The organism is Nonomuraea sp. MG754425 (assembly GCF_021699195.1).
Lineage (GTDB): Bacteria > Actinomycetota > Actinomycetes > Streptosporangiales > Streptosporangiaceae > Nonomuraea.
The window spans coordinates 1-55813 of sequence record NZ_SSXE01000024.1; the positions used below are offsets into that span (position 1 = coordinate 1).

Genomic DNA, 55813 nt, shown 5'->3' on the forward strand with positions numbered 1-55813 from the left:
GCCCCACACCGGGGCCCTGGGCCACGGGGCTGTGGCCGCCCGTCCATGAACGGCGGTCACACCCCGCGCCTTCCGGGGTTCGGGTGGGCCGGTCGGGGGGTGTAGCGCCTACCACAGCCCGCCCTGGCGTACGGGCCGCACATGCTGCGCGCCCCGAACGCCCCTGTTGATCAACACTCATGGAGGTGATGCATGACCAGCACAACAACTCCAACCGGCCACCCAGTGCAGGCGGCGCAGTTGGCGCCGGAGGTGATCAGCCTGCTCGCGGCTGGGCGGCTGCTCGGCCTGAGCCGGACCACGGCCTACCGGCTTGCCCGTGCGGGTGAGTTTCCGTGTCGGGTGCTGCGGATCGGTGGCCGGTACGCGGTGCCGGTACGCGGACTGCGGGCGCTACTCGACCACACCAACCACCAGGACGGCGGACAAGACCGTCCAGCAAGCGAGGAAGGATGACCACGATGGCCAAACACCCGAACACGACGATGGGCAGGGAGCCGAGCGTCGCCAAGGGCACCACGTTCAAGATCTGCTCGTGCATTGATCCGCTGACCGGCAAGAACCTCAGCAAGACGTGCCCCAAGTTGCGCCGCCCGCATGGTGATGGTGGGGGGCGGTGGAGCAGTTCGCACGGCAGGTGGGGCTACCAGTTGGAGTTGCCCGCGCACGCCGACGGCAAGCGGCGCAATCCGCTGCGGCGTAGTGGTTTCGCGACGCTGGAGCAGGCCGAGGCGGAGCTGGATCACGCCCGCGGCCTGCTCGCCCTCGACAACGATCCGGCCGTCCGGCGGCAGATCACCAAGCTGATGCTGTCGGTCCTCAAGGACACCAAGACGCTGCCCGATACCGAGGAGGTGCGGCGCAAGGTCCGCACCCGCCAGGACCTGAACCGGCACATCACGGTGGCGGAGTGGCTGGAGGAGTTCCTCAAGCGCAAGCGGTCGATCGAGGAGACGACGAAACGCTCGTATGAGTCGCACGTCCGGCTCTACTTCAACCCGTACCTGGGGGAGATCCGGCTGGATCGGCTGCGGGTCTCCGATATCGCGGGCATGTTCGATGCGATCGAGGAGTTCAACGACATTATCGCCACCGAGCGCGGCAGCGGCGACCCCGCCCGCGTGGCTTCGGTCCGCTACCGGCGTCCGGTTGGGCCGACCACGCTGCATCGGATCCGGGCGACGTTGCGGCACGCGTTGAACGTCGCGATCCGCCAGGACCGGCTGCTGGACTTCAACCCCGCCGCCGTGGTCGAGTTGGCTCCCGCTGTGCGGCCCAAGCCGGTCATCTGGACCGAGGAGAAGGTCACCCAGTGGCGCAAGGACCATGCCGCGCATGTGGATCGGGTCAAGCGGGCTCGGGAGGGGAAGCGGGTCGATCCGATCGCCGCCTACATCGGCACGGTGCGTCCGTCGCCGGTGATGGTGTGGACGCCTGAGCAGACGGCGGCGTTTCTCGCGTACGCCCGGCGGGATCGGCTGTTCGCGCTGTATCGGCTGATCGCGGTACGCGGCCTGCGACGCGGTGAGGGAGTCGGGGTGCGGTGGCCCGATGTCATCTTCGAGAAAGGACGGATCGGCGTGCATTGGCAGATCACCCAGCTCGGCTGGGACCCGATCCAGGGCAGCCCGAAGACCGACGCCAGCGACCGCGAGATCGCCGTCGACGCCGAGACGATGGCGATCTTGAAAGAGCACAAGAAGCGGCAGGCCAAAGAGCGGCTGGCCGCGGGCGAGGACTGGGTCGACTCCGGGTTCGTCTTCACCGACGAGATCGGCCGTCCGCTGCACCCGCAGCAGGTGACCGACCGCTTCTACTGGTTGTGCCACCAGGCGGGCCTGCCGCCGATCCGGCTGCATGACCTTCGTCATGGAGCGGCCACCGCCATGCTCGCCGCTGGGGTGGACATCAAGATCGTGCAGGAGACGCTCGGGCACAAAACGTCGGCCTTCACCCGGGATACGTATACCAGTGTCTATCCCGAAGCGGCGGCTGCTGCGGCGGAGGCTACCGCTGCCTTCCTGTCGGGGCCCGTGGTTTCCCAGCCGGAGCCGGTTCTGCCCCGGCGGGGTGCCGCTCGGCCTGGTACGAGCGGTAAGGGGGAGGCCGGCGGGTCGGTGATTCCGATGCCGACCCGGTAACCGTTACGAGGCCAGGTAGGGAACTGGGCAGTAGGCCGGTAAGTCGCGCGATTGACCGGCCTTTGCTGAGGGGCGTGCGGGTAAGGGGAAGGGTGATGCACCCCTGGTGATGGGCACATCGGAGTTCTTACCCGCACGGCCGGAGCCCGGCAGCAGCACACATTTGAGGGGGATGCGGCTGCTGGGCGTCTGTGGGTGGGGCGGTCCCTCGCATCGCGGCTCTTGGCTTCCGCGATTGTCCCTAAGGCGAGAGACCGCCCCCGGCAACGATCAGGCGTGCTGGAGGAACGCCATGACCATCACCGCGTGGGTGACCGACCGGGGTTCTTGAAACCGGTCTGTCACCAGGTTCTGCGCACGTGTTGAGCGGGTCTAGGCGGCGTTCGGGGATGTTGCGGCCAGGACGTGGCGGATGCGCTCGGCTGCTGTGGCGAGGTGGGTGACCTCGGTGATGGGTTCGTTCCAGGACCACATGAACAGCCATTGGTCGTGGTTCGGTGCGGCGGAGATGATCTCGGACAGGGTGGTGGCTTTGGGGTTGATCACGCGCAGGCGCGGGAGCCGGTCGTCCTGGGTGAGCAGGCGGGCGTGCAGGCCGAGGGTTTGTAGCGCCTCCCGCAGGTTGTCGAGGTGGGTGGCGGCTTCGGTGGCCATAGCGGCGACCACAGCGGGGGTCGCTGCAAGGATCACCGTGGGGGCGATGGGGTCGGACATGGCGGACTCCGAAAGTGGATGGGATCGGTGCTGGACAGGGCTGTGCTGTTCAGGAGGTGGTCGGGGAGGGCGGTTGTGGGTGTTCGGGGTGGGGTCGGTTGCGGTGGGCGGCGGCTTGCCGTGCCCGGTAAATCGCCCGCAGGGTGACCCCGAGGCAGGCGAGCAGCAGGCCCGCGACCAGGGCCTGACTGGTCGGCTTGGTCACGCTGGCGGGGGCCAGTAAGACGAAGGCGACGTAGCCGGCGGTCAGCAGTAGCGCCAGCACACTGATCACTTTTTGGCGCGGCATGATGAGGACTCCGTTCATGGGGGGAAGCGGTATTCGGGGGAGGCCAGGAAGTGCCGGCGGTTCGCCGGCTCGGGCAGGCCGCGTTCGTGGGTGCTGCCGTGCCACCGGTGCTGGCGCTCGGTGAGATCCGATGGCGCGGCGGCGGAAGGCCGAACGGGGTGTGTGGGCCGCATCGCCGCCGCGCCGGTCAGGTCCCGGGGCCGATCTCCAGCAGGCCGCTGGCATCGCCCCGGCACGTCTCATAGGCCAGCGTTAGAGAATGGTGCCGAGCCTGCGCTAGTCGTTGCTGGGCCTGCGAATCTCGCCCGGGTGCTGCTGGTCGCGGACGCTGACGGCGTCGTGGTCGTTGATCGGGGCGTACTTCAGGTCTGTTCCCTCGACTGCCTCGTACCGGTCGTCGTCCACGTCGATGTTGTGGAGGCCCTCGGCCGACTGCTCGACGCCAGGGCCACGGCCGAGTAGTGCGCCCAGCCTGCGGAAGTCGTCACCGGGCCGGCGGATCTCGACCTCCGGCCGGTCCTTGTCACGCACCGCGTAGTCGTCGCCGTCCCCGATCGCCGCGTACTCGATGCCCGTGCCGTTCAGCATCGTGAACTTGGCCTCATCTACGGCGACCGCCCACAGGTCGGGCTGAAGCGATCTGGCTGTCATGAAAGTTCTCCCTTGCGTTTGGTTCTTCGATGGCGCCGGACACCGAGGCCCGGCCTGGTTCCCGGCCCGCCGCCCGCCCGGCACGGCGGGCCAGGAGCTTCACCGGCGGGGACCGGCCAGACGCTGGACGATCGCCTGCTGCGTCGCCAGTACGGCCATGAGGTCGATGGGGGTGCGGCACTACACGATCCGCCACGTTCCTGCGGTGTTGACCAGCTTCCTCAGCGGACGACCAGCGCGCGACAGGCCATGGCGATGCCATTGCGCGCCGAACATCGAATTGTGCGCCGTGGCGTCGGTGTAGGTCAGCCGCATACCGTCAGTCGCCTCAGCATCCGGGCATACGGTGCGCTGATAAGCCACGCCCTCGTCCTTGTACGCCGTCACGGAAGGCACCACCCTCGTGTCCCCGCTCACGCCGTGCCACCCTCCCCGGCACGCGGCCCGTGAGTCGCCAGCTCGGCCACCCCGTACATCCGCAGGTATCGCTCCTGACACAAGCCCTCGATTCGCTCCACTGCCGTGACCATCTCCAAACTCGGGCACACCGTGTACTCCCATCTCCCCGTTCCGCTTCTATCGCTCAGCGACCACCGGAAACGCCACACGCCGCGCTCCCGCTCACACCACACCGCCGCGCCCACCGACCAGACCCCCACCAGGGCGATCCCGTGAGCCTCGAAGATCTCCGACCTCACGCCACGACGACCCAGACGCTCCGCCAGCTCACCCGCCAGTCGTCCCGCCACACTCGACATTCCGGCAGCCGCCCTCACTGCTCAGCCATCCCGTACCGGCTCACTTCGCCGTTCCTGCGATCGGCCATTTAGCGGCAGCAACCCCCAAACGATCCGTTCGTCCTCCTGCGTAAGCTCCGTGCCCCAGCAGCCACCCGTAAGCTCGTCCACCAGCCACAGGCCCCTCCCCGACATCTCGCCCAGGGCGGGCATACGAGGCATGGGAACCGACGCCGACCGGCCAGGGTCCGCCACCGCCACGTGCCAATAACGCCGTCCTCCCACCTTCTCCGGCCCCAAACTCAGCCGCACCCACGCGCCACCCCCATGAAGCAGCGTGTTCGTCACCAACTCCGACACGATCAGCTGAAGATCATCCAGTGCTGGATGATCTCTCACCCACCTCTGAAGCTCCTGACGCGCCAAGCGTGGCAATAGACGCTTCTGATCTAGCTCCTGGAGCATCCACGTCCTGATGCCTGCGTACGGAGGATCTGACACGACTGCCGCTTGCATACCTCTCACCGACTTTGGTTGTGAGCGATTCACTGGACGCGCTTTTGCCTCAAATTTCGCTGTGTCGCCACACCTACGAGCTGGTGTGAATCACTAGTCAGGATGGCAGTCACCAGGTACTTTTCTAGCGATCGCCAAAGTCTGTAGTGACACAGTTTCCACGCCACGGAGTTTCACCGGAGTGGTTTAGGAGGGGAGGTAGGGTAGTGGGAATCGAGGTGAAGCTAGATCCCGAAACCAGCCCAGAAGCCCGGTTCGGCTACGAATTGCGCGAACGGCGCAAAGCGGCGGGGTTGACGTTAGCGCAGCTTGGGGCACGAGTTGCCCTCACCGGTCAGCAGATTGGGAATATCGAGCGGGCCGAACGTCGCATGGACGAGGAGAGAGCGCGTCTGTGTGAGGAAGTTATGGGCCTGCCCCCAGGCGATCTTGTACAGCACCTTCCCCGCAGATCCCGCAGCAACGTGACCTTTCGGAACTTCCTTCCTTGGATCGATCGGGAGAAGCGCGCTACGGAGCTGTGTGCCTATGAGGCGCTGATCATTCCTGGTCTTCTCCAAACGCAGGAGTACGCCGAGGCGATCTGCCGAGGTGTCCCCGGCACAACCCCTGAGCAAGCGAGGGAGACCGTGGAAGCCCGCATGCATCGACAGACCATCTTGCGCAGGGACAACCCTCCGTACCTGTACGCAGTCCTCGATCAAGCCGCCCTGCTACGTCCGGTAGGGAACGAGGAAGTCACCCGGAATCAGCTTCAACACCTCCTCGCCATGGGCAGATGTCCGAATATAGTGATTCAGATCGTCCCCCTACGTGCCATGTCCACCAGTGGCCTGGTCGCGGGGTTCGTGATTGCCCGAACGGCTGGAGACGGAGACGAAGCGGCCTACATCGACGCCCCCGGCGGAGGCCGCATGATTGATCAGCTAGACCACCTGGAGAGGCTGAAGGCTTGGTTTCAGACGATCAGGGCGGATGCACTTCCTCGGGGAGACTCATTGGCGCTCATTGAAGAGAGGCTGGACCAGAAATGGATCTGGAGCTGAGTGAGGAACTCACGAACGCGACATGGCGGAAAAGTCCTCTCTCGGATGGCCAAGGAAACTGTGTAGAGGTGGCTACCCTTTCGGGCGGACGCATCGCCGTCAGAGACAGCAAGGACCCCGACGGGCCGGCTCTGGTGTTCACCACCCCAGAGTGGCTGGCGTTCACCGGAGGCGTGAAAGAGGGAGTGTTTGACCTCTAACATCTGGCAAGCAGGGGACCTGATCTTCTTGTCAGGTCCCCTCGTCATATCGCGCGACAACAGATGTTTGTTGGCTCTTCGACTTTGAGGGGGATGGCCACCCTCAAGATCGAAGAGCCTGTTTGTTGTGCTTCACACGGCTGATGCACTCCGTACCGAGTCAGTAGGCAATCGGGCAGTTGTAATATTCGACGTGCCAGAGGGGATCTATCCCGAAGAAGCGGTCAGCGATCACCGAGCCTTCATCGCCGCTGGGCCATGCGTCCCAGCGAGGAGTGTCGCACCCCGCCGATGCCGAGTGATCAGATCCGTTCCGCAGAGTAGGCCAGAACGGCAGCCACTGTGAAGGCCTGTGAGCTCGGCCGAAGGCGGCTTGACCAGCGGGCTTGGACGGGCTGCGAGCAAGCCGGACCTTTCCCGCTCGCCTACCCCTTCCATCTCGCCCTTCTGAAGGGTGTTCCGTGGGCGTGGCTTTACGATCCAGCCTCGGGTGACTGATGCTCGACAGCACAAACCGGCGCTTTTCGACCTCACTATCGGCCCGCCGATGTGCCGGACGCGTGCCGAAGAGCATGTGACGAGCATGAACTCGGCCATCTTCGCCTCGCGGAAGGCGGCCGAGAATCGAGAAAGTACAGGTCGAATGGGGTGTGGAGTGGTAGGGCGCCCGGGGCTCGAACCCGGAACCTACGGATTAAAAGTCCGCAGCTCTGCCAATTGAGCTAACGCCCCTCGCACCAGCAAGGGTACAGAGATTACCGCCCTGCCCGCGACGCCTCCATCACCGGTAAGCCGCCATCCCCGTCAGCGCCTCCCCGAGCACCAGCGTGTGGATCTCCTGGGTGCCCTCGTACGTCAGGACGCTCTCCAGGTTGTTCATGTGCCTGATCACAGGGTACTCCAGCGTGATCCCGTTCCCGCCCAAGATGGTGCGAGCCTGGCGGGCGATGTCGAGGGCGGCCCGTACGTTGGCCAGCTTGCCGAAGCTGATCTGGCGGGGCTCCAACTGCCCGGCGTCCTTCAGTTCGCCGAGGTGCAGGGCGGTGAGCCCGGCCTGGGCGGCCCCGACGTACATCCAGGCCAGTTTCTCCTGCGTGAGCTGGAAGGAGCCGATCGGCTTGGAGAACTGGACGCGGGTCTTCGCGTAATTCACGGCCGCCTCCAGGCAGGCGCGGGCGGCGCCCACGACGCCCCAGATGATGCCGAAGCGGGCCTCCGAGAGGCAGGAGAGCGGGCCGCGCAGCCCGGTGACGCCGGGCAGGACGGCCGAGGCGGGCAGGCGGACGTCGTCGAAGTAGAGGGAGGAGGTGACCGAGGCCCTCAGGGAGAGCTTCTTGTGGATCTCAGGGGCGGAGAAGCCGGGGGTGGAGGTGGGGACGACGAAGCCGCGCACGCCGTCGTCGGTCTGCGCCCACACGACGGCGACGTCGGCGATCGAGCCGTTGGTGATCCACATCTTGGAGCCGTTCAGCACCCAGTCGGTGCCGTCCTTCTTCGCGTACGTGCGCATGCCGGACGGATCGGAGCCGTGGTCGGGCTCGGTGAGGCCGAAGCAGCCGATCGCCTCGCCGGCGGCCATGCGAGGGAGCCACTCGTCCTTCTGCTCGTCGGAGCCGTAGCGCCAGATGGGGAACATGGCCAGCGAGCCCTGCACGGAGACGAAGGAGCGCAGCCCGGAGTCGCCGGCCTCCAGTTCGCGGCAGGCCACTCCGTACGAGACCGCGTCGGTGCCGGCGCAGCCGTAGCCCTGCAGGTGCATCCCGAGCAGGCCGAGCGAGCCGAGCGCGGGCGCGAGTTCGCGCGCGGGGAAGACGGCCTGCTCGAACCAGTCCCCTACGTGGGGCAGGACGCGGTCGGCGACGAAGGATCTGACCGTGTCGCGGATGAGCCGCTGGTCAGGGTTGAGCCTGTCGTCGAGGCGCAGCAGGTCGTCCATGGCGGGTCCTCTCGTGCAAGGGGGACTACCAGGGTTCTACCAGGGGCAATCCTGATGTGCGAACACCGGGCCGTCGGGCAGTCTTGAGGCATGAGCGAATACAACGTCAAGAAGCTGCGTCGGACTCACAAGGGCCGGATCATCGCGGGTGTCTGCTCGGGCGTCGGCGAGTTCGTGGGGATCGACGCCAACCTGGTGCGGATCGGGCTGGCGATCGCGACGCTGTTCGGCGGGGCGGGCGTCGCGCTGTACGCGATCGGCTGGCTCCTCATGCCCGACGAGGAGCACGGCACCTCGATCGTCCAGGACATCGTCAAGAAGCAGCAGAACAAGGCCACCTCGACGGACTGGAGCGGCGAGCAGAAGCCGCGGTCGTGATCAGACGGTGGCCTCGGCGGGCACCGGGGCGGGCTTGTCGCGAGACTCGGTCCAGATCAGGGCGAGCACGGCCGCGCTGATCACGCCGGCGATCCCCGCCAGCGCGACCACCGGCTCAGGGCCGAGTCTCTCCGCCGCGAGCCCGCCGACCAGGATCCCGATCCCCTGTACGGCCATCAGCCCCGACTGCACGAGGCCGAACGCCTGGGCGCGACGTTCGGCCGGTACGTGCTGGACGAAGGCGGCATTGGCCGCGAGCTGGTACGCCCCGCCGATCCCCGACAGGACCCACGCCACCAGCACCACGGCCAGCGGCGGGCGGATCGCGGTCACGATCAGGGGTGCGCAGCTCAGCATGGCCATCCAGCCCATGAGCCGCATCCGTCGCGGCGGCGAGACGAACCTGCTGAACAGGAACGCCCCCACGACGGTGCCGGCGGGCATGGCCGCCATCAGCAGGCCGGTGATCACGGGCACCGGCAGCCCGCCGGTGGCGAGCTTGGCCGCGTACGGCGCCGCGATGCCCTCGGGCAGGATGTAGAACCCGCACAACCAGGCGAACAGCACCAGCGTGCGCAGCTTCCGCGAGCCGAACACCAGCCGGGCCCCGCTCGCCGTCATCGACCACATGGACGCTTTGGCGTCGTCGGGACGGGCGGCCGGACGCCGGCGTACCCCGGAGACCAGGATCAGCGCCGAGGCCAGGAACGTGGCCGCGTCGAGGGCCAGCGCGCGGTACGGGCCCATGGTCGCGATCAGCGCTCCGCCCGCGGCGAAACCGAGCATCTGGACGGCCTGGTTGGTCATGTTCTGCAGGGCCGAGCCGATGACGTACGCGTCGCCTTCGAGCACCTCGGGCAGCAGCGCCGCCCGCGCGGCCGAGAACGGCGCGCTGAGCAGCACCACCAGGAACACCAGCGCGCACAGCGCCCAGAACGGCACGCCCGGCACCGCCATCACGCCCACCAGGGCGGCCCTGACGAGGTCGCAGGTCAGCATGACGCCCCTGCGCGCGAACCGGTCGGCCAGCCCCGCCAGCAGCGGCCCGCCGACGATGGAGGGCAGGTACGTCAGCGCGTACACCGCCGCGGTGGCCAGCGGCGAGCCCGTGCGATCGTAGACGAGGACAGCGAGCGCCACCTGCGCGAGCTGGTCGCCGAGGAGCGAGAGGCCCTGGCCGTACCAGAGCGCCCGGAACTCCTTGATGGCGATGACTTCTCGATATGTGACTTGTTGTGCTTCTCCGGCACGGCGATGCCGTCCCGGTGGCCGTCGCGCCCGCATGGCCCCCACTGGACTCCGCTGTGCCTGACTCAGGGTGCTCGCTATGTCACCTAAGGTGCCCGACGGCGGGGGTAAGCCGCAACCCAAAGCAGCCAACCAAAAGCAAAGGGTTACCAGCCCAATTCGTGAAGCCGGGCGTCGTCGATGCCGAAGTGATGGCCAACCTCATGGACGACCGTGATGCGCACCTCGTCGACCACCTGGTCCTCGGTCTCGCAAATTTGACATATCGGAGTGCGGTAGATCTCGATCCGGTCGGGCAGAACTGCTGAGTACCAGTCGCCGCGTTCGGTGAGGGGGACACCGGTGTACAAGCCGAGCAGGTGGGGCTCGGGCGGGTCATCGACGACGGTGACGACGACATTGCTCATGGCGCGCGCGAGGTCGGGTGGAATCGTGTCCAATGCCTCGGCCACGAGTTCCTCGAACTTTTCCCGCGAAACCTCGATCACACTTGCCATTCTGCCCCGTGAACCAGGTAAGCCAGAAACCGTATGAAGTTCGTGTTCAAGTCCACGGCAGTCCTTCGATCGCGCGGCGCGCGGATCGCGGCGGTGCTCTGCGTCGCCGCGGTCGGCGCATGGCTGGGCATCTTCCTCAGCGGCACCGTACGCGCCCAGGTAGGTCCGGTGGAGACCGGCATGTCACTGCGCCCGGCGTGGGCCGGCGAGACGGTCGTCGACGCCAGCCCGCTCGGCACGCTCACCTTCCGCACCCACAGTGCGCCGCTGCGACTGCGCATCACCCTGGAGAACATCGACCAGGAACGTGCCAAGGCCCTCCTGGAGGACCCGCGTCTCGCCGACCGCCTGCCCGGCCTGATCGAGGACGACCTCCTCGACGGCGTGCGCGCCCTCGTCATCCGCTCGCTGCTCTGCGCGGGCGCCGGGGCCCTCATCGCCGTCCTGATGGTCTTCAGACGCCCGAGGACGGCTCTGCTGGGCCTGCTGGCGGCCTCCGTGGCCCTGGCCGCCACCGGAGCCATGGCGGCCGTCACGTTCCGCCCGAGTTCGCTCATCGAGCCGCGCTACTCGGGCCTGATCGCCGCGGCCCCGTCCCTCGTGGGCAGCGCGGAGTCGATCGTGACGCGCTTCGAGTCGTACCGCTCCCAGCTCACCAAACTCGTGACGAACGTCTCGAAGCTCTACGAAACCGTCTCGACCCTGCCCTTGTACGACGCCGACCCCAAGACCATCCGGGTCCTGCACGTCTCCGACATCCACCTCAACCCGATCGCCTGGAACGTCATCCGCTCGCTCAAGGACCAGTTCGCCGTCGACTTCATCATCGACACGGGAGACATCTCCGACCACGGCACCAAGGCGGAGAACAAGTTCGTCGACGAGATCCAGGGCCTCAAGGTCCCGTACGTGTTCATCCGCGGCAACCACGACTCGATGACCACGCAGAAGGCGGTCGAGAAGCAGAAGAACGCCATCGTCCTGGACGACCGTTCCCGGAAGGTCGCGGGCCTGAAGGTCTACGGCCTCGGCGACCCCCGCTTCACCCCCGACAAGTCCGTCACCGTCGACTCCGACCCGGCCTCGCTCACCGAGCTCGGCCGCGCCCACCGGCCCAAGGCGAGCGGGGCGGACCTGATCGCCGTCCACGACGGGGAGGTCGGCCGGGGCTTCTCCGGCGCGGCCCCCATGATCCTGGCCGGCCACACCCACGAACGCCGGACGACCGTGTTCCCGACCGGCACCCGCATGCTCGTCCAGGGCTCGACGGGCGGGGCCGGGCTGCGCGCGCTCGAACACGCCCAGCCCACCCCGGTCCAGGCGTCCGTGCTGTACTTCGACAAGGAGACCAAGCGCCTGCGGGCGTGGGACGACATCACGCTCGGCGGGCTGGGGGAGCAGTCGGTGTACATCCAGCGTCACGTGGAGGCCCACCCACAACGTATGATTTCCCCGGAGCCAACGAACGCCCCGTCGCCAACGGGAACGATCACTGGCACCGCCTCGCCGGCAGCCGGTCCGCCACTTTGGCATCGAGGGCAATCGTCCCCTATGCTTCAGGGGTCCCCGACGGAAGGCGACAGGGAAACCTAAGCCCCCATCGTCTAGCGGCCTAGGACACCGCCCTTTCAAGGCGGCGGCACGGGTTCGAATCCCGTTGGGGGCACCGCGAGCGCCTAGCGCACCCGCAAAACGGTCGGTCGAAGACCACCGAAGAGCTGGTAAGCTAAGCGAGCGCAAACAGAACGAAACGCAAGACACAAGGTCCTGTAGAGCAGTTTGGAGTGCTCGCCACCCTGTCAAGGTGGAGGTCGCGGGTTCAAGTCCCGTCAGGACCGCTCTAGGTCAGGTAGCTCAGTTGGTACGAGCGTCCGCCTGAAAAGCGGAAGGTCGGCGGTTCGACCCCGCCCCTGACCACATCAATTGACTTGCATAAATGCCCCGCCACACGATTACGTGGACGGGGCATATTTGTGTCTGCGTGTCTAGCTGCGTGACTACGGTTCCGGAGCGAGCGGGAAGATCTCATCCATCACCGTAGCGCCTTCCTGCATGACGGGTCGGATCTGCTTGCGGTAGACCATCTCGGTCACGAGCGTGTTCGTATGGCCGACCAGGCGTGAGATGTGCTCGATCGGGACGTCATGAGCTGAGAGCAGCGAGACGAAACTGTGCCGCAGTTCCCGAGGGGTCCATTCCGCTGGATCGATGCCGTCGGCGTTCTTGAGAGCAATTCGGACATCCCGCCGAACGTTCTCCGCAGTCATGGCGGTCTCGTTCCTGGTGCCGAACACTCGACTCTCGCTGAACGTGCCGACGCTCTCACCATTGGCACGCTCGTCGAGCAGCCCCCTTGAGCGCTGTCACGCAGCGAACCGGAATCCGCAGGAGCCGGTCACCCGTTCCAGCTCTCCGATGATCGCCGCACGCAGATAGGAGCCGTGCCGGTCGGCGGCCAGAGCGACCGAGACGGGTTGCTGCGTAGGCAGCGGCTTGGGCCGCAACAGCTCAGCCAGCCAGGGAGGCGGCGGCGCGACAGGCGAAGGGTGAATCACCTTGTACGAGCCCTGGCCGTCACTCGCACACACGTGGCTACCGGGACCGACGACGTAGCCGCCCACCCCTCGCGTGTCGATCAGCCAGCCCAGCGCGCCTTGGGTGTTGGGCAGAGGCGCATCGGCCCGCGGCATACTTCCCGCTTGACCAGGTTGGCTAGGCAGGTTATACAAGCATCATGTTGGGTGGCCTGGCTAGTCATGTCAAGAGTCCATGGCTGACTTGGCTAGCAAAGTTGTTCAGGTGCGGCTACGATCGGAGGCATGAAACTCGACCCGGACGATCCTCGTCCGCCCTTTCAGCAGGTCGCCACGCAGCTCAGGGCGGCCATCCTCACCAGGAAGTTCGCGCCGGGAGAGAAGCTCCCCTCTGGGCCGGAACTCGCCAAGACCTTCGGCGTGGCGCGCCAGACGATCCAGCAAGCCATCCGCCTACTCCGAGAGGAGGGCCTGATCGTTTCCCGGCAGGGGAGCGGCGTGTTCGTGCGGGAGAAGACCGCGCGGCCTGTCGGCCTGCGTCCGCACATCGAGGAAGCGTTCAAGCGGCCGGAAGTCTCCATCGACTTCGCCGGGTTCTCCGGCGAGACGCTGCACGGCGCGGTGATGGAAGCGCTTGACAACATCCGGGCCGGCCGCCTGACGCCGGACCGCATCTCCATCCGGCTCCTCCTCCCGGACACCGACCGGCCGTGGTCCCTTCCCTGCCGGGTGGACGACGGGCAGGACGAGCCGCTGTTCAGGCAGCGCGCCGAAAAGATCATCTCTCGACACGCCCAGGCCATCGTGGACTCGGTCCACGAGTTGAGAGACCTCGGCCTGGTGCCGCACGCGTCCGCCGACGTCCGGATCAGCGGAGAGCCGCCCCGGTTCAAGATGTACGTGATCAACGGGGAAGAGGCGTTCTTCGGTTACTACGCAGTGGCGGAGCACACCGTGGCGCTGAGCGGGGCGCCGGTCACGATGTACGACCTGATGGGCAAGGACACCGAACTGTTCCACTTCGCGCTGAGCGACGGTCCCGATTCGACGTCGGCCCAGTACGTGCAGCAGTCCTTCGCGTGGTTCGACGCGGTGTGGAACTCGGTCGCTCGCGAGGTGTCGTGCTAGCTCGGTCCTCGTCCGCAGCCGTCCAGGGCGTCATGAGGGACGCCCGGTGCCTCCTGCTCGACTTCGACGGGCCGGTCTGCAATATCTTCGCGGGACTCCCGGCACGGGCCGTGGCCGAGAGTCTCCGCACCGCTCTGGAAAAGGCCGGCGGGCCACTCCCCCCGGAGGTGCGCGCCACGAACGACCCCCTGGCGGTCTTCCGGCTCAGCGTGTCGCTCGGCGAGGACCTGAATCAGCTCGCTCTCAGGACGCTCACGGAACGGGAAGTCCAGGCGGCCGGTACGGCACGGCTTACCCCGGGCGCGGTTGACCTGATGGAGCTGGCACGCGGCAGAGATCTGCCGGTCGCCATCGTGAGCAACAATTCCGTGGCCGCAGTGTCGGCCTTCCTGACGCGAGAAGGGCTCAGCGGCCTGGTCGAGTACATCGCCGGCCGTACGGAAGCGGACCCGTCGCTCATGAAGCCGAACCCCCATCTGCTCGACCAGGCGCTCACCTACCTCAACGCGGAACCGTCCGCTGCTCTTCTGGTCGGCGATTCGGTGACCGATGTGCAGGCGTCCAAGCGCGCCGGAGTCGTCGCTGTGGGCTACGCCAATCGTCCGGGGAAGGTCGAGCGGCTTGGCAACGCGGGAGCGGATCTCATCGTCACCAGCATGCAAGATCTCGCGGACGCGCTCAGGAGCCTTTGAGGGCTCTGCGTCGTAGCCTGTCGATAAGGGACATTTCGGAGAGGCGGCAGGGTCTATGACCGATGCCAGTACCCTCGGTGCGCGTCTCCGCGCCGTACGAATCGACCGTGACCTGACTCAAGAAGAACTGGCCGAGCGAGCCGGCCTTTCACGGGACCTGATCGCCAAGCTGGAGCAGGGGCAGCGACGATCGGCTCGGCTCACCTCGCTCATGCGCCTGGCCAACGCTCTCGACATCGAGCTGTCCAAGTTGCTCGGCAAACGCGACCAACTCGGTGCCGATCGCGACGGCGGGAGCGTCCTGGCCCTTCGGAACGCGTTGCTCACACCATCCCTGCTCCCCGACCTTGATGACGGCATGGACGGCGAGCCCACCCCTCTGCCTGACATCGAGGCGGCGGTGGAGCAGGCATGCCGTTCCTACTGGCGCGGGAACTTCCCCGCTCTCATCGCCGGCCTGCCTGATCTGCTGGCCGAAGCTCGCTACTCACACGCGGCCTTTGGAGCCGCCGCCGTGTACCCGCTGTCCATGGCTTATGACCTGGCGGCGGCCGTGATGATCCACCTTGGCCGCGAAGACCTGGCCGCGATCGGTGCGGAACGAGCCATCACGACGGCACACGGCGGCGACGACGAACTGCTCTGGGCATGCTTGCACGCCACGTACGTGTGGGTCCTGCTCAACCAGGCTCGCCTCACCGAGGCCGAGCAACTCGCGACCACCATGGCCGCGCGCATCGAGCCGGCCTTCTCCGCGCCCACTCAGCACATCGCCGTGTGGGGCAAGCTCCTGCTCGGCGCGATGGCCCCAGCCGCTGCGGCGGGCCGGGACATCACCGAGTACGCGTCGCTTGCGGCTGCCGGGGCCGGACGGCTGCGCGGCACGGTCGCCATCTACAACAGCAGGTTCGGCCCGGACATGGTGGCAGAGCAGGAGACGCATGCCTACACCGTGCTCCGTCACCCCACCATGGCGTTGCAGGCCGCCAGACGGATCCAGCCGGGAGCGCTGGAAAGCATCGCCTTCGGGCGTCACCTGATCGACGTGGCCCAGGCCCACCTGGACGCGGGCCACCGAGTGGCGGCCACTGAGAGGCTGCTGGAGGCACGGGAGCAGTCGCGGGTGTGGTTCCGTCACCAGGCAGTGGCTCGGGGCCTGGTCGAGGCCATCCGTGACGAGGAGACGCGCCCGTCCCGCGCCGTGCGGTCACTGGCTCGAACCTTAAACCTGGGCTGAGTAGGACACGATGTCCTCATAGGCCGAAACGCAGTCGAGCCGGTAGGACAGCACGTCCATGGAGGTCTGTTTCCCCAGCTCATAGCGTTTTCCGCACGGATCCATCCGATGCGGCAGAGCAAGCGACAACCCCGACTGCGGACCTCGACATCGGCGCGGCGATCACCCGAGCCGCGATCGCCGCACGCGCGGCTGCGGAGCGAGAACAGCAGGCCCTCCAGCAGGTCGCCGAGCTTCGGGCCGCCTACCCCGGTTGGGACATCAGCCGTTGCCGTGACGAGACCGGCGAGTGGTGGGTGGCCGTACTGCGGAGCGCGGTCACGGAACAGATGGCCCTACTCGGCGTGGTCAGAGAGTCCCGCCAGCGAGACGGGTCGGCACTCACGATCGTCCTGGCCAGCCAGACAGCTCTCATGGAGCGCACCCGAGCATGAGCACAGGACCCCAGCACTGCGGGGAGTGCGGCCAGGCCGTGTACCGCGTCCGCCTACAGGACGGCGGCACCCGCATCGATCTCGACCCGCAACCCGTCATCGGCGGCACGTACACATTCTGGAACCCGACCTATGGCCAGCAGCTCTGGCTGTGCAAGCCAAGACCTGTCAGGGTCTTGCCGCCCCGTGGTTGCTTTGGCCAGGAAGCCAAGGAGTGGGACGGTCGAAAGGCCGCCGACGGACGTCGATGGTTCGTGCAGCACGTCTGCGGGTTGACGGCGGCAGAGGTCGTGGAGGAACGACGCCGCCGGAAGGGCGCAGAAAGTGTCCCCGCTGTCCCTGCCGTCCCTAAGGCTGCTGTGACCAGCACCAACGTAGGGCCCGCCGAGGGACATGTCTCCTGAGGGACTGTCCCTGATGCCGTCAAGAACGCCGGTGGTTCGAGATAGGCAAGGCCCGACCTCAGGTTGTTGTGGCGATCGTCGCGTAAGGGCCTGAATGGAGCTTCGCGCGCCCTCTGTCCGCGCTGCGCGCCGGAAGACAGGCTGTAACACCCTGGGGGCGCCCTCGGTGTTGCAGCAGGTTTGGCCCTGGCGGGCCGTCGCCTTCTGATCGCACCGCTCGCGCACTGCGACCCAGACGCGGCACGTCTTGAGCAGGACATCCCTGACCCATCCGCTGACCTGGTCGTGAGTGTGCTTCTGCGGGGGCAGGTAGAGGAGCGGCCGAGTGGCAAACTGCGTGACAACCGTGGCAGACGATCACGGACGTTGACGGACGCTTGGGAACGGCAGGGCCTGGTCAGCGCCGTCATGAGTTCGGTGGGAACGGGCGCTCAGCTTGCCTGAAAGCGGAAGGTCGGCGGTTCGACCCCGCCCCTGACCACATCAATTGACTTGCAGAGAAGCCCCGAAGCGATTCCCGCTCCGGGGCGTTTTTGCGTCTGTGACAGCAACGCCCGCCAGTGTGCCGGGATCGGCAGTCTGGTCGCAATCGTGTCCGTCCTTCTTCGTGCCCGGACGGCTTGACATAAAGAGAGATGTCGAGCACAACGACCTGCAGAAACACCGACGTCCGCGAGTCTCCGCCGGACTTGATCCCACGATGTTCGAGCCCAGAACCTCGTCTACGCGGCCCGTTCCTGCCGTCCTCCGGTGACACTCTGACCAGCCGTAATGCGAACGCCTGTACCTGATGACACGAGTCTGAGAGGGCGTCTCCTGCATAGCGGGGGATGACGTGAAGGCGGAAGTCGAAGACCGTCTGGAAGCGACGTCGACACCCCCGACGGCCTACGCGCGGCTGTCCTGCTTGGCGTCGGCGTCCACGCGGCCGCCGTCGTCCGTGATCTTGAGCTTTCGTACGGCGGGAGCCAGCACGTAGGGCAGGTTGGCCGCCGCGGTGCCGAGGCAGGCGATCCACAGGAGCTGGTGAATGGTGACGGCCTCGCCCAGCAGGCCGCCGACGACACCGCCGAGCGGCAGCGAGCCCCACGTGAGGAAGCGGAGGCTGGCGTTCATCCTGCCGCGCAGGGCTTCAGGGCAGATCGCCTGGCGGTAGCTGCCCTGGGCGACGTTGAGCATGACCGCGACCAGGAAGATGAGCGCCATGCCGATCGGGTAGAGGGCGAGCCGCCAGCCGGGTCCGGTGAAGGCGATGAGCACGGTGATCGGGATGATGAGGACGGCTGCGCCGTACATCGTGGGGCCGTGACCGAAGCGGGCGATCACGCGTGGCGCGAGGAGCGCACCGAGCAGGCCGCCGGCTCCGGCACCCGAGATCATCAGGCCGTAGGCCGTCGCGCTCACGCCCAGCTCGTCGACCAGGTACAACGGCTGGACGACGGCCCAGATGCCGTTGATGAACATGTTCATGGCGCCGACGAGGCCGATCAGGCGCAGGATGGGGTGGCCGAGCACGTAGCGCAGGCCCTCCATGAGGCTCACGCGCCCCCCGGAGGGGGTCTCCTCGGCCTTGACGGTCGCCAGCAGGGCGGCGGAGATCAGGTAGCTGACCGCGTCGGCCACGATGGCGATGGGCGCCGTGAGCGCCTGCACGAGCCAGCCGCCGAGCCCGGGGCCGAAGAGCACGGCGAGGCTGCGCACGGACTCCAGGGTTCCCATGCCCTTGGGCAACTGCTCCTTGGTCACGATGGAGGGCAGGAAGCTCAGGTGGGCGACGTCGAAGAAGGCCGTGCCGATGCTGACGATCACGGCGACCGCGTAGAGCTGCGCCAGCGTGAGCGCGTCGAACAGCGCGGCGATCGGGATGGAGGCCAGGGCGACCGCGCGCAGCAGGTCGGCCGTCACCAGGATGGGCTTCCTGCGCAACCGGTCGACCCACACGCCGGCGGGCAGCCCGAAGAGGAGGAAGCCGATCATCTCGGCCCCGCTGAGCAGGCCGAGCTCGAACGGGCCCGCGTCCAGCACCAGCAGCGCGACCAGCGGGAGGGCCACGCGCGTGACGTGGGTGCCGAACTGGCTGAAGCCGTCGGCGGTGACGTAACGACGGAAAACGGGGGGCATCTGATCTACGCTAGGGATGTCGGCGCTCTGCGAAATCCCCCCGACGCCGCGGCCGGATGTACGGCACCGTGCTGGTCGGCCTGGACGGCAACACCGTCATCGATCTGCTGGGGGATCGCGAAAGCGCCACGCCGGCCGCCTGGCACCGGTCTCAGGCCGGTCGCAGCCGGCCTGTCGCGCGCGCAGGTCGGCCTTACGCGTCGCCATCTCCAGCCCACGCTTCATCTCCGGGCGTAAGCGGCGGTCGCTGATCGATGCTCATGTTGATCATCGTCACACCCTCTTGCCGACACTCCAGATTGCGCCACCCGCCCACCCCGCCAACCTGCCGGAACACCGCAAACCGTGGCAGAACCGCCAGCAGTATCGTGGCGGGATGATCGAGCTTCGAGAGGGCGGTGTGATCGACTGCTCCGCCGCGCGGGTGTGGGCGGTGGTCGCCGACTACGGGCAGGACCCGCGGTGGCGGAAGGGCGTCGAGACGATGGCGCCGTCGCCCGAGGGACTCGTGCGGGTGGGGACGACCACCGCCGAGGTCATGCGGTTCGCGGGCAAGACCTATCGCAACGGCGGCGAGGTCGTGGCCGTGGAGCCGGGGCGGTCGTTCGCGTGGCGGACCAACTCGGGGATCGTCGCCGAGGGCGGCAGGCTCGTCGAACCGCTCGGCGAGGAACGGTGCCGCTTCACCTTCCACGTGCGCGTCTCCCCGCGCACCGGCTCCGAGCGGGTGCTGGAGCCGGTGCTCAGGTGGTTGCTGCGGCGCTCGATCCGTGCGGACGTCCGGCGGCTGGCCGTGGGGTTCAGCCGCCGCGCTGCTTGAGGGCGCCCCGTCCGGGCATGCGGCGATCTGCTTGGTGACCGGCTGTTTGCCCGCCAGTTCGAGGAAGTTCTTCGCCACGGTGGAGGGGATGTCGCCCGGGATGGCGTCCTCCTCCCGAGCGTGGCCTCACCCCCCAAGTGGAGTGATCGTTGCGGGTCACCCCAGGTGACGGCTTCTCGCCGCAGATGCGGGTTTCGGTCGGGGGATGAGTCCGGCGGCTTGTGCCGCGACAACGATGGCGGGGGCGTTTTCGCAGGTCGCGATGCTCGCTGGTGGGCCGTCGCCTGCTGATCTCACCGGTAGCCTCGCCGGCCCTTCGTCTTGACCGGAAAGGTTCACCGGGTTATTTGTTCGCCTGTGTCCTGGCCCTCGCCATAGGTTCACGTCATGAGCGAGGACGGCAGGACCGAGATCCGGGTCGCGGACGCGGCAGACGCGGCCGTGGTCGCACACATCCACATGGTCTCCCGAGCGGCGACCATGCCATACCTGCCCCCGCAGACGCACACTCACGACCAGGTCAGCGGATGGGTCAGGGATGTCCTGCTCAAGACGTGCCGCGTCTGGGTCGCAGTGCGCGAACTGGAGATCCTCGGTTTTGCCGCCCTTGAGGGTGACGTGCTCGAACATCTGTATCTGCGACCGGACGTCCGCCGCCAGGGCATCGGGACGCTACTCCTCGACACGGTCAGACGACACAGCCCCGAAGGAGTGTCCCTGCACGTCTTCCAACAGAACACCAACGCCCGCGCGTTCTATGAGCGGCACGGCTTCACCGTCCTCGACACGAGCGACGGTAGCGGCAACATGGAGAGCCTGCCCGACATGACCTTGCGCTGGACACCGGACGCCTGGTCAGCGCCGTCATGAGTTCGGTGGGAGCGGATTTCGGTCAGCCGAAGTTCCTGTTGATCGACGGGGATGGACGCGTGCTCGGGACTTGCCTTGATGCCGAGGGCGTCTTCATCGAGTCGGTCGAGAGCGATGAGCCGGTGACTGTCGAGATCCTGGGGTGCCTTCCCACTCGGCGCTTTACGTGACTTCTTGGAGGGGTCCAAGCGGTACCGCCTGAGAAATCCTCTTTGGCTGGAAGCGCTTCGGATGCTCGCGATTTCGGGGCGAGAGTGCCGTTCACCCTGATCTGGAGCGATTCCCACGTTGCCCAGCGGTCCCTGACAAGGACCTTGGACGAGATGGACGACGGTCCGACGTACTTCGACATCATCCAGACCATCTTCGGAGAACACGGTGTGGGAGTCACGTTGAGGTGACTGCCGGCGCATCACCGCCGCGTCCGACGAGAACGGCGCGGTGGTCACGCCCCTGAGGCTGCGCGAGCGGCTTGTGCCAGGGGTGGGGGCCGGCCCCGTTCGCCCTTTCGGGCGAAGGGGCGCGACGTCGGCCGGGCCGTGCTGGTCGATCGTTCAGCAGGTCTTGGTCTTCTGGTACGGCTTGCGGTCGTGGGTCGTCGTGATGGACTCGGAGACCGAGCGGCCCTTGGAGATGTAGCGGCAGTTCGAGTCAGAGGCCCACGACCAGGCCACCCTGACCTTCACGGCGTTCTTGCAGTTGTTGGTGAGCTTGACGGTGGTCTTGACCAGCACCTCGCCGAGACTGTTCCGCTTGCCCGTGTACGAGCGGGTCACGTAGCGATCGACGCAGGACGGAGCGTTGCCGAGGACCTGGACGGCGCTGGTGGCCTGGGTGGTAGCGGCCTGGGCGGTGCCGGCGTGGGCCGGGGCCGCGAACGCGGTCACCACGGCGGCGCACGCGAAGGCAGTGCTCAGAAAGCGCATCGATATTCTCCGGTTTCTTTGCTGCAAGAGATGAGTGGTGCTGTGCTTCGGACGGTCGTGGGTTCGGTCCCCGTCGCTGGAACAGGTATCGGGCCGTCGCCCCCCGAGCCAGGTCCATATTTTTAGTGGACGGCGGTATAAGACAGGTATGTTGCGCCGCGCGCTCAGGCCCACGCTCGGGCGGAGCGGACGGTCACGCGCAGACGGCGACGTCGGCCACTGTGGCGTTGGCGATCATTGACGGGGTTGGAGATTCGTAGCTAACTTCCGGGATTTGTGACCCCTCAGTGGATCGGTGTGGTCGGGACTGCTCTTGGCGCGGCGATCGGAAGTCTGGTCGCGATCGCTTCCGTCTTTCTCCGGGCGCGCCAGGAGGCCGCGGCCGAGGCGCGCGAGCACGAGAGAGAGCAGGTCCGTAGAGCTCGTGATCGCGAGTGGGACATCACCGTTCAGGGGCTGGACGCGCGGCGACAGACCTACGCCACTTTGTTACGGCGGGCCGCGGCCTACAGCCGGCACCTCGAAGCGATCACCGAGCAGGCTTCGGCTGCGGTCGGCGACAAGCGGGTTCCGCACCCCCTCAGGGGGGAACTGCACACCTCCAGGGCAGAGCTCGAAGATCTGGTCTTCGAGGTCGATGTGCACGCGCAGCATCCCCTTGTCGGCGATGTACTGCGGCAACTCCTTCAAGAAGGCGAAGCAGCCCAGGACGCTCTGGAAGCAGGGGAGTGGGATCAGGCCAGGGAGCTGACTCCCTTCGTAGGTCCCTTGGTGGGGAGGCTGCGCGATGTATGCCGGTGGGATCTGGGTTTGTATGGGCCGGATCCGTACGAGGACCTGAACGGCGCGCCAGGGTCGGCAGCGGACGAGGAGAAGGCGGTCGAGCAGGAAGAAGGCGCCCCGGCCGAAACGGGCTGAGGCGCAGCGAGTGGGGGTGGATCGGCCGAGGGCGTCACCGAGGTTGCCCCAAGCCGTCCGCCTGTCGTCGAGGGACGCGCCGTGCCGGGCGGGGTCCTGCCCGGCACGGCGCGTCCCGTCCTGGTCAGGGGGCGGTCATGGTGAACGTCCTGAGGGTGGTCTGCTTGACGGTGTTGCCGGCCGTGTCCCAGGCCTCGGCCTTCAGGCTGACCTGGCCGGGGCGGAGCCCCTTCAGCTTGGCGGTGTAGGTTCCGTCCTTGGCCCTCTTCAGGGTGGCGGGCTGCCAGCTCGCGCCGTCGTCGGTGCTCGCCCACACCCGCAACCCGGCGATCGCGGGCATCGCGGCGGCCGAGTCGGAATGGTAGGCCTCGACCGAGAAGCTGAGCTCGCCGCGCGCGGCCACGGTGTTGTCCAGCCGCAGCCGGTCACCCAGGTCGTAGCTGACGAACACCGCGGGCACGGGCCTGCACTGCTCCGCGTATCCCTGCATGAACCAGGAGGTGCAGTTGAAGCCGGGCTGGACGTGCTCCTTGCCGGGCGGTGCGGAGAACGTCCACTCGACGTCGTTCCCGGCGTACTTGGCGGTCAGCCGGTACGTGCCGGGTTCCTGCGCCAGGGTGAAGCGCGGGACCTTGGTGAACGGCCCGCCCCCCGGGGCGCTGGGGATCTCCACGCCGTCCCGGTAGAGGTGCAGGTCGTAGGCCGGAGCCAGGATCTCGCCCCTTCTCCAGAACCCGCTGGCGTAGTCCCTGCGCTCGCCGGTCCCCGACACCTCGAAGAAGCTGGCCCAGAGCTTGTTGCCCTGCACGCACAGGGCGCAGGTCATGTCCACGCCCTGCTTCTCCAGGATCCCGGCGGCGGGATCGGCGAGCGCGGCGACCTTCGCCGGCACGGTGCCCGCCCCCGGCGTGCTCGGCAGCGCGAACCACTCCTGGGAGGTGCGGCCCGGCCGGTCGAACACGCTGCTGAGCCACCGGCTCTGCTCCGCGCTCGACATCCCCTGGGAGTGGATCACGTTGCGGTCGAGCGGCCAGATCCATTTGGGGCGGCTCTTCGGCCCGGTGATCGAGGTGTCGGCCGCCGCCTGGCCGACGGAGAACCTGTGCAAGTCGTCCTGCTTGTAGATGTAGTCCCATTCCTGGAACGGCGTCGGCTTGGCGGCGTGGACGTTGGTGTCGACCCGGGCCAGGTCGCGATCGCGCAGCGAGAAGCGCAGCGAGGCGGGGATGCGACCCTCGAAGTAGGGGGCGAGTACGTAGCTGTAGGGAGTCTCCGGCGTCCCCGACACCCGGATGGTGACCGGGGACTTCGCCGCCTGCTCGCTCAGCCGCAGGCCCTCGGCGCTGGACAGGTGGGCCAGGGGGATCCCGATGGGCTTGGGCTCTCCCGTGAACGGCAGTTGCCAGATCGGCAACGGGATCGGGCAGGGCGAGTCACGGATGGGGTAGACGGCGATCCCGGCCGCGCCGGCGTCCCTGATGGGGCCGATCCGCTCGATCTGCGCGCCGCATGACGCGTTGCCGAAGATGTCGCGGGAGTCCTCGGCGCCCATGAGGACGAGCTTTCCGCGCAGGTCGCGCCCGGCGAGCTCCTCGGGCCGTCCCAGGCCGACGTCGACCACCCGCAGGTCCTGAGTGCCGGTGAACGGCCGCCAGTCAGGGTGCGCGTCCACCTTCCCGTACCAGTGCAGGTTGGCCGCCGGGTGCAGGGTCGTCCCGCGCGGCTCGCGGACGCTCATCGCGATCTCCGACTGGCCGAGCACCCAGGCCGTGTTGAAGCGGAACGTCCCCTTCGTGACCTTTTTCGTGGGCAGCACCCACAGTCTGTCCCACGAGCCGATCGGCGTGCCGAAGAGGACGGTGGTGAGGTGTGCCTCGCCGCTCGCGGTGGTCCGCTGGAAGAACTGCGTGTAGTTGTTGTTCAGCGGCTCCGCGGGTCTCTGCGTGTCGAAGCGGATCTGGGAGGACTTGCGGGCGTCCAGGGTGATCTCGGTGTCGCCGGTGACGGTCACCTCGGGATCGACCAGCCAGGCGTGGTTGCTCCTGCTCTCGCCGTCCACCCACTCCAGCAACTGCGTCACGCTGACGGTGCCGGCGGGGACCTTGGTGACGACCGTGCCCGGCCCCGTGATCATGTGCGGGCCGACTGAGCCCTTGTCGCCGTCGATGTCGAGGACGTCCTGGGCGATCGGGGTGCGTGGCTTGCCGTCGCGGTCGATCGAGTGGATGGTGAGATCGAACGTGGGCGCTTCGCGCACCGCGCCGACGGGCGTGGTCAGGTGGACGTCGCCGGCCTCGGCGACGACCGAGCCGGTGTATTTGCCGAGCCCCAGCCCGTCAGGGGAGAGCGTGAGTTCGGTTGTGGCGCTGCCCTTGGCCGGGACGGTGAGCGTGGCGTCCGCGACGGCGAGCCGGCCCTCGACCACGGTGCCGTTCGTGCTGCGCAGGCTGGGCTTCAGGGTGAGGGTGACCGGTTGGTCGCCGAGGTTGGTGTAGGCGAGTTCGCGGGTCAGCGGCGTGCCCGACTCGTCGAGTTGCCCGAAGTCCGCGTGCGCGGTGGCGGCGAAGACCTGCTGCGTGGTGGCGCGGGCCAGGTCCACCCGCCCGGCGCCCTGCTGGTAGACGTGGAGGCCGTCGTCCTTGGCCGTCGACATCAGCGCCGCCTTGAGCTGCGCCGCCTTCCAGTCCGGGTGCTCCTGCGCCAGGATCGCCGCCGCTCCCGCCACGTGCGGGGTGGCCATCGAGGTGCCTGACGCGCCGGTGTAGTGGTCGTCGACCGGCGTCCCCATCGTGGTGCCCGCGGCCCTGGCCGCGACGATGTTCGCGCCGGGCGCCGCGATGTCCGGCTTGAGCCCTCCGCCGAGGCGCGGGCCCTGGCTGGAGAAGTCCGCGAGCTTGTCGCTCTTGTCAACGGCGGCGACGGTGAGCGCGGACTCGGCGGCCCCCGGCATGTTGATCGTCTCCGCCGCGCCCAGGTTGCCCGCGGCGAGCACGAACAGGGTGCCGGTCTCCGCCGTGAGGTTGTCGACCGCCTGGCTGCCCGGGTCGGTGCCGTCGGTCGGGTCGCCGCCCAGGCTCATGCTGACGAGCTTCGCGCCGCTGTGCGCGGCCCACTCCATGCCCTCGATGACGCCGGACACCTCACCGCTGCCGGAGTTGTCCAGCACCTTCCCGACGATGAGCTGGGCGCCGGGCGCCACGCCCTTGTTCCTGCCGCCGGAGGCGGCACCGCTGCCGACGATGGTGGAGGCCACGTGGGTGCCGTGGCCGTGACCGTCCTGGACGTCCTGGCCCTCGATGAACGAGCGCGACTCCGTGACCTTCCCGGCCAGGTCGGGGTGCCCGGTGTCGATGCCGGTGTCCAGCACGGCCACCTTGACGCCGGTGCCGTCGAATCCGGCGGCCCAGGCCGCCGGTGCGCCGATCATCGGGACGCTCTCGGCCAGGTCGACCTTGACCTTGGCGTCCAGCCACACCTTGGAGATGCCGCCGCGCAGCGTGCCGGGTACCGCCGCCATGCCCCGCGCGGACGTCGGGACGGCCCGGACCGCCTGCCAGAACGTGGCCGCCTCGGCCTTGGCCACGTTCAGCCCGGAGGCGTGGATGCTCTCCAGTTGCGTGGTGGGGGCGCTGGCGGGGATGGCGTCCGCCGAGCTCCTGACCGAGGCGGCGGCGCTCGTCTTCGGGTACTGCACGATGACGGGGAACTGCTCGGTCCTGTCGTCGGTGTAGCCGTTCTCGGCCAGGTACTTGACGTTGAACAGCTCCTTGTCCACCCGCCCCGCCTGGACGGCGGGGTAGGCGTCCTCGGGCACCGTGTAGACGCCCTTCGGCCCCGACTGGGTGATCAGCGCGGGGCTGGTGCCGTCGGGCCTGGTGGCGGGCACGCGGTCGATCTGGTAGCGGCCGCCGCCGGTGTCGGTCAGCTTGACCTTGTCGCCGGTGATCAGGGTGATCTCGTACGGCTTGCTGGGCATGCCGTCCAGCGTCACCTCCTGGCCGGGCGGCGGCGCGGGCTGCTCGGCCCGCGCGGGAGCGGCCGCCGCCGACAGCGGCACGGCCGCGGTCGAGGCGGCCAGCGCCGCCACCAACCTGCGTAATCTCACGAGTCCTCGACTTTCCGCTCCGGGCCGGGGGCGCGCGGAGCAAGGGGGGTCAGACGGGTTCGAACCCGTCCGGCGGCCGGGGAGGTGCCCCGGCGCCAGACCCTTCCGGGTCCGGTTCGTGCTCGTCGTCGGCGTCCTGCTCGGCAGGAGCCGAAGGCTCGTCATCGGGCATGGATCCAGCGTCGCCACGGCGGCACCGCGCGGGTATGGGGTGGCGTATGGGGAAAAATCCCCATCCTTAGCTGGGGAGGTGGCGGGCGAGTTCCGTCCGGGACCGGGCGCCGGCCTTGCGCATCGCGGCGCTGACGTGCTTGTCGACCGTCTTGGGCGACAGGAAGAGCTGCCTGGCGATCTCCTGGTTCGTCATCCCGGCGGCGGCGAGCCTGGCCACCTGGAGCTGGCGCGCGGACAGCCCGCCGTCCGCCCTGGGGCTCCGTCTGGGCGCGGTGGGCCGCAATCCCCACCCGCGAGCCAGCCCGGTGACGCGGTCGAGGTCCCAGTCCGCGCCGAGAGTGGTGTAGGCGGCGATGGCCTGCCGTACGCACTCCTCGGCCGACGGATCGCCGAGCGCGAAGAGGCAGGCGGCCCGCCGCTCGGTGGCCAGGGCGGCCTCGTGGCCGGCGGGCAGCGCCGCGTAGGCGGTCGCCGCCGCGGCGAACTCGGTGGCCGCCTCCGCCCAGCGCTCCGCCCCGCCGGCGAGCAGCCCGCGCGCGTGCGCCAGTGCCGGCACGGCGAGCGGCGCGTCCAGTCCCCGGACGCCCAGGCCGTACCGGCGGACCAGGTCGGCGGCCCCGCCCTCGTCCTGCGCCGCCAGGAGCGCCTCGACCGCCGCGGGCACGGCGCGTACGCCGACCGGCCACAGGTCCCTGCGCTCCCATGACGCGAAGACCCCCGCCGTCTCCGCGACCGCCGCCCCGGGATCCCCGCGCGCGGTGTCCAGCCTGAGCAGCGCGGCGACCGGCGCGGGCAGCGTGTCCAGGTCTCCGCGGACCCCGGCAGCCCTGATGATGCCGACCAGCGCGTCCCGGCCGGCGGCGGGGGCCAGGCACGCCGCCAGGCCGTCCAGGACCGTGCGGTGGTGCGGGAGGTCCGCGTAGTGCTCGCGCAGCGCCTCGATCTCCTCGCGCAGTCCCGCCCAGTCACCGCGGTAGTAGCGCGCCGAAGCGAGCTCGCAGCGCAGGCGCACCTTGTCGTGGTCGGGCGACCCGCTCTCGCCCAGGCCGGCGAGCGCGGTCGACAGCAGGTCGTACGCCGCCTCGTGGTGGCCGCTCGCCACGGCGCCCGCCGCGATGGACTTGTAGGCGCGGGCCACCTGCCTGCTGACGGGTTCCTCGCCGGCCTCCCGCAGGACGCGGCCGGTCAGCTCCGACCAGCGCGGGTCCCCGGCCACGGCGAACACCATGGCGACCTTGCCCAGCACGAACAGCCGCAGGCCCCCGTCGCCGTCCTGCGGGAGGGTGTCCAGGGCGCGTTCCAGCCAGGCCACCCGCTCGGCGAGCGGACGGTCGGCGGTGGTGGGGATGCCGAGCCCGACCATGGCCCAGGCGGCCAGCTCGGGACGGTCACCGAGATCCTCGATCGCGTCGGCGAACGCCTGGCGCACGCGTAGCTGGTCCGTCCTGGTCAGGTCGATGTGGAGGGCGAGTTCGAGCCGGAGCTCGCCGCGTACGGTCCTGGGCAGGTCGTGGCCGAGCGCCTCGGCCAGCAGGTCCCCGATCGCCCGGACCCGGCCCGTGGCGCGGGCCGCCCTGCCCAGTCGCGTCGATAGCTCCGCCCGTCGTACGGGGTCCAGGGGGGCGTGCCGTAGCACGTCCTCCAGCAGGCGTACGGCCTCGGCGTCGTCGCCCAGGGCCAGCGCCCGGTCGGCGGCCGTGGCGGTCGCCGCCACCCAGGAGGTGATCCGGCCGGCGCCGCGCAGGTGATGCGCGATCTGCCCGTAGGGGACCGGGTGGAGCGCGCCGACCGCGGTGGCGGCGCGGGCGTGCATGGCCTGTCTGCGCCCGAGCGTGATCGCCGCGTAGGCGGCCTGGGCGGACAGGGTGTGACGGAACTCCACCAGCCCGTCCCGTTCCACCAGCAGGCCGGAGGCCAGCGCCTCGTCCGCTCCCGCCGCCCCCGGCGCCTCGTCCAGGTCCGCCACCTCGGCCAGCACGCTCAGGGGTACGGCCAGCCGCAGCACCGCCGCGGCCTCGACGACCGCGCGGGCCCGTGGCGGCAGGTGCGCCACCCGCTCCTGCACCGAGGCGCGCACCCCCGCGGGCACGTCGAGGCTCTCCAGCGCGCGCCTGGCCCAGCCGCCCTCCCAGCGGATCAGCGTCCCGCGGCTGCGCAGCAGCGCCAGCAGTTCCTGCACGGCCAGGGGCAGCCCCGACGCCCGGGAACGCAGATGCTCGGCGAACTCCGCCGACACGTGCTCCGTCTCCAGGATGGCCGCGGCCAGCGCACGGGTCTCGGCCACGTCCAGTGGCGGCAGCGTGAGGGAGTCGGCGGTGACCGTGCTCGCGGCGCGCGATGTCACCGACCGCACCGCGGCCCCCGCCTCCTCGCCCCGGTAGGTGAGCACCACCGACAGCCCGTGCGGGAGCACCGTGACGAGGTAGGTGAGGAACTCGACCGTGAGCTCGTCGGCCCAGTGCAGGTCCTCCACCACCAGGACGGCGGGCCCGAGCGCGGACAGCACCTCGGCCAGCCCGCGGAAGAGCCGGTGACGCTCGGCCGCGCGGTCGTCGAGCGCGGGCGGCGCCTCGGGCAGGACGTCGCCGAGTTCGGGCAGCAGCGGCCGGAGCGAACCCGCGACCGGGGACAGCGGGGCGCCCGCCACGTCCGCGCCCCGCCCGCGCAGGGCCTCCACGATCGGGCCGAGCGGGAACGGCTCGCGGACCTGGGCACATCCGCCGATGAGGAACCGCCGGCTGGACCGGGCCGCGAGCTCGGCCACCAGCCGGGATTTCCCGATCCCGGCCTCGCCCTCGACCACGACCACCGACGGGGCGCAGGCCAGTGCGGCCTCCAGCCGCTCCAGCTCCCTGGCCCGGCCTACGAGGGGCGGTGGGACGGCCGCCACGGCCCACCCCTCTCGGCTGCCGAACGATCACCGGCCATTCAACTGCATCAATGACCAGATGTCACGAAAAGGGACGCTGGGACCGCCTTGCGGCGATCAGCGGCAACTGCCGTGCGACCACGCCGGGAACCGGGACGTCCGTCGCGATCCACCAGGCCCCGCCGTCGCGGGCGGCGGCTCCTTGACGGGTCCCCGGTTGGTTTCAGGTCCAGGTCATGTTGATCGAGTGTTCGAAGTTGATCCAGCCGGCGCGCTTGAAGGCGTTGGCCATGGGGACGTTCTCGAGGTCCGTGGACGCGCGGATGCGGCGGACGTCCTCTTGCGTGCTGAGGACGCGGGTGCCTTCGGCGAGGATGTCGTCGATGTAGCCGTTGCCGCGGTGCTCGGGGAGTACGGCGAGGTAGCCGATGACGGGGTTGTAGTCGTTGCGGCCCGGGGTGACGAAGCCCACCGGGTCGCCGTCCGGCAGGGTCGCGATCCGCCACCAGCCCTGGGGGCTGCGGTAGCGGGCGAGTTCGTCCTCGTAGTGTCTGACGGCTGCCTCGCGGGCGGGCATCCGGGTCAGGTCGCTTCTGCTGTGCGCGTCGAGCGTCCCGTCGAGGACCCGGGTCATCAGGGAGAGGAGTTCCTCGGTGTCGCGGACGGGGCGGAACGTCAGGCGTCCGGTCGGTTCGGGGATCGGGGTTCCGGGACGCCATTCCAGGCGGAGTCGTTCGACGAACAGGCGGGCGCCGGTCCGCTCCAGCGCGTTCATCCGGTCCTCGACCGGTCGCCTGGCCGCTTCGGCCTCGCGCCAGTCGGGCGGGACCATGCGGATGTAGTTGGGCGGGGCGGCGTCCGCCGGGACGACTTCGGCCATGGCGGCCCGCAGCAGCCGTTCGCCGAGGTCCACGCGCCGGCCGCGGTCCGCGATGGCGTCGTCGATGTCGAGGACGTCCAGGAGGAACGGTGTGTCGTCGCCCGCCTGGCTCCACCAGGCGGCCCTGGCCAGGAGGCGGTCGCCCTGGAGGGCGAACCACATCCACCCCGGCCGGCGGCGGCCGGCGGCGAGGTCGTCCGCCAGTTCCTCGTTGAGGAGGTAGGGCAGGCGGCAGAAAAGGTCGAGTTCGTCAGGCCCGGTGATCGGGCGGATGGTCAGGTCGTTCTGTTCCACGGTCAAAGCACGCTCCGGGTGAGGGCGCTCGGCCGCCCCGGGTCAGACGTGGTCCGCGGCCCGGGAGGGCACGAGCACGGTGATCATGGCGATCATGGGCTTATCCCTCCTTTCGGTTGGTGGCCCCTGCTCTGGGTCGGCGGGGCCGACCACAAGGTTTATCCGATCGCCTGTTCCCGCGCAAACGTGTTCGTCGTGATCCGGCGGGACGTCCGCGCCGTCGTCAACGACCGAGGGGTCGTGACGGCGGGGGTCGATGAGGCCGTCAGTCTTCAGTATTTGTCCAGAAAGTCGCTTTAGCAGTAGTCGTTCGCCGCGGCGTGGTACCAATGTGTGCTTCTTCAACATCTGGTGCTCCAGGGAGAAATGTGATGACGCTCTCCAGGCGGCGGCTCCTGCAGACCGGGGCCGCGGTGCTGCCCGCCGTGGCGCTCGGCGCGCGACCTGCGGCAGCGGCGGCGGCGGGGGCCGCGGCGATCCCGACGACCGGGGTCGTGCCGGCCGCGCTCAGCGGGTTCGACACGGCGATGAAGACGTACATCGCCGAGCGGGCCATCTCGAGTGCCCAGCTCGCGGTGGCCAAGAACGGCAAGATCCTGCTCGCCCGCGGCTACGGCTCCTACCAGCGCGCCGGCGCGACCGTGAACGTGCAGCCGACCTCGCTGTTCCGGATCGCCAGCCTCAGCAAGAGCCTGACCGGGGCCGCGCTGGCCCGGCTGGCCCAGGACGGCAAGGTCAGCCTGGGCGCGAAGGTGTCGGACCTGCTGGGCCTGTCCACCACGGCCGACCCGCGGCTGGCGAACGTCACCCTCTGGCGGCTGTTGCAGCACACCGGCGGCTGGGACCGCGGCGTGTCGAAGGACCCGCTCTGGATCGACCACACGATCGCGGCGTCCCTGGGCGTGGCGTTGCCGATCGGCCACGCCGACATCACGAAGTACGTCACCGCGCGCCCGCTCGACTTCGCCCCCGGCAGCAAGTACGTCTACAGCAACTACGGCTACATGCTGGCCGGCCGGGTGATCGAGAAGGTCTCGGGCATGAGCTACGAGGCGTACGTCCGGGACACGCTGCTCGCCCCCGTGAAGATCACCCGGATGCTGCTCGGCCAAAGCGTGGAGCCGTTCGCCACCGAGGTGAACTACGAGTCGCAGTACACCAACAAGAGCGTCGTGGACGGCTCGGGCGCGACCGTGCCCTACCCGTACGGCGGCTTCAACATGCCCAACCAGGACGCCAACGGCGGCTGGCTCGCCTCGGCGGTGGACCTGGTCAAGTGGGGTTTCGTCTTCGACGCGGCGGGCCCGGTGCTCAACGGCACGTCGATCTCGCGGGTGTTCGCCAAGCCGGAGACCGGGGTCACGGCCGGCGGCTCCTGGTACGGCCTGGGCTGGCACGTCCGCACCAACAACCTCGGCACGCTGAACACCTGGCACAACGGCTCGATGCCGGGCACCTTCAGCTTCCTGGCACGGATCCAGAACGGCGTCAGCTACTGCGCGATCTTCAACCGGCGGGAGGAGACGGGCACGCCGGACTACGACTCGATCGACCCGATCCTCGGCCAGGCGAGCAGCGGCGTGACGACCTGGCCCACGACCGACCTCACCTCGCGGTACTTCTGAGCCGGAGGGCCCGGCTCAGAAGTACGCCCGGCGGACGTGCGGTCACTGGAGCGTGCAGACCGAGCCGTTCAGGGTGAAGACGGACGGGAGCACGTTCGGGCCGTTGTAGTTGCCGACGTAGCCGATCGTGGTCGTGGCCCCGGTCGCCAGCGCGGGGTTGGCGGCCTCGTTGACGGCCTTGACCTCCGAGCCCGACTGCGTCCAGACGGCGCTCCAGCCGCTGCCCAGGCTCTGCCACGACCTGGGCCAGTCGAAGGCCAGCGTCCAGCCGTTGAGCGGGGCGCCGTTGTTGGTGACGTCGACGGCGGCGACGTACCCGCTGGCCCAGTCGGTGGTGACGGTCAGCCGGACGGAGCAGGAGCTGGTGGCGGGGGTGCCGGTGGTGAAGGTCAGCGGGGGCGAGGGGTCCGACACGGCGCCGCCGGTGTCCCTGGCGACGACGTTGACGGTGTAGCGGGTGCCGGGCTTGAGGTTGCCGACCGTGAACGTGGTGCCGGTGCTCTCACCGAGCTGCTCGGAGACGGCTCCGTTCTGGCGGTAGAGCTCATACTTGGCGACCGGCCGGGTGCCGGGCTTGGCGGCGGGCCAGGTGATCCTGGCCGTCTGGTCGGTGACGGCGCCGGCGGCGGGCTGGCCCGGCTCGCCGGGGCGGCCGGCCTGGACCGACGACGGGCGCAGGAGCACGGTGGTCAGCGAGAGCGGCGGCAGGGTCTGCGCGGTCGCGGTGCCGGTCGAGGACGTGGTGATGCTCGTGGCCCCGTTCGTGTGCGACAGGACGGTGGGCGCGCCCGCGGCGGGCGAGAAGCCCGAGTAGCCGAGCTCGACCGGGTACGACGTGTCGGACGAGGTGTTGATCAGCAGGACGGCCAGATCCCCGTTCGGGCGGCGGGCCGCGTGCGCGCTGACCTTCGGCTGGTCCGTCGCGGCCCGGATGAACCGGTCACCGGGGCGGGCGAACCTGCTCACCATCTGCAGCGCGTAGTAGGGCGCGAAGGGGGTGTTCAGCGCGGGCTCGCAGACGCTGCCGTCGGAGGTGCACGCGCCGCTCGACAGCAGGCCGAAGTCGCCGTAGTCGGTGTGCCCCTCGACCTCGGTGACGGCGCCGATGCCGTTGTGCACGTTCCACCAGTCCACGGTGAAGACGCCGCCCGCCAGCAGCGTGGCGTACGCGTCGGCGGCGGCCAGCGCGCCCGGCTGGGTGTTGGTGCCGTTGCTGCTCGACCCGGTGTTGAACTCGGTCATCGCGATGCCGATCCGCTCGGAGCCGGGGCCGGCGTACCTGGCGATCTGGTCGCGGGTGAGCTGGAGCATGTCGGGCACGTGGCCGGTCCTGTCGAGGGCGCCGGGGTACCAGTGCAGGATGACGAAGTCGATCTTCGAGCCGGCGGCGGACAGCACGACCTTGTTCCACGAGCCGCTGTCGCCCTCGGCGGTGATGGCGTCGGGCCAGTTCGCGGGCGTGGTCAGCACGGCGCCGATCTTGATGGTGGGATCGACGGCCTTCATCGCGTCGGCGTAGGAGACGACGTGGCGGGCGTACTCGTTCGGGCTCTTGTCGGCGTGGTCGTCGGCCTCCCAGGCGGAGCCGTAGTGGCCGTTGCCGTAGTTCTCGTTGCCGATCTCCCAGTACTTGATGCCGTACTTCTTGGTGACGTTGGCCTGGCGCACCCAGGCCGCGGCCTCCTCGGCGGTGCCCGTGCCGTAGTTGGCGGTCACCATCGCCTGGCCGCCGGTGCGGCGCACGCCGCTCATGAACGTGTCGAAGTCGGTGTTCGGCGCCACGTAGCCGCCGGGGGCGGTGTGGTCGGCCCAGTGGTAGATGTCGGAGTAGGAGCCGCCGGGATAGCGCAGCAGCTTCATGCCCGCGTCCTTGAGCAGGTCGGCGGTCTCGTTCGTGCCCAGGTTGGAGTCCCAGATCGCGTGGTTGGTGCCGAGCCCCGTGTCGGGGACGGCGGCGAGCGCGGCGCGGGCGTTCACGGTCACCTTGACGGCGGCGCTCGCGCCCGCTGTGCCGGCCGCTGTGCCGGCCGCTGTGCCGGCCGCGTGCGCGGTGCTGACGGTCAAGGTGGTGGGGACGTTCAAGGCGGTCAGCGTCAGCAGGACCGCCAACGCGGATCGCAGGGGGATTTTCGGCATCGGCGCACCTCGTGCTGGATTTGCGGGTATCGAGCTCGACGCCTCCTCCTGACCAGGAAGCCCCATGATCATGGGCGGTGGCCGCACGGGCGTCAATCGCGGCTGAAACTTTCACGACATACACCGAATGTCATGATGGAGCGCATGCTGGAGCCTGCCGGACTGGGTGAACTGGAGGAACGCGCGTACCGGTTACTCGTACGGGCGGGTGAGACGGACGCCACCACCCTCGCCGAGGAACTGGGAATCACGACGGACGCGGCCACCGCCGCGCTGCGCGACATGCTGGGCGCGGGCCTGGCCCGCGAGGCGGCGGGCGGCAGGTACGCCCCGGTCGCGCCGGAGGTCGCGCTCGGCCCCCGCCTGGTACGCCGCCAGGAGACGATCGACTGGGCGCGGCAGGCCGTCGAGCAGCTCGCCGAGGAGTACCGCGCCGGCCTGCGCCGCCGGGACGCCGACCGGCTGATCGAGGTGCTGCCGAGCCGCGCGGTGCTGCGCGAGCGGGTCCGCCACCTCCAAGACAGCGCCCGCGAGGAGGTCCTGTACTTCTGCCGCGCGGGCCACGTGGTGATGCCGTCCGTGGACAACACCGAGGAACTGGAGGCGCTCGGCCGCGGCGTGCGCTACCGGGTCATCTACGAGCAGGCCCTGCTCGCGGAGCCCGGGATGGTGGCCAACGTCGCCTACGGGATCAAGCTGGGCGAGCAGGCGCGGGCGCTGCGCGAGCTGCCGGTGCGGATGATGATCGCCGACCGGTCCATGGCGCTGCTGCCGCTCGTGCAGCACGTGGACGGGGTGAGCGACACCACGGCCGCGCTCGTGCGGGGGAGCAGCCTGCTGGAGGCGCTGATCGCGCTGTTCGAGGCCCAGTGGGAGCGGGCCACGCCGATCAGGTTCTCGGAGGACGGACGGGTCACCGACGCCCCGTCCGGCCCCCTGGACGCCGACGAGCTCTACCTGTTGTCGCTGCTGGTCGCCGGCGTGCCGGAGAAGACGATCGCCACCCAGCTCGGCCTCAGCCTGCGCACGGTGCAGCGCCGCGTCTACCACCTGATGCGGCTCGCGGGCGCGCAGACCAGGATGCAACTGGCCTGGCACGCGGCCCGCGAGCGCTGGCTCTGAGCGCTGACTCTGAGCGCGGGCTAGTTGTACTGGTAGCCCTTCGTGGCCCTGCGCCGGCTGTGGTCGTACACCGAGGCGCGGTACATGCTGACCGACAGCTCGCCGTGCTCGGCCCGGCCGCAGGTGCCGAGGCCGGCGAGCTGGTGGATCTCGAAGCGGGTGGTCGGGTCGCCGCCCACGAAGTACTCGGCGCGGGCCTGGTACTCGTCGGCCCTGGTGTCGCAGGCGTAGACGAACGTCTTGCGCTCGGAGAAGCAGACGGTCGCGGCGTTCTTCGTCGAGGCGCAGGTCCTGGACTTGGCGCGGGCCTCGGCGGGCGTGGTGCGGGTCTCCCGCTTGACCGGATATTTCGCCATGTTGCGGACGGTCTTCCACCGGCCGTACCTGACCCGGTGGTCGCCCTGGTAGAGGGCGGCGCGGAAGGTCACGACACGGCCGATCTCCCGGTTGCCGCGCACCTCGCCGTGACGGGCCAGGTTGTGGATGACGTACTGGGTGCCGAGGTAGCCGTTCAGGTAGTACTCGACCGCGGGGTGGCTGCGGTCGTCGGCGGTGTCCTCGACGGTGATGCCGGGCCGGTCGCTCCCGTCGGGGCCCACGCACGCCTGCGCGCCCTTGATACGCACGCACACCGGCTCGTCGGCGGTGACGGCCGGGCGCTCGGCCGTCTGGGCGACCTGGGCCGCCTGGGTCGTCTGGGTCGCCCGGACGACCGGGGAACGGGGCGGCGCGGGCGTGGCGCCCGCCCCGACGGTGCTGAACGCGACGGCCGCCGTCACGGCCGCCGCGATGACTGCGCGACGTAATGCCACTGCAACCTCACCAGCCTCAATCTGTCACCGTGCTTTTGCCTGGATGTGACGCCAGGAACGCGGTGAAGGTTCCGGATCGGGCGGCATTCGTTCAGCGACCGTTCAGGAAAGCCGGGAGGAGACCGGGACGCTCAGGCCGCCCGCCTGCGGGTGAGACTGGCCAGCAGCAGGAGCAGGGCGCTCTGCGCCAGCATGCCGGGGGCGAGCGGCGGGGCCATCCCGACCGACTTCGTCAGCGCGTACCACCACTGGGTGAGCGGCGAGAACGAGTCCCACTCCGGGTCCATCGCGCCCATGCCGTGGTTGACCGAGACGTGCATGAACACCCCGTACGCCGAGGCGAGCAGCACCATCGTGGCCAGCACGCGCACGACGGTGAGCACCGGCCCGGCGTCCCGCAGGAGCAGCAGCACCAGCGCGACCCCGAGCAGCGCCAGCGCCACCCAGGGGATGAGCTGCACGGGGGTCGCCCAGTGACGCTCGAAGGCGAGCTCCAGCGCCGCGCCCACGATGCCGATCGCCACCAGCGCCAGGAGCCCCAGCCGCAGTGCCGCGGGGCCGTCGGGGACGAGCCGGCGCGAGTGCCGCGCGCCCGTCTGGGCGGTCGTCCGAGGAGGAGATGAGGTCATGTGCGGGGACCACCGTCCGATGCGAGGGTCGCTTTCGAGGTCGTCTCAAACGTCTCCGGGGATCCTCAGAGTATTCTCAGCGAATTCTGAAGATCTGGTGAGAACTCGGGCGATCCGCTCCTCTTCGCGGGCGGCGAGCCTCAGATGATCGGTACGACCGCGCGGCCGTACCGATCGGCCGGCACCCGGATCACATGTTGATCATGTGACCGGCGAGCCCGTGGACGGCCTCCTTGACGGCCTCCCCGAGCGTCGGGTGCGCGTGCACGTTGCGGGCCACCTCGTGCACGGTCAGGTCCCACTGCTGGGCCAGCGTCAGCTCGGGCAGCAGCTCGGTCACCTCGGGCCCGATCAGGTGGGCCCCGAGCAGCTCACCGTGCGTGTTGTCACTGATGATCTTCACGAACCCGGCCGTGTCGCCCAGCCCGTGCGCCTTGCCGTTCGCGGTGAACGGGAACTTCGCCACCTTCACGTCGTAACCCAGGTCGCGGGCCTGCGCCTCGGTGTAGCCGAAGCTGGCCACCTGCGGCTGGCAGTACGTGGCCCGCGGGATCATCACGTAGTCGAGCTCCATGGTCTCGGCGTCGGCGATCGTCTCCGCCGCGATGATGCCCATCGACTCGGCGGCGTGCGCCAGCATCAGCTTCGCCGTGACGTCGCCGATGGCGAAGATGCTCGGCACGTTCGTCCGGCACCGGCCGTCCACGGCGATCGCGCCCCGCTCGGTCAGCGCCACCCCGGTCTTCTCCAGCCCGTAGCCGTCGACGCGCGGCTGGAACCCGATGGCCTGCAGCACCTTGTCCGCCTCCAGCACCTGCGTCTGGCCGTCGCGGGTGACGGTGACCCTGACCGCGGAGCCGGTGTCGTCGATGCTGTCCACGCGGGTCGAGGTCAGCACCTCGATGCCGAGCCGCTTGTAACGCTTGGCCAGTTCGGCGGAGACCTCTTCGTCCTCCAGCGGCACGACCCGGTCGAGGAACTCGACGATGGTCACCTTGACGCCGTAGTTGTGCAGCACGTACGCGAACTCCACGCCGATCGCCCCGGCGCCCGCGATGACGATGCTGCCGGGCAGGTCCTCGGAGAGGATCTGCTCCTCGTACGTCACCACCCGCTCCGAGAGCTGCGTGCCGGGGATCAGCCTGGTGGTCGCGCCGGCCGCGATGATGCAGTGGGAGAAGGTGATCGTCTCACCGTTCACCTGGAGCGTGTTGGCGTCGAGGAACGTGCCACGACCGTCGTACTCGGTGATGGCGTTCTTCTTCATCAGGTAGTGAACGCCCTTGACGCGCCCGTCGGCCACCTTGCGGCTGCGCTGGAAGGCCGCGCCGTAGTCGAAGGTGACCTCCCCGCTGATGCCGAAGGTCTTGGCCTCATTGTGGAAGATGTGGGCGAGCTCCGCGTTGCGCAGCAGCGCCTTGGACGGGATGCAGCCCACGTTCAGGCAGACGCCACCCCAGTACTTCTCCTCGACGACCGCGGTGCGCAGTCCGAGCTGGGCGGCGCGGACCGCGGCCGTGTAGCCTCCAGGACCCGCGCCGAGGACGACGACGTCATAGTGAGTGCTCATGAGTCGGACCATACCGCTCGCCCGACTCTGCCCCGGACCTCAGACCTCCACCTGGTACGGCAGGGTCAGCTCGTCGGCGGGAACGCCGCGGATCCCCCAGTTCGTCCGGGGCATCTCGACGATCGTGATCTCCAGGTCCTCGGGGTCGTACCCGGATCTGTCGTAGAGCTCGCGGATCAGCGCCCGCTTGGCGTCGTCGCTGCGGCCGGTGAAGCACAGCACCTCGATGATGAGATATCGCTCACTCCGCCCGGGGCAGACGAAGTCGTCCGCGTCCAGCAGCAGGAAGCGGTGGAACCGCTTGCCCTCCGGGATTCCCCACGCGTTCACCAGGCAGGTCTGGACGAGATCCGAGACCTCCCGCTGCCGCCCCGCCCAGACGTCCCGGCGGCCGTACACCTTCACTTGTGCCATGGCCGGCCAATATAGCCGCCAGGATGTTGAGTTGTGATCCGCATACTCCTGGCCGACGACGAGGCCATGATCAGGGCGGGGGTCCGGGCGATCCTCCAGTCCGATCCAGAGCTGGAGGTGGTGGCCGAGGCCGGCGACGGCAGGCAGGCCGTCGACCTGGCCATCAGCCACCACCCCGACGTCGCGCTGCTCGACATCCGCATGCCGCGCCTCGACGGCCTGGCCGCGGCGGCGGAACTGCGCAGGGCCGCGCCGGGCACGGCCGTGGTGATGCTGACCACCTTCGGGGAGGACGACTACATCGCCAAGGCGCTCGACATCGGCGCCAGCGGCTTCCTGCTCAAGTCGGGCGACCCGCGCGAGCTCATCGCCGGCGTGCACGCGGTCGCCGGCGGGGCCGCGTACCTGTCGCCCAAGGTCGCCCAGCGCGTCATCGCGCAGCTCTCCGGCGGCCGGCTGGCCAGGGGCGCCCAGGCGCGCGACCGCATCGCCGCGCTCACCGAACGCGAGCGCGAGGTGCTCGCCCTGCTCGGGGCCGGGATGTCCAACGCCGAGATCGCCCGTGAGCTGCACATCGTCGAGGGCACGGTGAAGGCGTACGTGAGCGCCATCCTCACCCGGCTCGACGTACGCAACCGCGTCCAGGCCGCGATCATCGCCCACGAAGCCGGCTTGGTAGCCTGACCCGTGATGTATCGCCTCGTGTTCTCGCAGGTCTTGCGGCGTTTCGACGCCGAGGCCGTGCACCATCTCACCGTGAGCGCCCTCGCGCTCCTCGCCCGGCTGCCGTTGCTCAAGCGGTTGCTGCACCGGATGCTCGCGCCGCACGACCCGGTCCTGCGCGTGACCGCGTTCGGCGTGCACTTCCCCGGGCCGCTCGGGCTGGCCGCCGGCTTCGACAAGGACGCCGCCTGCGCCGAGGCCGTCGCCGCGCTCGGCTTCGGCCACGTCGAGGTCGGCACGATCACCGCCCACGGGCAGCCGGGCAACCCGCGTCCCCGCCTGTTCCGGCAGGTGCGGCAGCACGCCGTGGTCAACCGGATGGGCTTCAACAACGCCGGCGCCGCGGCCGCCGCCCGCAGGCTGCGCCGTGCGCGCGGCGTCCCGGTGGTCGTCGGCGTGAACATCGGCAAGACCAAGGTCGTCCCGGAGGCCGAGGCCGTCGCCGACTACGTGACCAGCGCCAGGAAGCTCGCCCCGCTGGCCGACTACCTGGTGGTCAACGTCAGCTCGCCCAACACCCCCGGGCTGCGCAACCTCCAGGCGGTCTCGCTGCTGCGCCCGCTGCTGGCCGCCGTCAAGGAGGTCGCCGACGCCACGCCGCGCCGTACGCCGCTGCTCGTCAAGATCGCCCCCGACCTGGCCGACGAGGACGTCGACGCGGTCGCCGAGCTGGCCATGGAGCTGGAGCTCGACGGCATCATCGCCACCAACACCACGATCAGGCACGAGGGCGAGAGCGGCGGACTGTCGGGCCGCCCGCTGAAGGCCCGCTCGCTGGAGGTGCTGCGCCGCCTGCGCGCCAAGGTCGGCGACCGCATCACGCTGGTCTCGGCCGGCGGCGTCGAGGACGTGGACGACGTCTGGGAGCGCATCCTGGCCGGGGCCACCCTGGTGCAGGGCTACACGGGCTGGATCTACGGCGGCCCGCTGTGGGCCGCGCGCATCCACCGCGACCTCGCGCGCCGCGTGCGCCGCCACGGCCTCAAGTCCGTCACGGAGGCCATCGGCCGGACGGCCTGAAGCCCCGCGCGGCCTATCGTGGCATGGTGATCGAACCAGTCTCGCTCGTTGACGACATCGTCCTGCGCCTGGCGACCGAGCAGGACACCGAGGCGCTGCTCGCCGCCTGCCTGCGCAACCGCGACCACCTGGCCCGCTGGGAGCCGCGCCGGCCCGAGGAGTTCTTCACCGTGGCGGGCCAGGCCCGGCGCCTCGAAGCGCTGCTCGACCAGCAGGCCAGGAACCAGGCGGTGGCGTGGGTGCTGGCCGACGGCGAGCGGATCGTGGGCCGCATGACGCTGAACGACATCGTCCGCGGCCCGTTCCTGAACGCCCACCTCGGCTACTGGATCGACGCCGGGCACACCGGCCGGGGCCTGGCCACGCAGGCGGTGCTGGAGGTGTGCCGGATCGCCGACCAGGAGCTCGGCCTGCACCGGATCGCGGCGGGCACGCTGCTTGACAACGTGGCCTCCCAGAGCGTGCTGCGCAAGGCGGGCTTCGAGCAGTTCGGCACCGCGCCGCGCTACCTGGAGATCGACGGCCGGTGGCAGGACCACCGGCTGTTCCAGCTCATCCTCAACGACCGCCCCGCCTTCTGAGCGCCGGCGTCAGATGCTCGGCCGGGTGGACTCCGCGTCGTGGGTCAGGGCGTCGATGCGGGACATCACCTCGGTGATGCGCACCGCGCTCGGACGGTGCGGCCGGCGGCGCTGCCACGGGTGCGGCCCGTCCAGCGGGCGGTACTCGACCCCCAGGGCGTCCAGCCGGCCGAGGTGCTCGGCCAGCCGCCCGTCGAAGCCGTCGGCGACGCCGCCCGACCAGGCCACCTCCGCCACGGCGCAGGCGCGCGGCCACAGCCGGTAGTCCACCGTGCGGGCGTCGGGGACGCGCTCGGTCCACAACTGCGCCTGCACCCCCAGGACGTGAGCCCGCTCCTGCTCCGACCACTCGGCGGGCACGGGCGCGAACGCGGCCACGTCCGCCAGCGTGATCGCGTCCCCGATCGCCATCGGCTCGTCGGGCGAGGACGCCTCGGCGTAGTCGAGGTAGAGCGGGTACACCGGCGTCGCCACCACGTCGTGCCCGGCGGCGGCGGCCCGGCGGCCCACGTTCATGCCCCGCCACGGCATCACGATCGTGTCCTGCCGCAGCCCGCCGCTGACGAACGCCTCGTCCCACACCACCGCCCGCGCGCCCCGCTCGGCCAGCGCGTCCGCCAGCCGCCGCAGGAACCACGCCTGCAGCTCGTTGACGCTCGCCAGCCCCAGCGACTCGCGGTAGGCGCCGATCTCCGGCGAGGCGGCCCAGTGGTCGAGCACGACCTCGTCGCCGCCGATGTGCGCGTACGGCGTCTCGCCCAGCGCCCCGAGCAGCTCGTCGAAGATCGTGACCAGGAATTCCACGGTCGGCGGCAGCGGCGACAGGATCGCGGGGGAGATGCCCCAGCGGTCGAGCACGTCGTGCCGCTCCCCGGTGGCCCCGAACTCCGGGTAGGCCGCCAGGATCGCCGAGGCGTGCCCCGGCACGTCGATCTCGGGCACGATGACGACGCAGCGGGAGCGGGCGTAGGCGGCGATCTCGGCGAGGTCGTCGAGGGTGTAGTAGCCGCCGTGCGGCACGTCGTCGTAGGTGTCCGGCTCGCGGTGGTGGTTGGTCGCCGTGCGCGGCCGGTGCGAGGCCACCTCGTGCAGGCGCGGGTAGGCGCGGCTCTCGACCCGCCAGCCCTGGTCGTCCACCAGGTGCAGGTGCAGCCGGTTGAGCTTGTGCACGGCCATCAGGTCGATCAGCCGCAGGATCTCCCGCTTGGGGAAGAAGTGCCGCGCGACGTCGAGGTGCAGGCCCCGCCAGGCGAAGCGGGGCTCGTCCTCGATCCGCACCCCGGGGACCGGCCACGACCCGCCGCCGGTGAACCGGTAGGAGGCGGCCGGCAGGAGCTGGTGCAGCGACTGCGCCGCGTAGAACGCGCCCGCCCGGCCGCCCGCCACGATCTCCACCCCGCGCGAGCCGACCGTCAGCCGGTACGCTTCCTCGCCCAGCTCCGGGTCACGCCGTACGTCGATCCCGCCGGAGTCGCCGGGCAGCGGGTCGAGGCGGGCCAGCGCGGGGCGGACGGCGTCCACCAGGTCGCCGGACACTGTCACGCCGGCGTTCAGCACGTAGGAGGCGGAGAGGTCACGAAGCAGCGCGGGGCGAGGAATCATGATTTGAGATAGTGCTGCAATCCGTTCGACAGCGCCAGAGCGATCCGCTGCCGGAAGCGCGGGTCCTGGAACTTGGCCGCCTCGCCCGGATCACGCATGTTCCCGCTCTCGAACAGGACCTTCGGCACGGTGGACAGGTTGAGCCCGCCGATGTCGTTGCGGGGGTCGAGCCCGTTCTTGCCGATGTAGTTGGAGTACGGCACCCCCGTGCCCTTGCGGTACGCGTCGCGCACGGCGATCCCGAGCTTGCGGGAGGGGCCCACGACCTTGTCGACGGGCCCGTTGATCTTCTCGGGCAGGATGACGTGGAAGCCGCGGTGGCCCGGGGTGTCCGAGCCGTCGGCGTGCACCGAGATGGCGGCGTCGGCCTTGGCCTTGTTGCCGATGGCGGCCCGTTCGGTGATGCACGGCCCGACGCCGTTGTTGCTGTTCCTGGTCAGCTTCACGGTGGCGCCGCGGCCCTCGAGGATCTTGGTCATCCGCCTGGAGACGTCCCAGGTGAAGGCGGCCTCGCTGTACCCGCTGTTGGTCGCGGTGCCGGTGGTGTCGCATTCCTTCCACTTGGTCAGCACGTAGACCTTGCGGTTGATCTCGGCGGGGTGGCGGTAGTTGGCGCCGTTGTGGCCGGGATCGATGACGATGACCTTGCCTTCGAGCGGCTTGGCCTCCGGCGGCGCCTGCTTCGCGGGCCCGGAGGAGGGGGCGGAGGAGGGAGACGCCTGCCCCGCGACGGTCGCAGGGGCGGCCTGACCTGCCGCGGCGCCACCGGAGCCGGTGCCGCCACACGCGGAGGCGATCAGGCCGCAAACGGCGAGGGCGGTGGCTGGTAGAGCACGCATGCCGTCCAACTTACGGCAGAGTGGGAGCACAAGCCCGTCTTATGCCAAGCGTGGCGAGCCGGTACGTGCTCACCAGACCCGCTCGCCGACCTCCTGCCGTTCGAGCAGGGCGGCCAGCTCCCGCGCGTCCTCGGCGTCGAGCCCGAGGACGACGCGGGGGCGGCCCCACGGATGGTCGAGCGAGTGGGCGACGTAGCTGGCGACCGACTCGGCGCAGCCCTCGGTGCTCCGTCCCCTGCCCGCCCTCCAGTGTCCCCAGGCGCGCTCGAGCTCGGCCGCCGCGCGCTGGGCGCAGGACACCAGTTCCGGATCACGCATGACTGTTCCCCCGGATCAGACCGTGGCCGGATCGGATCCGGCCACAATTAGCATGACCCTGACGAGTAAACCGCCGTGTGGCCGCGCCTCCACACGGCTTGACCCAGCTTTGGCGCACCTTTAGGCGGGTCCCGTGCTTCGTCGCACGATCAGTTCCGGACGGATCTCCCGCAGCCGCGCGACCTTCGCGGGGTCCCCGATCCGGTCGCTCAGCAGCGCGGCGGCCGACCTGCCCATGCTGCGGCGAGGCTGATCGACCGAGGTGAGCGAGATGTGGTGGGAGGCCGACAGGTGCGTGTTGTCGTAGCCGACCACCGAGAGGTCCTCGGGTACGCGCAGGCCCAGGTCGTCGGCTGCGGAGAGCACGCCGAGCGCGACCACGTCGTTGGCGGCGAAGATCGCCGTGGGCCTGGGGTCGCGGGTCAGCAGCGCGAGCGCCGCCTCCCTGCCGGCCTCTTCGGTCGAGTCCGCGGCCTCGACCATGATGTACGGCGCCAGCGAGTGCCTGCGCATCGCCACGAGGTAGCCCTCGCAGCGCGACGGTCGCCGGCCCTCGATGTGCGCGATCCGTTTGTGGCCCAGCTCGACCAGGTGGTCGATGGCCAGACGGGCCCCGAGCTGGTCGTCGTCGACCACGATGTCGACGCCGTCGAGCTCGATGTCACGTTCCCCCACGACGACCGTGGGGGTGTAGGCGGTGGCCTCGATCAGGGTCTCGCTGGTCGGCGCGATCCCGAGCAGGACCAGCCCGTCGACCCGCAGTTCGAGGAAGGCCTCCACGGCCTCGTCCTCGAAGGCGGGGTCCCACTGGCTGTTCCCGATCAGCATGCGCAGGCCGTCGCCGTGCAGGCTCTCCTGCAGTCCGTCGAGGAACTCCGCGTAGAACGGGTTGTGCAGGTCGGCGACGAGCGCGCCCACCAGATGCGTACGGCCTTCGACCAGGCTCCGGGCGACCGCGTTCGGCCGGTAGCCGAGCTCGCGGGCGGCCTGGAGCACGGCCTGGCGCCGGTGCTCGCTCACGTGCGGGGACCCGCGGAGCACGAGCGAGACCAGCGACTTGGACACGCCGGCGCGTTCGGCGACGTTACGGATGGTGGGTCTGGGCCGAGGCAGTGCGTCTACCTCTCTTAGCTCAGCGATGGTTGACGTGTTGACGGGCGGTCCTGACATGTGTCTCCCCCGCGATGCGGATATGGGCACCTGTCTGACCAAACGATCGAGTTCGCCGCAGGGTACGGCTTCCGTTACGGATTGGCTTAACCTCCGTGGCGAAAACCGGATATTGACTGCACGCTTCGGCGTCCGCTATTGGGTACGGCGTCGGATACCGTACACATGTGACACCCGGGAAGTCAGCCGAGACGGCACGGCCGGCACGGCGCAGGCTCAGCGTGGACCGGCGTCGGGAAGAGCTCATGGCGGCGGCGCTGGAGCTGTTCAGCACCCGCGACGCGGAGGACGTCTCGATCGACGACGTGGCCTCGGCGGCGGGGGCTTCGCGGGCCCTGGTCTACCACTACTTCGGCGGCAAGCAGGAGCTCTACGTGGCCGCGCTGCGCAGCGCGGCGGAGCAACTGGAGTCGCGGCTGCGCCCGCAGGGGGGCGGCCGGCCGATCGAGGAGCTGGCCTCGGGGCTCGGGCGCTACTTCGACTTCGTCGAGGAGCACGCGGCCGGCTTCGCCGCGCTGCTGCGGGGCGGCCCGGCCAACCGGAGCGGCGAGGTCGGCGAGATCGTCGACGGGGTGCGCCGGCGGCTGTTCCGGCTGATCCAGAAGCAGATGGGCGTCGAGGAGCCGAGCCCGGTGCTGCGCACGACCCTGCGCTCGTGGATCGCCTCCGTGGAGACGGCGGGCCTCGACTGGCTGGAGCACCGCGACGTCGAGCGTCCGACGCTGGAGAAGCTGCTCGTCGAGCAGATGGTCGCGCTGCTGGGGGTCGCCGCCGCCCATGACGGCGAGGTCGCCGGGCTGCTGGAGCGGCTGGCCTGACCGGCCCCTGGAGGACGAACGCGTCGGGGGTGCCACCGGCACGCGGGCCGTTTCGCGGTGAACGGGCGGGTTGCGTGGGGGATGTGCTCAGCGGCCGGCGTCACGAAGCGTGACCGCGTCTGGCGTCACTGAACGTGACGATGGCCGGTGTCACCGAGCGTGATCACGGCTGACGTCGCGGAGCACGACTGTGGCCAAGGTCACGGCAGACGGCGACGGGGCCGGGGGAGCGAACGGGGTGCCGGGAAGAGAAGAATGGCGCCGGCGCGGGCGGCGCCAACCTCCCCATCGTCACGAGCAAGTGGTGGACCGGGCCCATTGGCGGCCTGGTCCACCCCCTTCAAACCCCCCTGAGGTCCGTGACGACCTCCAGCTACTCTGAGCGCTGCTGCGGAATCCCCGCCAGCAGCGCGCGAACCTCGGTCTCCCGGTAACGTCGATGACCGCCGAGGGTACGAATCGACGTCAACTTGCCCGCCTTGGCCCACCGCGTAACGGTCTTGGGGTCGACCCTGAACATGGTCGCGACCTCAGCGGGCGTGAGCAGTGGCTCGGCCTCGGGTGTACGAGCTGACATTTGTGCGGCCTCTCCTCCGTGTGGACCGGCGTAGCGATCCTGTGACTGCCTTTGCGCGTGTCACGGATGTCCCCCTATGGCGCAGAGCGTGCGGCTTTTCTGAGCCATATGCGGCATCACCCGATGTGACCATACCGCCACGCAGAGCGATTGGCGAGCCCTTCTTTCGACCCAGCTGCCCGCCCCCGTGGCCATGTCACGCTCGGTGATTCTAGCGACACGGTTCGTGGTATCGCAGTGAAAACGGCAAACTACTCAGTTCGCAGAAGAGAGCAGCCGCGAGACGTGACCTACTCATGCAGGTCAGACGGCCGTATTGGGGCTCAGTTGGCAGATTCCAGCAGTTGCATTGACTTCCACCGGAGGATGACCCTCTGGTACATGGCGTAGGCAAGTTCTTCTTGACCCGTGTCCAGGCCCGTCAGGGCCGCGGAAAGCTCCGCGACGGACTGGTCCGCCTGCAGCGCGTCGTCGTCCATGAGGTGCACGAGGCCGCCGTAGTCGAGCTCGACCAGGGAGTGCGGGTGGAACTCCTCCAGCCACCTGGCGACGTCCTCCACGTCGAAATTGGCCGCCACGTCGTCGCCGAGGTGCCGGCGCAGCACGCTCAGCGCCCGGGCCGCGCGCCTGCGGGCCTGCGCCATGGAGGTGACGTAGATGAGGTTGCGTCCGGTAGCGGTGGTCACGTCCTGTCCCGGGTTGGCGGAGCCGAGCACCAGCCAGCGCTCGTTCCCATCAAACGGCACGAACCACGATGGCGGCACATGCCACGCCGTGGTGCGAATATGCGTACGCAACGCGGCCGAACCGGTCTGCCTCTTGTAACGGTCGAAGTCGTCGGCCGTCTGTTCGGCGATCGCCTTGGGCACCAGATGGTCCATCAGCTTCACCGGAGTGCTGCCACGGAGCCGTGAGAACGCCAGCCACGAACGCAGACGCGTCTGCCAGGGACAGACGTAGAGCCGGTCCTCAACACGCCGCAGATAGGCGTTGGGGCTCTCCTGGGCGGGAACGGGTTCAGGGGGCATGCCGAGCAGGCGCATGACGGACTCGCCGTGCTCCGCATTGAGCGCGTTCGCGCGCCGAGGGCGGTCACGGGAGTCGGCGTAGTCGGCCCACGCCTTGCGCTCGGGCTCGGCGAACGCGGTCAGTGGCTCATAGACACGGAGGTAGGCGGCATAGGGCAGCACGGAGGCATCGTGTCACGAAGCGAACCTGCGCGCACCGTCGTGGCTTACTACTCTGTGAGGTGATCTCCGCCGCGAAGGCGCGGCGGACCGGACAGGGAGTCACCACCGTGACCGATGTCTTCGGAGCGTCCCACAAGGACGTTCACGAGCAGGTCGTCTTCTGCGCCGACGAGCAGAGCGGCCTGCGTGCCATCATCGCCATCCACAACACGGCGCTGGGCCCGGCCCTGGGTGGCACGAGGTTCTATCCCTACGACAACGAGCAGGCGGCCCTGGCCGACGTGCTCAACCTGGCCAGAGGCATGTCCTACAAGAACGCGCTGGCCGGCCTCGACCTGGGCGGGGGCAAGGCCGTGATCATCGGCGACCCGTCCCGCGACAAGAGCGAGGCGCTGCTGCGCGCGTACGGCAGGTTCGTGCAGTCGCTCGGCGGGCGCTACGTCACCGCCTGCGACGTGGGCACCTACAGCGAGGACATGGACGTCGTCGCCCGGGAGTCACGCTTCGTGACCGGCCGCACGACGGCCCACGGCGGCGCCGGGGACTCCTCCATCCTCACGGCGTTCGGCGTGTTCCAGGGCATGCGCGCCTCGGCCGAGCGCGTCTACGGCACGCCGTCGCTGCACGGCAGGCGGGTCGGCGTGGAGGGGGTCGGCAAGGTGGGCCACCGCCTGGTCGGGCTCCTGCGCGAGGACGGCGCCGACGTGGTGGTCTGCGACGTCGACCCCAAGGCGGTCGAGCGGGTGCGGGTGCGGCACCCGGAGATCGACGTGGTGGCCGACGCGCACGCCATGGTCGCCGCCGACCTCGACGTCTTCGCCCCGTGCGCGCTGGGCGGGGTGCTCGACGACGACACCGTGCCGGCCCTCAAGGCGAAGATCGTCTGTGGCGCGGCCAACAACCAGCTCGCCCATCCCGGGGTGGAGAAGCAACTCGCCGAGCGCGGCATCCTCTACGCGCCCGACTACGTCGTCAACTCCGGGGGCGTGATCCAGGTCGCCGACGAGATCGACGGCTTCGACATGGAACGCGCCAGGTCCAAGGCCGCCCAGATCTACGACACGACTCTGAAGATCTTCGGGATCGCGGCCGACGAGGGCGTTCCCCCCGCTGTCGCAGCGGATAGGCTGGCCGAGCGCAGAATGTCGGAAGTCGGGCGTATTCGGGCCATTTGGCTGGGGCGCTGACGCCCCACGCCCATACGGCGTACCGAGCTGGGCACAAAACAGGTACGGTAATAGGCGAACGATAGGCTGACGCCCGAAGTCAGGCGGCGTCAGTGTGTGGTGCGTTAGCGACGAGGGGTCGGGGACGATCCCACACGAGGGGGTCGAGCCAATGGGGCGCGGCCGAGCAAAGGCCAAGCAGGTCAAGGTTGCTCGCCAGCTGAAGTACAACAGCGGTGGCACGGATCTTGACCGTCTTCGCGACGAACTCGGGGTCGGCGACTCCAGCAATGACGACGCCGACGACCTCAACGATGAGCTGGCGGATCGCTATGCCGATTACGCCGATGACTATGGCGGCGGAGACGACGACGATGGCCGTACGTCCGGCCGCCGATAGCCGTTCTCCTGAGTGATGTGGCCGAGGATCCGGCGGCGCGCGCCGGGTCCTCGCTCACGCTCGTCGGGCCCCACGGGTAACCGTGGGGCTTCGTCGTGTCGTCCCGGAGTCAGGTGGCTTCGGGCGCGGCGGCCCGCCTGACCGGCCGGGCCGCGGGCTCGCCCGGCCGGCGGGGATCAGCGGTAGCGGGCCTGGCCGCTTCCCGGCACGACCTCGCCCAGCACCCAGGCGTCCAGGCCGCGGGCGGCCAGCAGCCGGATGGCCTCGTCCGCCACGGCGGCGGGCAACACGGCGGCCATCCCGACACCGAGGTTGAACGTGCGGTCCATGTCCCGCTGGGCGATCCGGCCGTACGCGGCGAGCGCCCCGAAGATCGCGGGAGGCGTCCACGACGACCGGTCGAGCACCGCGTCGAGGTGCGCCGGCAGCGAACGTGAGAGGTTGTTCTCGACCCCGCCGCCGGTGATGTGCGCGTAGGCGTGCACGTCGAGCGTCCTGGCCAGTTCCAGGCAGTGCAGCGAGTAGACGCGGGTGGGTTCGAGCAGTTCCTCGCCCAGCGGCCGGCCCAGTTCGGGCAGCACGGCGTCGAGCTCCAGCGAGTTCTCCCGCAGCACGTGACGCACCAGCGAGTAGCCGTTGGAGTGCACCCCGGACGAGGCCATCCCCAGCACCACGTCACCGGCCGCGACCCGGTCGGGGCCGAGCATGGCGGACGCCTCCACCACGCCCGTGCCGGCTCCCGCGAGGTCGTACTCGTCGGCTCCCATCGCGCCCGGGTGCTCGGCCGTCTCGCCGCCCACCAGCGCGGCCCCGGCCAGGCGGCAGCCCTCGGCCACGCCGCCGACGATCTCGGCGACCCGCTCGGGCACCAGCTTGCCGCAGGCGATGTAGTCGGTCATGAACAGCGGCTCGGCCCCGCAGACCACCAGGTCGTCGAGGACCATGCCGACCAGGTCGATGCCGATGGTGTCGTGCTTGCCGTAGCGCTGGGCGATCATGACCTTGGTGCCCACGCCGTCGGTGGAGGTGGCGAGCAGCGGACGCCGGTAACGCAGCAGGGCCGAGGCGTCGAACAGGCCGGCGAAGCCGCTGGCGTCGTCGACCACCTCGGGCCGGCGCGAGCGCGCGACCTTGTCCTTCATCAGCGTGACGGCGCGCTCGCCGGCCTCGATGTCGACCCCGGCGGCCTCGTAGGTGCTCACGCTTTGCTCTCCAACACGAATTTTCCGACGTTGTCCTGGTCGATCGGGATCGGGTACTCGCCCGTGAAGCACGCCCGGCACAGCCGGTCGGCCGGGATCGTGGTGGCCTGCGTCAGGCCCTCCAGCGAGATGTAGCCGAGCGAGTCGGCCCCGAGCGAGGCGCGGATCTCCTCCACCGTGAGCGAGCCCGCGATCAGCTCCGCCCTGGTGGCGAAGTCGATGCCGTAGAAGCACGGCCAGGCCACCGGCGGGGACGAGATGCGTACGTGCACCTCGCGCGCCCCCGCCTCGCGCAACATCTTGACGATCGCCCGCTGGGTGTTGCCGCGCACGATCGAGTCGTCGACGACCACCAGGCGCTTGCCCTCCACGACCTCGCGCAGCGGGTTGAGCTTGAGGCGGATGCCGAGTTGGCGGATGGTCTGCGAGGGCTGGATGAACGTGCGGCCCACGTAGGAGTTCTTCACCAGGCCCTGGCCGTAGGGGATGCCGCTCTCCTGGGCGTAGCCCACGGCGGCGGGCGTGCCCGACTCGGGGGTGGGGATGACCAGGTCGGCCTCCACCGGGTGCTCGCGGGCCAGCACGCGGCCGACCTCGACCCGGGTGACCTGGACGCCGCGCCCGGCGATGGTGGTGTCGGGGCGGGCGAGGTAGACGTACTCGAACAGGCAGCCCTTGGGCTCCGCCAGCGCGAAGCGGCGGGACCGGACCCCGCGCTCGTCGATCGTGAGCATCTCGCCGGGCTCGACCTCGCGGACGAACGTGGCGCCGACGATGTCGAGCGCCGCGGTCTCGGAGGCGACCACCCAGCCGCGCTCCAGCCGGCCGAGGACCAGCGGGCGGATGCCCTGCGGGTCACGGGCGGCGTAGAGCGTCTTCTCGTCCATGAACACGAGTGTGTAGGCGCCCTTGACCTGCGGGAGCAGCTCGGCGGCGGCGTCTTCGACGGAGCGGGAGCGGTCCTGCGCGAGCAGCGTGGTCAGGACCTCGGTGTCGGTGGTGGCGCGGGTGGAGCCCGGCGTCAGGCGCTGGGCCAGCTCCGGGGTGTTGATGAGGTTGCCGTTGTGGGCGAGCGCCAGGCCGCCCACCTCGGTGGAGCTCAGCGTGGGCTGCGCGTTCTCCCACACGCTGGAGCCGGTCGTGGAGTAGCGGCAGTGTCCGATGGCCAGATGGCCGCGCAGGGTGCTGAGCACCGACTCGTCGAAGACCTGGGCGACGAGGCCCATGTCCTTGTAGACGAGAATGCGGCTGCCTTCGCTGACCGCGATGCCCGCGGACTCCTGGCCGCGGTGCTGCAACGCGTACAGCCCGTAGTAGGTGAGTTTGGAAACTTCCTCGCCCGGAGCCCATACGCCGAAGACACCGCAGGCGTCTTTGGGTGCGCGGTCGTGGGGGTCCAGGTCATGGCCGAGCCGGCCGTCGCCCTTCAGCACATGCCTCAGTTTAGGTCGGCCGGTTCGATGCTCGCACACCCGGGTGCGCGATCAGAGGGCGTGAGCTGACCTGCCCGCATTCGATCCGTCGCGGATGATCTCTCCGGTGAGGTTACGGTTGGCCGCCGAGCCCAGAAAGACGATCAGTGCCGCCATGTCGTCGGCGGTGGAGAGCCGTCGGCTGGGCGTGCGGGCGGCGAGCCGGTCGAGGACCTCCTGCGGGAAGGCCCGGACGCCGGTGATCGTGAGGCCCGCGACGGCCACGTTCACCAGGACGCCGTCGCGGCCGGCCTCCCAGGCCAGGGCCCTGGCCATGCCGTGCAGGGCCATCTTCGCCGTGCCGTACGGGCCGGGCCCCGGCACGCCCTCCTCGCCGATGCCGGACGAGACGAACACGATCCGGCCCCACCCCTTGCGCCGCATCCCCGGCAGCGCCGCGCGGACGAGCAGGGCGTTGCCGACCACGTTGGCGTGCATGGCGGCGGACCACTCGGCGGGCGGCACGTCCTCGAAGCTCACGCCGCCCGGCTGGACCGAGCCCCAGCGGACGGCGTTCGCGACGAGCGCGTCCACCGGGCCCGCCCGTTCGACGGCGGGCCCGATCGTGTCATGGTCCTCCAGGTCGAGGTGCACGGCCGCGCCCCGCGCGCCGGCCTCCTCGATCCGCTTGACGACCTCGGCGGCGCGGTCCGCGCCGGTGTTGTAGGTGATCGTGACGTCCGCGCCCGTCCTGGCGTACGCGAGCGCGGTGGCCGCGCCGATGCCGGACGAGCCACCCGTGATCAGTACATGCATGGAGAGTCCTCCGTAACGTTACTTAGCCGACTAATTAGCCAGCTAAGTGGAGGGCAGGTCCTGCGGGCAAGAAGGTTTCGCTAGGAGTGAAAGCGGCTGTCGGGCATGACACGTACGAGCCGGGCGAGCAGTTCCCGCTCCCCGGCGGAGAAGCCGCGCAGCAGTTCCTCGTCCATCCGGTTCCAGATCTCCTCGACCGGTGTGCGCAGCGATCTGCCGGCCTCGGTGAGGTACACGCGGCCCACCCGGGGCCGGTCGGGGTCGGGGGCCCGGTAGACGACGCCCGTGCGCTCCAGGCGCTGGAGGGTCTTGGTCACGGTCGGGGGCTCGACGCCGAGCCGGGCGATCAGCTCGCTCTGGGTCAGGCCGTCTTCGTGCCAAAGCTGGTTGAGCAGCATCTCCTGGCCCACGTGCAGGCCGAGCGGCACCAGCGCGGTGGCGAGCTGGTTGCGGTGGGCCTTCATGAGCTTGATGAGCGCGTACGTCAGGGTCTCGTCCAGCATGCACTCATCTTGCCCGTCGCCTGGTGCTTTGGCGCATGGTGACCCAAGGATGAGCCCCCTCTTACCGTGTCGCGCGGTTTAGCGGATGCCTTCCGCGAAAGGGTGAAGTATCCGGCATGCAGACCCTCGGGAGACGCAGAAGTGACCACACCTGGGGATCCGAACGAGCCTCGAGAGGGGCAGGACCCGCATACCGACCGTCCGCGCGACGAGCAGCCAGAGGGCACCCCGCCACGGCACGGGCCCGAGTGGTGGAACGAGGGCACCAGGCCCGGGGACGAGCGGCCGCCCGAGCAGAGCGGGCCGGCCGGCGGTGCGGAACGGCCGGACGAGGCGCCTGAGCCGGGCCCCGGGGAGCCGGGCCCCAGAGAGCCGGGCGGGGAGGAGCCGATCGCGCCCGCGCCGCCCGTGGTGCCCCGGCCCGACGTGCCGCCGACGCACGAGCCCAGGCCGGCCGGTGAGCCGACCCACCCGGACCTGCCCACCTCGCCCGAGGCCCCCGAGCCCGCGGGCGACAAGGGGAGCGAGGCCGGTGGTGAGGCAGGTGAGGCGGGTGGTGACGCCGAGGCGACCCAGGTGTACCCGATCCCCGGCGGCAGGCCGTCGTACCCGGGGTGGGGCGCGGGGGAGCAGGAGGAGCCGCCCGTCAGGCAGCCCTCGCGCTACGAGCAGCCGGGCGAGCAGCCGCACTTCGCGCCGCCCGCCGGCAGCGCGCCCGCGGGAAGCACGGCCTTCGGAGCGGCCCAGCCGCCCGGGGAGGCCCAGCCACCCGGAGCGCAGCCGCCCGCCGGCGGTCAGCCACCCCTTGGAGGCCAGCCACCCGCAGGGGCTCAGCCGCCCGCAGGGGAGGGTGAGGCGCCCTGGGAGCGCAGGACGCAGGACCAGGAGCCGACCGTGCCGGGAACGACGCCCTCCGCCCCGTACGGAGGCCCGCCCGGCTACCCGCCGCCCCCAGGAGCCCCGTACGGCGGCCAGCCGAGCCAGTACGGCGGCCAGTACGGCCAGTACCAGCAGCCCGTGCCCGGCAGCGGCCTGGCCACGGCCTCGCTCGTGCTCGGCGTGGCGAGCCCGTTCCTGGTGTTCGTCTGCTTCACCGGCCTGATCACGGCGATCCTGTCGATCGTCTTCGGCTGGGTGGCGCTGGCCAAGCACGCGGGCAGGGGCCGCGCCATCGCCGGCATCGTGATCAGCGTCCTGTCGCTGATCCTGTTCACGATCGTGGCCATCTGGTTCTGGAACGTGGTCCAGGAGTGCGCCCACCTGCCCGGCCAGCTCGCGGACCGGTGCTTCCAGGACCGGTTCCCCTGGATGAGCGGCACCCGTTAGAGCGGCAGGTGTCCGGACAGGTCGGCCCGGGAGCCGCTGGCCGACACCGCGCCGCTCGCCATGGCCTCGTCCCAGGTCAGGCGGCCCAGCGCGAGCTCGATCCAGGTCCGGCCGTCCATCTCCACGACGTTCGGGGGAGTGCCCCGCGTGTGCCGGGGGCCGGCGATGGCCTGGATGGCGGCGTACGGGGGCACCCGCACCTCGACGGTTCGCCCCGGCGCGTCGCTCGCCAGCCTGTCGAGCAGGTGGCGCACCGCCATCCTGGCCGCGGCGCGCTCGGGCTGGAGCCCGCGGTCGTAGGCGGCCAGCACGGCGGCCACGAGGGCGGCCGGCAGGCCCGCGGCCGGTCCGTCGTAGGCGGGCTGGTCGAGTGCGACGAGCTGGCCGTCGAGGGCCGCCCTCAGCTTCTCCTGGTCCATCTTGCGTGGTGGCACCCCGCCATTGTCTCCCCGGAAGCGTTCATCGAGACGGAGGTCTTCGTTCACCTCCGGTTTCGACGGCGACCGTAGCCTCCGGGCGGTACAACCGCGCACTTTTATGGAGGACCTGTGGCGAACCCCAATGCGGGGCCGCGGCTGCTGCCGCTGCTTTCCACCCCGCACAAAGGTGGCCGTTCCGCGTTGACCTGTCAGTTCCGCTGTGGAAACGCGTGCGCGCATGACGTGGCCAACACCACCGGGAACGCCTACTTCGGCGACGTGGTGAAGGAGGCGCTGTCGCGCCGCGGCGTGCTGCGCGCCGGCGCGCTGGGCGCGGTCGTGGTGGGAGCGGGCGTGGCGGGCGCCGTCCCGGCCATGGCCGACGAGCCCGAGGCGAGCGCCGCCCGGCACGGCGGCAACAGTGGCAACGGCGGTGGCGGCGATCTGCGGTTCACCCCGGTGAGCCCGAACAAGGACGACGCCCTCACCATCCCGGACGGCTACCAGTCCTCCGTGGTCGTGCGCTGGGGCGACCCGGTGCTGCCCGACGCGCCCGAGTTCGACTTCGACAACCAGAGCGCCGACGCCCAGAACAAGCAGTTCGGCTACAACTGCGACTACGTGACGGTCTTCCCGATGGGCCGCGACCGCGCGCTCATGTGGG

The 55813-nt window shown here is 69.7% G+C and carries 53 protein-coding genes and 5 tRNA genes (1 of these 58 cut by a window edge); 26 read left to right on the top strand and 32 right to left on the bottom strand.

Going from position 1 to position 55813, the window contains the following annotated elements; translation table 11 throughout:
• The first annotated feature begins 192 nt into the window (after window positions 1-192).
• Together FAF44_RS11075 and xerC are read left to right on the top strand one after the other, a co-directional pair.
• Window positions 193-456, top strand: a complete 264-nt coding sequence (locus FAF44_RS11075; RefSeq protein WP_237102993.1) for an AlpA family transcriptional regulator — start codon at window positions 193-195, stop codon at window positions 454-456.
• A complete protein-coding gene (xerC, locus tag FAF44_RS11080) occupies window positions 453-2141 on the top strand; it encodes a tyrosine recombinase XerC (protein WP_237102994.1) in 1689 nt (562 codons plus the stop codon). Before FAF44_RS11075 ends, xerC begins: the two co-directional genes overlap by 4 nt.
• Before the next feature lie 372 nt (window positions 2142-2513).
• On the opposite strand, the gene FAF44_RS11085 is transcribed toward xerC, so the two are convergent.
• The 4 genes from FAF44_RS11085 to FAF44_RS11100 all read right to left on the bottom strand — a co-directional run bounded on the left by FAF44_RS11085 (window position 2514) and on the right by FAF44_RS11100 (window position 4182).
• Complete coding sequence (locus tag FAF44_RS11085; RefSeq protein WP_237102995.1) at window positions 2514-2795, bottom strand: hypothetical protein; 282 nt, start codon at window positions 2793-2795, stop codon at window positions 2514-2516.
• Window positions 2796-2904: 109 nt separating this feature from the next.
• Window positions 2905-3144, bottom strand: a complete 240-nt coding sequence (locus FAF44_RS11090) for a hypothetical protein (protein WP_237102996.1) — start codon at window positions 3142-3144, stop codon at window positions 2905-2907.
• A gap of 276 nt (window positions 3145-3420) precedes the next feature.
• Window positions 3421-3795 (bottom strand): hypothetical protein, encoded by a 375-nt coding sequence (locus FAF44_RS11095; protein ID WP_237102997.1) that lies wholly within the window; start codon window positions 3793-3795, stop codon window positions 3421-3423.
• Between the two features lie 180 nt (window positions 3796-3975).
• Window positions 3976-4182, bottom strand: a complete 207-nt coding sequence (locus tag FAF44_RS11100) for a hypothetical protein (RefSeq protein WP_237102998.1) — start codon at window positions 4180-4182, stop codon at window positions 3976-3978.
• A gap of 1072 nt (window positions 4183-5254) precedes the next feature.
• Here FAF44_RS11100 and FAF44_RS11105 point away from each other — a divergent pair.
• Both FAF44_RS11105 and FAF44_RS11110 read left to right on the top strand, forming a co-directional pair.
• Window positions 5255-6094 (top strand): helix-turn-helix transcriptional regulator, encoded by an 840-nt coding sequence (locus tag FAF44_RS11105; protein WP_237102999.1) that lies wholly within the window; start codon window positions 5255-5257, stop codon window positions 6092-6094.
• Entirely contained in the window at window positions 6079-6294 is a 216-nt protein-coding gene (locus FAF44_RS11110) for a DUF397 domain-containing protein (RefSeq protein WP_237103000.1), read from the top strand. The genes FAF44_RS11105 and FAF44_RS11110 overlap by 16 nt, the downstream gene beginning before the upstream one ends.
• A 656-nt stretch (window positions 6295-6950) precedes the next feature.
• On the opposite strand, the gene FAF44_RS11115 is transcribed toward FAF44_RS11110, so the two are convergent.
• Together FAF44_RS11115 and FAF44_RS11120 are read right to left on the bottom strand one after the other, a co-directional pair.
• A tRNA-Lys gene (locus tag FAF44_RS11115) sits at window positions 6951-7026 on the bottom strand.
• Window positions 7027-7075: 49 nt separating this feature from the next.
• The gene (locus tag FAF44_RS11120) at window positions 7076-8230 is read right to left on the bottom strand and encodes an acyl-CoA dehydrogenase family protein (protein ID WP_237103001.1); all 1155 of its coding nucleotides are present in this window, start codon (window positions 8228-8230) and stop codon (window positions 7076-7078) included.
• Window positions 8231-8320: 90 nt separating this feature from the next.
• Here FAF44_RS11120 and FAF44_RS11125 point away from each other — a divergent pair, with 90 nt between their 5' ends.
• Entirely contained in the window at window positions 8321-8608 is a 288-nt protein-coding gene (locus FAF44_RS11125; RefSeq protein WP_237103002.1) for a PspC domain-containing protein, read from the top strand.
• On the opposite strand, the gene FAF44_RS11130 is transcribed toward FAF44_RS11125, so the two are convergent.
• Together FAF44_RS11130 and FAF44_RS11135 are read right to left on the bottom strand one after the other, a co-directional pair.
• Entirely contained in the window at window positions 8609-9892 is a 1284-nt protein-coding gene (locus tag FAF44_RS11130; protein ID WP_237103003.1) for an MFS transporter, read from the bottom strand. It lies immediately after the preceding gene.
• 110 nt (window positions 9893-10002) lie between these two features.
• A complete protein-coding gene (locus FAF44_RS11135) occupies window positions 10003-10344 on the bottom strand; it encodes a metallopeptidase family protein (RefSeq protein ID WP_237103004.1) in 342 nt (113 codons plus the stop codon).
• Between the two features lie 42 nt (window positions 10345-10386).
• Between FAF44_RS11135 and FAF44_RS11140 the strand changes: the two genes are divergently transcribed.
• The 4 genes from FAF44_RS11140 to FAF44_RS11155 all read left to right on the top strand — a co-directional run bounded on the left by FAF44_RS11140 (window position 10387) and on the right by FAF44_RS11155 (window position 12270).
• Window positions 10387-11946: a metallophosphoesterase gene (locus FAF44_RS11140; protein ID WP_237103005.1), complete on the top strand. Its 1560-nt coding sequence runs from the start codon at window positions 10387-10389 to the stop codon at window positions 11944-11946.
• Window positions 11947-12019, top strand: a tRNA-Glu gene (locus FAF44_RS11145).
• A 97-nt stretch (window positions 12020-12116) separates the two neighbouring features.
• Window positions 12117-12191: transfer RNA gene (locus FAF44_RS11150), tRNA-Asp, on the top strand.
• Window positions 12192-12196: 5 nt separating this feature from the next.
• Window positions 12197-12270, top strand: a tRNA-Phe gene (locus FAF44_RS11155).
• A gap of 80 nt (window positions 12271-12350) precedes the next feature.
• On the opposite strand, the gene FAF44_RS11160 is transcribed toward FAF44_RS11155, so the two are convergent.
• Together FAF44_RS11160 and FAF44_RS11165 are read right to left on the bottom strand one after the other, a co-directional pair.
• A complete protein-coding gene (locus FAF44_RS11160) occupies window positions 12351-12647 on the bottom strand; it encodes a tyrosine-type recombinase/integrase (protein WP_308193311.1) in 297 nt (98 codons plus the stop codon).
• 69 nt (window positions 12648-12716) lie between these two features.
• On the bottom strand, window positions 12717-13043 hold the full coding sequence (locus tag FAF44_RS11165) for a bifunctional DNA primase/polymerase (protein ID WP_237103007.1): 327 nt from the start codon (window positions 13041-13043) through the stop codon (window positions 12717-12719).
• 129 nt (window positions 13044-13172) lie between these two features.
• Between FAF44_RS11165 and FAF44_RS11170 the strand changes: the two genes are divergently transcribed.
• The 4 genes from FAF44_RS11170 to FAF44_RS11185 all read left to right on the top strand — a co-directional run bounded on the left by FAF44_RS11170 (window position 13173) and on the right by FAF44_RS11185 (window position 17263).
• Window positions 13173-14015 (top strand): GntR family transcriptional regulator, encoded by an 843-nt coding sequence (locus FAF44_RS11170; RefSeq protein WP_237103008.1) that lies wholly within the window; start codon window positions 13173-13175, stop codon window positions 14013-14015.
• Window positions 14016-14047: 32 nt separating this feature from the next.
• Window positions 14048-14707, top strand: a complete 660-nt coding sequence (locus FAF44_RS11175) for an HAD family hydrolase (protein ID WP_237103009.1) — start codon at window positions 14048-14050, stop codon at window positions 14705-14707.
• Between the two features lie 55 nt (window positions 14708-14762).
• The gene (locus FAF44_RS11180) at window positions 14763-15944 is read left to right on the top strand and encodes a helix-turn-helix domain-containing protein (protein ID WP_272894360.1); all 1182 of its coding nucleotides are present in this window, start codon (window positions 14763-14765) and stop codon (window positions 15942-15944) included.
• A gap of 1233 nt (window positions 15945-17177) precedes the next feature.
• Window positions 17178-17263 (top strand) — tRNA-OTHER (locus tag FAF44_RS11185).
• A gap of 407 nt (window positions 17264-17670) precedes the next feature.
• Here FAF44_RS11185 and FAF44_RS11190 read toward each other — a convergent pair.
• Entirely contained in the window at window positions 17671-18903 is a 1233-nt protein-coding gene (locus FAF44_RS11190; RefSeq protein ID WP_237103011.1) for an MFS transporter, read from the bottom strand.
• Window positions 18904-19279: 376 nt separating this feature from the next.
• Between FAF44_RS11190 and FAF44_RS11195 the strand changes: the two genes are divergently transcribed.
• Window positions 19280-19723 (top strand): SRPBCC family protein, encoded by a 444-nt coding sequence (locus FAF44_RS11195; protein ID WP_237103012.1) that lies wholly within the window; start codon window positions 19280-19282, stop codon window positions 19721-19723.
• Between the two features lie 387 nt (window positions 19724-20110).
• Window positions 20111-20593: a GNAT family N-acetyltransferase gene (locus tag FAF44_RS11200; protein ID WP_237103013.1), complete on the top strand. Its 483-nt coding sequence runs from the start codon at window positions 20111-20113 to the stop codon at window positions 20591-20593.
• A gap of 554 nt (window positions 20594-21147) precedes the next feature.
• Here the strand turns inward: FAF44_RS11200 and FAF44_RS11205 are convergent.
• Window positions 21148-21519, bottom strand: coding sequence for a hypothetical protein (locus FAF44_RS11205; RefSeq protein WP_237103014.1), 372 nt, complete (start codon window positions 21517-21519; stop codon window positions 21148-21150).
• 276 nt (window positions 21520-21795) lie between these two features.
• Between FAF44_RS11205 and FAF44_RS11210 the strand changes: the two genes are divergently transcribed.
• Complete coding sequence (locus FAF44_RS11210; protein WP_237103015.1) at window positions 21796-22437, top strand: hypothetical protein; 642 nt, start codon at window positions 21796-21798, stop codon at window positions 22435-22437.
• 124 nt (window positions 22438-22561) lie between these two features.
• On the opposite strand, the gene FAF44_RS11215 is transcribed toward FAF44_RS11210, so the two are convergent.
• From FAF44_RS11215 to FAF44_RS11230, 4 genes are all read right to left on the bottom strand, one after another.
• Complete coding sequence (locus FAF44_RS11215) at window positions 22562-26542, bottom strand: S8 family serine peptidase (protein WP_237103016.1); 3981 nt, start codon at window positions 26540-26542, stop codon at window positions 22562-22564.
• A 238-nt stretch (window positions 26543-26780) separates the two neighbouring features.
• A complete protein-coding gene (locus FAF44_RS55745) occupies window positions 26781-29606 on the bottom strand; it encodes a LuxR family transcriptional regulator (protein ID WP_237103017.1) in 2826 nt (941 codons plus the stop codon).
• A 202-nt stretch (window positions 29607-29808) separates the two neighbouring features.
• On the bottom strand, window positions 29809-30765 hold the full coding sequence (locus FAF44_RS11225) for a GNAT family N-acetyltransferase (RefSeq protein ID WP_237103018.1): 957 nt from the start codon (window positions 30763-30765) through the stop codon (window positions 29809-29811).
• 36 nt (window positions 30766-30801) lie between these two features.
• Window positions 30802-31107, bottom strand: coding sequence for a hypothetical protein (locus tag FAF44_RS11230; protein ID WP_237103019.1), 306 nt, complete (start codon window positions 31105-31107; stop codon window positions 30802-30804).
• Window positions 31108-31130: 23 nt separating this feature from the next.
• Between FAF44_RS11230 and FAF44_RS11235 the strand changes: the two genes are divergently transcribed.
• On the top strand, window positions 31131-32384 hold the full coding sequence (locus FAF44_RS11235; protein WP_237103020.1) for a serine hydrolase: 1254 nt from the start codon (window positions 31131-31133) through the stop codon (window positions 32382-32384).
• Between the two features lie 42 nt (window positions 32385-32426).
• Here the strand turns inward: FAF44_RS11235 and FAF44_RS11240 are convergent, their stop codons facing one another.
• Complete coding sequence (locus FAF44_RS11240; protein ID WP_237103021.1) at window positions 32427-34520, bottom strand: cellulose binding domain-containing protein; 2094 nt, start codon at window positions 34518-34520, stop codon at window positions 32427-32429.
• A 132-nt stretch (window positions 34521-34652) separates the two neighbouring features.
• On the opposite strand from FAF44_RS11240, the gene FAF44_RS11245 reads away from it, so the two are divergent.
• Complete coding sequence (locus FAF44_RS11245; protein ID WP_237103022.1) at window positions 34653-35642, top strand: helix-turn-helix domain-containing protein; 990 nt, start codon at window positions 34653-34655, stop codon at window positions 35640-35642.
• Between the two features lie 20 nt (window positions 35643-35662).
• Here the strand turns inward: FAF44_RS11245 and FAF44_RS11250 are convergent, their stop codons facing one another.
• The 4 genes from FAF44_RS11250 to FAF44_RS11265 form a co-directional block, all read right to left on the bottom strand.
• On the bottom strand, window positions 35663-36454 hold the full coding sequence (locus FAF44_RS11250) for a hypothetical protein (protein WP_237103023.1): 792 nt from the start codon (window positions 36452-36454) through the stop codon (window positions 35663-35665).
• 131 nt (window positions 36455-36585) lie between these two features.
• Window positions 36586-37083: a hypothetical protein gene (locus FAF44_RS11255; RefSeq protein ID WP_237103024.1), complete on the bottom strand. Its 498-nt coding sequence runs from the start codon at window positions 37081-37083 to the stop codon at window positions 36586-36588.
• A gap of 190 nt (window positions 37084-37273) precedes the next feature.
• Complete coding sequence (lpdA, locus tag FAF44_RS11260) at window positions 37274-38653, bottom strand: dihydrolipoyl dehydrogenase (RefSeq protein WP_237103025.1); 1380 nt, start codon at window positions 38651-38653, stop codon at window positions 37274-37276.
• Window positions 38654-38692: 39 nt separating this feature from the next.
• On the bottom strand, window positions 38693-39067 hold the full coding sequence (locus FAF44_RS11265) for a tautomerase family protein (protein WP_237103026.1): 375 nt from the start codon (window positions 39065-39067) through the stop codon (window positions 38693-38695).
• Between the two features lie 33 nt (window positions 39068-39100).
• Here FAF44_RS11265 and FAF44_RS11270 point away from each other — a divergent pair, with 33 nt between their 5' ends.
• Genes FAF44_RS11270 through FAF44_RS11280 form a run of 3 tightly spaced genes read left to right on the top strand, consistent with a single transcriptional unit; the run spans window position 39101 to window position 41391 of the window.
• A complete protein-coding gene (locus FAF44_RS11270; protein WP_237103027.1) occupies window positions 39101-39751 on the top strand; it encodes a response regulator transcription factor in 651 nt (216 codons plus the stop codon).
• A gap of 6 nt (window positions 39752-39757) precedes the next feature.
• Window positions 39758-40810: a quinone-dependent dihydroorotate dehydrogenase gene (locus tag FAF44_RS11275; protein ID WP_237103028.1), complete on the top strand. Its 1053-nt coding sequence runs from the start codon at window positions 39758-39760 to the stop codon at window positions 40808-40810.
• 23 nt (window positions 40811-40833) lie between these two features.
• A complete protein-coding gene (locus FAF44_RS11280) occupies window positions 40834-41391 on the top strand; it encodes a GNAT family N-acetyltransferase (protein WP_237103029.1) in 558 nt (185 codons plus the stop codon).
• A 9-nt stretch (window positions 41392-41400) separates the two neighbouring features.
• Here the strand turns inward: FAF44_RS11280 and FAF44_RS11285 are convergent, their stop codons facing one another.
• The 4 genes from FAF44_RS11285 to FAF44_RS11300 form a co-directional block, all read right to left on the bottom strand.
• Entirely contained in the window at window positions 41401-42993 is a 1593-nt protein-coding gene (locus FAF44_RS11285) for a beta-N-acetylhexosaminidase (protein ID WP_237103030.1), read from the bottom strand.
• Window positions 42990-43832, bottom strand: a complete 843-nt coding sequence (locus FAF44_RS11290) for an N-acetylmuramoyl-L-alanine amidase (protein WP_237103031.1) — start codon at window positions 43830-43832, stop codon at window positions 42990-42992. The genes FAF44_RS11285 and FAF44_RS11290 overlap by 4 nt, the downstream gene beginning before the upstream one ends.
• A 69-nt stretch (window positions 43833-43901) precedes the next feature.
• The gene (locus FAF44_RS11295; RefSeq protein WP_237103032.1) at window positions 43902-44150 is read right to left on the bottom strand and encodes a hypothetical protein; all 249 of its coding nucleotides are present in this window, start codon (window positions 44148-44150) and stop codon (window positions 43902-43904) included.
• Between the two features lie 120 nt (window positions 44151-44270).
• The gene (locus FAF44_RS11300) at window positions 44271-45290 is read right to left on the bottom strand and encodes a LacI family DNA-binding transcriptional regulator (RefSeq protein ID WP_308193313.1); all 1020 of its coding nucleotides are present in this window, start codon (window positions 45288-45290) and stop codon (window positions 44271-44273) included.
• 197 nt (window positions 45291-45487) lie between these two features.
• Between FAF44_RS11300 and FAF44_RS11305 the strand changes: the two genes are divergently transcribed.
• Window positions 45488-46138, top strand: a complete 651-nt coding sequence (locus FAF44_RS11305; RefSeq protein WP_237103034.1) for a TetR/AcrR family transcriptional regulator — start codon at window positions 45488-45490, stop codon at window positions 46136-46138.
• Window positions 46139-46511: 373 nt separating this feature from the next.
• Here FAF44_RS11305 and bldC read toward each other — a convergent pair whose 3' ends face one another.
• Together bldC and FAF44_RS11315 are read right to left on the bottom strand one after the other, a co-directional pair.
• Window positions 46512-46715: a developmental transcriptional regulator BldC gene (gene bldC, locus FAF44_RS11310; protein WP_013133571.1), complete on the bottom strand. Its 204-nt coding sequence runs from the start codon at window positions 46713-46715 to the stop codon at window positions 46512-46514.
• A gap of 323 nt (window positions 46716-47038) precedes the next feature.
• Window positions 47039-47905 carry a hypothetical protein gene (locus tag FAF44_RS11315; RefSeq protein ID WP_237103035.1) on the bottom strand — a complete coding sequence of 289 codons (867 nt, stop codon included), beginning with the start codon at window positions 47903-47905 and terminating at the stop codon, window positions 47039-47041.
• Window positions 47906-48012: 107 nt separating this feature from the next.
• Between FAF44_RS11315 and FAF44_RS55750 the strand changes: the two genes are divergently transcribed.
• A complete protein-coding gene (locus FAF44_RS55750; RefSeq protein WP_237103036.1) occupies window positions 48013-49092 on the top strand; it encodes a Glu/Leu/Phe/Val dehydrogenase dimerization domain-containing protein in 1080 nt (359 codons plus the stop codon).
• A 151-nt stretch (window positions 49093-49243) separates the two neighbouring features.
• On the top strand, window positions 49244-49471 hold the full coding sequence (locus tag FAF44_RS11325; protein WP_237103037.1) for a DUF3073 domain-containing protein: 228 nt from the start codon (window positions 49244-49246) through the stop codon (window positions 49469-49471).
• A 176-nt stretch (window positions 49472-49647) separates the two neighbouring features.
• Here the strand turns inward: FAF44_RS11325 and purM are convergent, their stop codons facing one another.
• From purM to FAF44_RS11345, 4 genes are all read right to left on the bottom strand, one after another.
• On the bottom strand, window positions 49648-50673 hold the full coding sequence (gene purM, locus FAF44_RS11330; RefSeq protein WP_237103038.1) for a phosphoribosylformylglycinamidine cyclo-ligase: 1026 nt from the start codon (window positions 50671-50673) through the stop codon (window positions 49648-49650).
• Window positions 50670-52106, bottom strand: a complete 1437-nt coding sequence (gene purF / locus FAF44_RS11335) for an amidophosphoribosyltransferase (RefSeq protein ID WP_237103039.1) — start codon at window positions 52104-52106, stop codon at window positions 50670-50672. Before purF ends, purM begins: the two co-directional genes overlap by 4 nt.
• A 51-nt stretch (window positions 52107-52157) precedes the next feature.
• On the bottom strand, window positions 52158-52901 hold the full coding sequence (locus FAF44_RS11340) for an SDR family NAD(P)-dependent oxidoreductase (protein WP_237103040.1): 744 nt from the start codon (window positions 52899-52901) through the stop codon (window positions 52158-52160).
• An 80-nt stretch (window positions 52902-52981) separates the two neighbouring features.
• A complete protein-coding gene (locus tag FAF44_RS11345; RefSeq protein ID WP_237103041.1) occupies window positions 52982-53404 on the bottom strand; it encodes a MarR family winged helix-turn-helix transcriptional regulator in 423 nt (140 codons plus the stop codon).
• Between the two features lie 141 nt (window positions 53405-53545).
• On the opposite strand from FAF44_RS11345, the gene FAF44_RS11350 reads away from it, so the two are divergent.
• On the top strand, window positions 53546-54730 hold the full coding sequence (locus tag FAF44_RS11350) for a DUF4190 domain-containing protein (RefSeq protein WP_237103050.1): 1185 nt from the start codon (window positions 53546-53548) through the stop codon (window positions 54728-54730).
• On the opposite strand, the gene FAF44_RS11355 is transcribed toward FAF44_RS11350, so the two are convergent.
• Window positions 54727-55149, bottom strand: a complete 423-nt coding sequence (locus FAF44_RS11355; RefSeq protein WP_237103048.1) for a sterol carrier family protein — start codon at window positions 55147-55149, stop codon at window positions 54727-54729. The two genes, FAF44_RS11350 and FAF44_RS11355, sit on opposite strands and share 4 nt — an antisense overlap.
• Window positions 55150-55278: 129 nt before the next feature.
• Between FAF44_RS11355 and FAF44_RS11360 the strand changes: the two genes are divergently transcribed.
• Window positions 55279-55813: the 5' portion of a PhoX family phosphatase gene (locus tag FAF44_RS11360; protein ID WP_237103042.1), read on the top strand. 1547 nt of this gene lie beyond the right edge of the window; the window shows 535 of its 2082 coding nt (coding positions 1-535); it begins with the start codon at window positions 55279-55281; its stop codon lies beyond the right edge, outside the window.

Excerpts from the sequence above, each read along its gene's own strand:
- FAF44_RS11245 (WP_237103022.1), top strand. The coding sequence starts at position 34,653 with ATGATGGAGCGCATGCTGGAGCCTGCCGGACTGGGTGAACTGGAGGAA.
- FAF44_RS11295 (WP_237103032.1), bottom strand. The coding sequence starts at position 44,150 with ATGCGTGATCCGGAACTGGTGTCCTGCGCCCAGCGCGCGGCGGCCGAG.
- FAF44_RS11290 (WP_237103031.1), bottom strand. The coding sequence starts at position 43,832 with ATGCGTGCTCTACCAGCCACCGCCCTCGCCGTTTGCGGCCTGATCGCC.
- FAF44_RS11190 (WP_237103011.1), bottom strand. The coding sequence starts at position 18,903 with ATGCCCCCCGTTTTCCGTCGTTACGTCACCGCCGACGGCTTCAGCCAG.
- FAF44_RS11095 (WP_237102997.1), bottom strand. The coding sequence starts at position 3,795 with ATGACAGCCAGATCGCTTCAGCCCGACCTGTGGGCGGTCGCCGTAGAT.
- FAF44_RS11180 (WP_272894360.1), top strand. The coding sequence starts at position 14,763 with ATGACCGATGCCAGTACCCTCGGTGCGCGTCTCCGCGCCGTACGAATC.
- bldC (WP_013133571.1), bottom strand. The coding sequence starts at position 46,715 with ATGTCAGCTCGTACACCCGAGGCCGAGCCACTGCTCACGCCCGCTGAG.
- FAF44_RS11275 (WP_237103028.1), top strand. The coding sequence starts at position 39,758 with ATGTATCGCCTCGTGTTCTCGCAGGTCTTGCGGCGTTTCGACGCCGAG.
- lpdA (WP_237103025.1), bottom strand. The coding sequence starts at position 38,653 with ATGAGCACTCACTATGACGTCGTCGTCCTCGGCGCGGGTCCTGGAGGC.
- xerC (WP_237102994.1), top strand. The coding sequence starts at position 453 with ATGACCACGATGGCCAAACACCCGAACACGACGATGGGCAGGGAGCCG.
- FAF44_RS11140 (WP_237103005.1), top strand. The coding sequence starts at position 10,387 with ATGAAGTTCGTGTTCAAGTCCACGGCAGTCCTTCGATCGCGCGGCGCG.
- FAF44_RS11125 (WP_237103002.1), top strand. The coding sequence starts at position 8,321 with ATGAGCGAATACAACGTCAAGAAGCTGCGTCGGACTCACAAGGGCCGG.
- FAF44_RS11170 (WP_237103008.1), top strand. The coding sequence starts at position 13,173 with ATGAAACTCGACCCGGACGATCCTCGTCCGCCCTTTCAGCAGGTCGCC.
- FAF44_RS11285 (WP_237103030.1), bottom strand. The coding sequence starts at position 42,993 with ATGATTCCTCGCCCCGCGCTGCTTCGTGACCTCTCCGCCTCCTACGTG.
- FAF44_RS11345 (WP_237103041.1), bottom strand. The coding sequence starts at position 53,404 with ATGCTGGACGAGACCCTGACGTACGCGCTCATCAAGCTCATGAAGGCC.
- FAF44_RS11120 (WP_237103001.1), bottom strand. The coding sequence starts at position 8,230 with ATGGACGACCTGCTGCGCCTCGACGACAGGCTCAACCCTGACCAGCGG.
- FAF44_RS11340 (WP_237103040.1), bottom strand. The coding sequence starts at position 52,901 with ATGCATGTACTGATCACGGGTGGCTCGTCCGGCATCGGCGCGGCCACC.
- FAF44_RS11230 (WP_237103019.1), bottom strand. The coding sequence starts at position 31,107 with ATGTTGAAGAAGCACACATTGGTACCACGCCGCGGCGAACGACTACTG.
- FAF44_RS11325 (WP_237103037.1), top strand. The coding sequence starts at position 49,244 with ATGGGGCGCGGCCGAGCAAAGGCCAAGCAGGTCAAGGTTGCTCGCCAG.
- FAF44_RS11265 (WP_237103026.1), bottom strand. The coding sequence starts at position 39,067 with ATGGCACAAGTGAAGGTGTACGGCCGCCGGGACGTCTGGGCGGGGCGG.
- FAF44_RS11075 (WP_237102993.1), top strand. The coding sequence starts at position 193 with ATGACCAGCACAACAACTCCAACCGGCCACCCAGTGCAGGCGGCGCAG.
- FAF44_RS11280 (WP_237103029.1), top strand. The coding sequence starts at position 40,834 with ATGGTGATCGAACCAGTCTCGCTCGTTGACGACATCGTCCTGCGCCTG.
- FAF44_RS11175 (WP_237103009.1), top strand. The coding sequence starts at position 14,048 with ATGAGGGACGCCCGGTGCCTCCTGCTCGACTTCGACGGGCCGGTCTGC.
- FAF44_RS11090 (WP_237102996.1), bottom strand. The coding sequence starts at position 3,144 with ATGCCGCGCCAAAAAGTGATCAGTGTGCTGGCGCTACTGCTGACCGCC.
- FAF44_RS11195 (WP_237103012.1), top strand. The coding sequence starts at position 19,280 with ATGATCGAGCTTCGAGAGGGCGGTGTGATCGACTGCTCCGCCGCGCGG.
- FAF44_RS11240 (WP_237103021.1), bottom strand. The coding sequence starts at position 34,520 with ATGCCGAAAATCCCCCTGCGATCCGCGTTGGCGGTCCTGCTGACGCTG.
- FAF44_RS11165 (WP_237103007.1), bottom strand. The coding sequence starts at position 13,043 with ATGCCGCGGGCCGATGCGCCTCTGCCCAACACCCAAGGCGCGCTGGGC.
- FAF44_RS11085 (WP_237102995.1), bottom strand. The coding sequence starts at position 2,795 with ATGGCCACCGAAGCCGCCACCCACCTCGACAACCTGCGGGAGGCGCTA.
- FAF44_RS11255 (WP_237103024.1), bottom strand. The coding sequence starts at position 37,083 with ATGACCTCATCTCCTCCTCGGACGACCGCCCAGACGGGCGCGCGGCAC.
- FAF44_RS11130 (WP_237103003.1), bottom strand. The coding sequence starts at position 9,892 with ATGCGGGCGCGACGGCCACCGGGACGGCATCGCCGTGCCGGAGAAGCA.
- FAF44_RS11235 (WP_237103020.1), top strand. The coding sequence starts at position 31,131 with ATGACGCTCTCCAGGCGGCGGCTCCTGCAGACCGGGGCCGCGGTGCTG.
- FAF44_RS11355 (WP_237103048.1), bottom strand. The coding sequence starts at position 55,149 with ATGGACCAGGAGAAGCTGAGGGCGGCCCTCGACGGCCAGCTCGTCGCA.
- FAF44_RS11110 (WP_237103000.1), top strand. The coding sequence starts at position 6,079 with ATGGATCTGGAGCTGAGTGAGGAACTCACGAACGCGACATGGCGGAAA.
- FAF44_RS11205 (WP_237103014.1), bottom strand. The coding sequence starts at position 21,519 with ATGCGCTTTCTGAGCACTGCCTTCGCGTGCGCCGCCGTGGTGACCGCG.
- FAF44_RS11200 (WP_237103013.1), top strand. The coding sequence starts at position 20,111 with ATGAGCGAGGACGGCAGGACCGAGATCCGGGTCGCGGACGCGGCAGAC.